Raw genomic sequence first — 56,944 nt, forward strand, 5'->3', positions numbered from 1 at the left:
TTTCCACTTTTCCTGGAATTGCCCTTTGTTGACGCAATTCCGGACGGAAAACCGGTTTCCACTTTTCCTGGAATTGCTCCTAGCCGGCTGTCCGTTTGCCGGCGATATGCAGGTCCGCGGCAAATGGCCATGTGACGCTCGACATCGTCTCGATGCCCGACGCGCTGAGCGCGGCGCCGAAGAGGAAGCCCTGCACGAAGTCGGGCTTGACCAAATGGACCAGCGTCTTCAGCTGCTCGAAGGTCTCGACCCCTTCGATGGTGACGGAAAGGCCCAACGTCCGGGACAGGCCGACAATGCCCTTCAGCAGATCGAGCGACTGCCGGTTCTGGTTGACATCCACCAGGAAGGAGCGGTCGATCTTGATCTTGTCGAGCGGCAGCTTGTGGAGATAGCTCAGGCTGGAATAGCCGGTGCCGAAATCGTCAAGCGCAATGCGCACGCCGAGCGCCTTCAGTTCCTCGATCGACTCGCGCGTCAGCGATTTGTCGTCGAGCAAGGCGGTCTCGGTGACCTCGATTTCGAGCCGGTGCGCCGCCAGACCCGACTTGGTCAAGGCGTCCCTGACCTTCTGGACGATATCGCGGCTGCGGAAATCCTTGGCCGACAGGTTCACCGACACGCTGGTCTGGGCCGGCCATTTGGCGCATTCGGCGCACGCGGCTTCCAGTACGAAAGTGCTGATGTCGGAAACGATGCCCATCTCCTCGGCGAGCGGAATGAAGACGCTGGGCGAGATCGGGCCGAGATCGGGATGGTCCCAACGGCAGAGCGCCTCGCAACTGGCGATGCGCATGGTGCTGACGGCCACGATCGGCTGATAGACCACGCGCAAATCCTTGGCCTGCACCGCATTGCGCAGGTCGGCTTTCATGAGCTGGCGATTGCGGAAGGCGGCATCCATGGCCGCCTCGAACAGCCGCCAGCTGTTCTTGCCGAGCTCCTTGGCCTTGTAGAGGGCCAGGTCCGCCTTGACGATCATGGCGTCCGCGTCGGTATCCTTGACCTTTGAAAGCACCGCGCCGCCGCTGGCCTGGATGCGCAAGCCGTGACCGGCGACGTCCACTTCGCCCTGCAGGTCGGCGAAGATCTGGTCGAGCAGGGTGCTGAGGTGGCTTTCGTCCTCGACGCGGTCGAAGAAGACCATGAACTCGTCGCCGCCGAAGCGGCTGACGGTAATGCCCGGCCCGGCAATCGCCGCAAGGCGCTCTGCCACGGCATAGATCAGCCCGTCGCCGACCGGATGGCCGAGCGTGTCGTTGACGCTCTTGAAGTCGTCTAGATCGAGCACCGCGAGGCCGCAGAGCCGGTCCTGGTCGCCGGAAGCCATGGCCTCGCCGACCAGTTCATGGAAATAGGCGCGGTTGGGCAGGCCGGTCAGATTGTCGTAGCGCGCCATGAAGCGGATCTTTTCCTCCGCCTCGACGCGGGCCGTCACGTCCTCGAAGGTGATAACGCCCAGTTCCTGGCTGCCTTCGCGGGCGGAGAATTCATAGTGTTGGCCGTTGGCTAAAGAGACCAGCACCTTGCGGTCGCGGCCTTCGCGCAAGGCGCGCGTCAGCTGCGCCTCGATGTAGCGACAGTCTTTCGGCGCCAGCATGCCGCCGGCGACGCCGCGCATCAAAAGGCCATGGATCGAGCGTCCAAGCAAGGCATCGCCCGATTTCAGCGACATCAGGCGGGCGGCCTCGGCATTGGCCACAGCGACGCGCCCGTCCGGCCCCAGCATGACCAGGCCGTGCGACATGGTGTTGAGCGCGCGATCGAAGCGGCGCGTCAGGTTCCTGGCCTGCTTGTGGCCGATGACGGCCGAGAAGAGCACGTTGCGGACGTGGTCGGCGCTGTTGATGGTGATGAAGGTCAGCGGGATGATCATCAGGCCGAGCAGCACCGACGGGAAATCCATGCGCAGCAGCAGCCCGAGCGCCGCCGGACCGATGAATGTCACGGAGAAAATCCGCACCATCTGCGGGGAGCCATAGTTGCGGCCGACAACCGTGACCAAGGTCGCGATCGTCAGCGACGTCGCGGCCAGCTCGGCGAAGGGATCAGGATAGACGTAGATCGATATGAAGCACAGCGAACCCAGGCCCAGGCCCTGCAGGCTGCCCTTGAGGATATAGTTGCGCTCCCACCGCTTGGCCTCTTCGACATTGGCTATGGTGCCGCCTGCCTTCAGGAAGGCGCGGATGCCGAAGTAGCGGAAAAGGCTGATGGTGAGCAGGCCGAAAGAAAAGGCCAGAAACAGCGGATTGTGCGTCCGCCAATAGATCATGAAGCCGAGGATCCAGTAGCAAACGCCGCCGATCACCAGCATGTGGGCGTTGTCGAACAACGACCGCACAAACTGGATATAAACATCCGCCGGGATGTTCTCGGTCTTTGTTCTACCCATGCCGTTGGCCCAACACTACGCCTTGTCATGCCACAGCCGCCTTAAGAAAGGCTTAGAACGCCGCTCGGCCACGGTTGCACGGGGTTGCGATACGCGGGATAGACCGGGAGATTCAGGAGTTTGGCGCGCCATCGACGCGCCGGCGCGTTCACTCCGCCGCGCGAAGGGCCGGCTCCACCGGAGCCTGGGCCAAACGCTCGATCAGCCGCGCACGCTCACCCGCCGCCTTCTCGGCGCTGGCCTGCCGGACATGGCCGTAGCCGCGGATCAGCGCCGGCACGGAGGCCAGGGCGGTCGCGGCCTCCACCCTGCCCGGCGCCAGCGCGCCGGCGATAAGGTCGAGATCGGCCTCATACTCTCTCAGCGACTGCCGCTCGATGCGCCGTTCGGCCGTGTAGCCGAAAAGGTCGAAGGCGGTTCCGCGCAGGCCCTTCATCGCCGCCAACAGCCGAAAGCCCTTCATCATCCACGGGCCGAAGCTCGATTTCCGGGGCTTGCCGTCATTGCCGCGCCGGCCGAGGATCGGCGGCGCCAGATGGAACTCGAGCTTCTCATAGCTCTGGAACTGCTTAGCGAGGTCGGCGGCGAAAGTGCCGTCGGTATAGAGCCGCGCCACCTCATACTCGTCCTTGATCGCCATCAGCTTGAAGAGGTTCCTGGCGGCGGCCTCGGTCACGGCGGTCGAGCCGGGCACGGCCTTGGCTTCCGTGGCGCGCAGCCTCGTCACGCGGTCGGCATAGCGCTTGGCGTAGGCCGCGTTCTGATAGGCGGTGAGAAAGGCGACTCGGCGGGCGATGATATCGTCCAGCGTCTCAGCGGGTTTCGACGCCGGCTTGCCGGTTTGGGCAACCAGGCCTCGCACGAAGTCGGGCTGATGCGCGGCACGACGACCCCAGCGGAATGCGGCGATATTCATCGCTACCGCCTCGCCGTTCAATTCTATCGCCTTTTCAACGGCTTCGGCCGAAAGCGGCAGGCCGCCGTGCTGGAAGGCGAAGCCGAGCATGAACATGTTGGCGCCGAGCGAATTGCCGAACAGAGCGGTCGCCGTGCGGGTGGCGTCGAAGAAATGCGCCTTGTCGTCGCCGGCAGCCGCTCGGATCGCCTTCTTCAGCCGCTCGACCGGCAGCGAGAAGTCGGCGGAGCGGGTGAACTCGCCGGGCATGATCTCGGCGGTGTTGGCGAGGAAGATCGTGTGGCCCTCGCGCACCGCGCCCAGCACCTTCTTGGCGCCGGAGACGACGAGGTCGCAGCCGAGCACGAGGTCGGCCTTGCCGGCCGAAACGCGAATGGCGTGGATGTCCTCGGGCGTCGGGGCGATGCGGACATGGGTGAAGACCGAGCCGCCCTTCTGGGCGAGGCCGGCCATGTCGATCATGCCGCAGCCCTTGCCTTCCAGATGCGCGGCCATGCCGAGCACCGCGCCGACGGTGACGACGCCGGTGCCGCCGACCCCGTCGATGATCGCCGCCCAGCCCTGGTTGCCCATGCGGAATTCAGCCGGCGTCGGCACGCCGTCGAGAGGATCGGCCTTGCCGGCAATGCCTTCGGCCTTCCTGATCTTGCCGCCGTGCACAGTGACGAAGGACGGGCAGAAACCGTTGAGGCAGGAGAAATCCTTGTTGCAGCTCGACTGGTCGATGCGGCGCTTGCGGCCGAATTCGGTCTCGACCGGCTGAATCGAGACGCAGTTCGACTGCACGCCGCAATCGCCGCAGCCTTCGCAAACCAATTCGTTGATGAAGACGCGCTTGTCCGGATCGGGGAAGGTGCCGCGCTTGCGGCGCCGGCGTTTCTCGGCGGCGCAGGTCTGGTCATAGATCAGCACCGAAACGCCCTTCACGTCGCGCAATTCGCGCTGGACGAGGTCGAGGTCATCGCGGTGATGGATGCTGATACCGGCCGGAAAATCGGCCTTGCCGGCATATTTGTCCGGCTCGTCGGTGACGACGGCGATGCGGTCGACGCCCTCCGCGCGCACCTGCCTCGCGATCATGTCGACGGTCAGGCCGCCCTCATGCGGCTGGCCGCCGGTCATCGCCACGGCGTCGTTGTAGAGGATCTTGTAGGTGATGTTGGCGCCGGAAGACAGCGCGAAGCGGATCGCCAGCACGCCGGAGTGGTTGTAGGTGCCGTCGCCGAGATTCTGGAAAATGTGGCCGCGCTTCGAGAACGGCGCCTGGCCGACCCATTGCGCGCCCTCGCCGCCCATGGCGGTGAAGCCGACGGTGTTCCTGTCCATCCAAAGCGACATGAAATGGCAGCCTATGCCGGCGGCGGCCAAGGAGCCGTCCGGCACCTTGGTGGAGGAATTGTGCGGGCAGCCCGAGCAGAAGAAGGGCGTGCGCGAGCCGATATCGACGGTGTCGGCGAGCATCGCCTGGAACTGGCGCAGCTTCGCCACCCGCGCGGCGACCTCTTCCGACGGGCCGATGGTGCGCAGGATCCTTTCGCCGAGCGCGATGGCGATCTCATTCGGATCGAGCGCGCCCTTGGCCGGGAACAGCCAGTCGCCGCGCTCGTCCTTCTTGCCGACGATCACCGGTTGCGTGGCGGTGCCGTAGAGGTTCTCGCGCAGCTGCACCTCGATCAGCGAGCGCTTCTCCTCGACCACGACGATGGTGTCGAGGCCGCGGGCGAACTCGGCGATGTGCTGGAAGTCGAGCGGCCAGGGGCAGCCGACCTTGAACAGGCGGATGCCGATGCGGTTGGCGGCCTGCTCGTCGATGCCGATATCCTCCAGCGCTTGGCGGACATCGAGATAGCTCTTGCCGATGGTGATGACGCCGAGCTTGGGATTGCGCCCGCCGGAATAGACGATGCGGTTGAGGCCATTGGCCTGGATGAAGGCGGAAGCGGCGGCGCGCTTGTATTCGTGCAGCCGCTCTTCCTGGCCGAGCATGTCGATCTCGTGGCGGATGTTCAGGCCGCCCGGCGGCATGTCGAATTCGGGAATGACGATGTTGAGGCGCTCGATCGAGGCGTCGACCGAGGCCGTCGATTCGATGTTGTCCTTGACGCATTTGATCGCCGCCCAGGTGCCGGCGAAGCGCGACATGGCAAAGCCGTAGAGGCCGTAGTCGATGATCTCCTGGACGCCGGCCGGATTGAGGATCGGCACCATGGTGTCGACAAAGAGGAATTCGGTGGCATGCGCGTTGGTCGAGGATTCGGCCATATGGTCGTCGCCCATCAGGGCAAGCACGCCGCCATGCTTCGACGAGCCGGCGAGATTGGCGTGGCGGAAGACGTCGCCGGAACGGTCGACGCCCGGCCCCTTGCCGTACCAGACCGAAAAGACGCCGTCATGCGTGCCCTCGCCCAGCAATTCGGTCTGCTGCGAGCCCCAGCAGGCGGTGGCGGCGAGCTCCTCGTTGAGGCCGGGCTGGAAGACGATGTCGGCAGATGCAAGCTGCCTCTTCGCCCGCCACAGCTGCATGTCGAGGCCGCCCAGCGGCGAGCCGCGATAGCCGGAGACGAAGCCCGCGGTGTTCAGGCCGGCGCGGCGGTCGCGCTCGCGCTGCATCAGAAGCATGCGCACGACCGCTTGCGCACCGGACAGGAAGACGCGCTCCTTGCCAAGGTCGAACTTGTCGTCGAGCGCGACGTCGTGCAGCGTCATCAGGTATTTCCTCTGCGGAGGCGCCTCAAATCAGGCAGCCAACGTCGGAGTGGGACGCCGCAGTCTTTCTTCCCTTGGCGGTGAGGTCAAACAAAATCGCAGGGGCCAGATAACACGCAACAAACGGTCTGGCGAGTGGCAAGCCACGCACGCAAGATCAAGCTAAGCGCTTCGCGAGGAACAAAAATTTCGCGATGGATCGGCTTCTGACGCGCGTTTCAGGTCGCTTTCGAGCAATCCGGCTTCTGCCCGTCGGGCAGCTTGCCGTCAGGATGGCCGGCAAGGTCCGGGTTGAGCTCATATTTCGGCCCGATCACCAGCGGCCGGTCCGGCAGCATCGTCTGGTCCTCCGACGAGGTCATGGTGGTGTCGATGCTCTGCAGCAACGTGCCGCTCGAATCCTCGATGCGGATCGAGACGCTGTAGGGCTTGTCCTTGACCACGCAGGAGAGCGGCGGGCTGGTGAGTGTGATGTGGGGCAGCTTCGGCCAGATCTTCTGGTTGACGACGAGCGGGTCGCCGCCGGCCGGGTTCTGGAAGCTCACCACCGCGACCTGGCCGTCGACCATCGGGCGCAGCGGCTTCAGCGTGATGACATAGGTGGCGATGGCCAGCCGGTAGTTGAACTCGAACAGCTTGCCGGAAATGGCGAAGAGCTGGTCCTTGCCGGTGTCGCGGCAGGCGCCGAGCGCGACCGCAGCGACCAGGGCTGCGCCGACCAGAGCCGAACGCGACAGTCTGCTAAGCATTGGGAACCTCCCTCGCCGCTGTTCGGCGGCGGTAATAGCGGTTTGCCTTCTGGCGATTGCCGCAAACGGCCATGTCGCACCACAAGCGGCTGGCGTTGCGGCTGCGGTCGACGAACAGCCAGCTGCAGTTGGGGCAGATCCGAAGCCTCGCCACCGTTTCGTCGCGCAGCAGCGACAGCGCCGAGACGGCCAAAGCCGCCTCGAAGGCGATCGGCGTTTGCGGATCGCCGAAAGGCTGGCCCGGCGTCCCGATCTCGGTCGCGCTGCCGGACAGCCCGTTGGCGCAGGCCGTCAGGAAATCCGGCAGGTGGCTGGTCGCGACCGCGCCGTTCGATACGGCATGGCGAAACAGGCGATCGGTCGCTTCGCGGATCGAGATGACGGTTGGCTTTATCTCGCCCGGTTCCGGCGCCCGCAGCCGCCGGCCGCCGAGCTCGGTGGCGCGAAAGCCGCTCGCCGCCTCGGCGAAGCGGGCGATCTCGGCCGGGTCGTCGAACCGGTCGAAGGACTTTTGCGGATCGTTGCGCAGCACGACGGTGTTCGCCGTATCGAGCGCAAGGATGCCGCCGGTGAAGCGGTGCGGGGTCCAGGAAACCGTCATGACGGAAATCTAACCGATAAAACGTGTTTGACAAGTTAGATTCCGAATGCAAGTTTTCGAACGGGTCGGATTATGCGGCCCGCGCATGACCCCAAAAATCGGGAACGATTTTTGGAAAGGATCATGCGCAAATCATAGTGCTACAGCGTCCTTTGCGCGTCCAAGGGACGCGCGGCGCTGTAGGATATCGCATGCTCTATTTCTACCAGCAGGTGCTGAACGGGCTGCATTCTGGCGCGCTCTACGCGCTGCTCGCCTTCGGCTATGTGCTGACCAACGGCATCCTGCATCGCACGAACCTGGCCTACGGCGCGCTGTTCGCCTTCTGCGGCCAGACGATGATCCTGACCGCCGCCTTCGGCTACCAGGCGCTGTGGCTGACGCTGGCCGCCTCGGTGGCGCTCGGCGTCGCCGTGGCCATTTTCTATGCGGTGCTGATCAGCCACGTGTTGTCGCGCAGTGTTTTCGAGAGGCTCGCCGACCGCTCGCCCAATGCCATCGTGGTGACGACGCTCGGCATCTTGCTCTTCCTGTCGGAGGCGAGCCGCATCGCCGCCGACACGCATGACCTGTGGCTGCCGCCGATGCTCGCCACCCCCGTCATTTTCGCCGAGGGCGACGGCTTCAAGGTCACGCTTACCGTCATCCAGCTGCTCGACTGCGCGGGGGTCATCGCGCTGGTGGCGCTGGCGGCCTGGCTGTTTTCGCATTCGCGCTTCGGCCGCGCCTGGCGCGCCGTCTCCGACGACCCGAAAGCGGCGGCGATGTGCGGCATCGATGTGCGCGCCGTGTTCCGCCGGGCCGTGCTGTTCGGCGGCCTTTGCGCCGCCTTGGCCGGCGTGCTCGCCGGTCTCTATTACGGCAATGTCAGCTTCGGCACCGGGCTGATCTACGGCCTCAAGATCCTGTTCGTGACGGCGGTCGGCGGCTATCTGTCGCCGCTCAAGGCGGCGCTTGGCGCCGCGGCCTTCGGCATGGCGGAATCGCTCTGGGCCGGGTACTTCCCGCTCGAATGGCGCGACGCCTGGATCTATCTCTTCCTCGTCGCCATGCTGGTGCTGATAGGCGCCGGACGCGACCAGGCCAAGATCGCCTGATCTCCAGACTTTGGTGCCCACAGACTTTCGTTGCATGACGCATCGTCAGGTGGCGGCATTCCGCCTCCGCGCGGCTTACCGATCTGTTTGCCGCGGCTTTGTCATGTTGACCTGCCGGACCACGCACTGCATATCGTTGGGCCAAGCGGCGCGACACCGGAGGGGGAATCGGGCGCATCGCAAGTACAGGGAGGACATGCATGGCAGGGCTGCTCGCTCTATCCGGGACGATCGACCGCATCAACGAGTTCATCGGCCGCTGGGTCTCCTGGCTGATCCTGCTCGCGATCCTGGTGAGCGCCGGCAATGCCGTCATCCGCAAGGTGTTCGACATCTCCTCCAACGCCTGGCTGGAGCTGCAATGGTACCTGTTCGGCGCCGCCTTCATGCTGGCAGCCGCCTACACGCTGAAGCAGAACGACCATATCCGCATCGACATCGTCTACGGCATGTTCTCGCGGCGCGTGCAGCACTGGATCGACTTGCTCGGCCATATCCTTTTTCTGATGCCCTTCGTGGTGCTGATGGTGATCTATTTCGTGCCTTATGTGTCGCTGTCCTTCCGCAGCGGCGAGATGTCGACCAATGCCGGCGGGCTGATCATCTGGCCGGCCAAGGCGATCCTGCTCGTCGGTTTCTTCCTGCTCGCGCTGCAAGGCGTCTCCGAGATCGTCAAGAAGGTCGCCATCATGCGCGGCGACATGGACGATCCCAATCCCTTCGTGTCGGCGCATGACCAGGCCAAGCTCGAGGCGGAGGCGCTGGCCGAAGAAGCCAAGGCGAGCGCGGGCGAGGTCCGCCCATGATCGAATTCATCGCGCAGAACATGGCGCCGATCATGTTCGCCTCGCTGATCATCTTCCTGTTGATCGGCTACCCCGTCGCCTTCTCGCTCGCCGCCAACGGCCTGCTGTTCTTCTTCATCGGCGTGCTGGTCTCGCCCTATTCCGGCGGGTCGATCAACCTTGCCTGGCCGCTGCTGCATGCGCTGCCTGACAATTTCTACGGCACCAGGGTGATGTCGAACGACACGCTCTTGGCGATACCCTTCTTCACCTTCATGGGCATCGTGCTCGAACGGTCCGGCATGGCCGAGGATCTGCTCGACACGATCGGCCAGTTGTTCGGGCCGATCCGCGGCGGGCTTGCCTATGCGGTGATCTTCGTCGGCGCGCTGCTTGCGGCCACGACCGGCGTGGTGGCCGCTTCCGTCATCGCCATGGGGCTGATCTCGCTGCCGATCATGCTGCGCTACGGCTATGACCGCAGGCTGGCCTCCGGCGTCATCGCGGCCTCCGGCACGCTCGCCCAGATCATCCCGCCGTCGCTGGTGCTGATCGTGCTTGCCGACCAGCTCGGACGCTCGGTCGGCGACATGTATGCCGGCGCGTTGATCCCCGGCCTCGTGCTGACCGGCATCTACATGCTCTACATCCTGGTCATGTCGATCGTCCGGCCGAGCTCGATGCCAGCGCTGCCGCCCGAAGCCCGCACGCTCGGCCACGGCGTGCTGTCGCTGATCGTGGCGCTGCTGGTCACCGGCGCCATCTCCTACGGCGCCTATCGCTATCTTGCGCCGACGCAGGGCGACAATGCCGACATCCTGGGCTTCGCCGTCGGCGTCATCGTCATCTATGTCGTCGCCATCCTCGACCAGCGGCTTCGTATCAACATGATGTCGAAGCTGGCGCAGCAGGTGGTGATCGTGCTGATCCCGCCGCTGGCGCTGATCTTCCTGGTGCTGGGCACGATCTTCCTCGGCATCGCCACGCCGACCGAAGGCGGCGCTATGGGCGCCGTCGGCGCCCTAATCATGGCGGCGCTGAAGGGCCGCCTGACGAGGGAGGTTGTCAATCAGGCGCTGGCCTCGACGACCAGGCTTTCCTCCTTCGTGCTGTTCATCCTGATCGGCGCGCGCGTGTTCTCGCTCACCTTCTACGGCGTCAACGGCCATATCTGGGTCGAGCATCTGCTGACATCGCTGCCCGGCGGCGAGACCGGCTTCCTCGTCGGCGTCAACATCCTGGTCTTCGTGCTTGCGTTCTTCCTCGATTTCTTCGAGCTGGCCTTCATCATCGTGCCGCTTCTGGCGCCCGCCGCCGACAAGCTCGGCATCGACCTGATCTGGTTCGGCGTGCTGCTTGGCGTCAACATGCAGACGAGCTTCATGCATCCGCCCTTCGGCTTCGCGCTGTTCTACCTGCGCTCGGTCGCGGCCCGCGTGCCCTACCTCGACAGGATCACCGGCAAGAAGATCGCGCCGGTCAGCACCGGGCAGATCTATTGGGGCGCCGTGCCGTTCGTCTGCATCCAGGTGATCATGATCGGGCTCACCATCGCCTTCCCGCAAATGGTCATGCGCTACAAGGGTCCCGCGGTGGAGCCCAGCACCATCGACCTGAAGCTGCCGGGCATGCCTTCGCTGTCGCCGCTCGGCACCCCGCCGGCGGACAATGGCGCGGCCCCGGCCAATGGCGGCGCGGCGCCGGCGCCCGGCACGCCCGACCTGTCGCAACCGCCGAGCTTCGGCGACGCGCCGTCCAAGCCGGCACCGCCGGCTCCCGACCTCTCGCAGCCACCCAAATTCAACTGAGGTAACACCCATGAGAGCCGTGCGTTTGGAAGCGGTGGGCAGCATCGGGCTGCGCGAGGTCGCAAAGCCTGTTCCAGGACCCGAGGATGTCCTCGTGCGCATCGAGGCCTGCGGCGTCTGCGGAACCGACCGGCATCTCTTCCATGGCGAGTTTCCGTGCACGCCGCCCGTGACGCTCGGCCATGAATTCTCCGGCATCGTCGAAGCTGTCGGCGAAGCGGTGTCGGGCATTTCCGTCGGAGACCGCGTCACCGGCGATCCGAACATCGCCTGCGGGCGCTGCGCCCATTGCCATGCCGGCCGCGTCAATCTGTGCAGCAATCTCAGGGCCATCGGCATCCACCGCGACGGCGGCTTCGCTGATTATGTGCTGATGCCGCACAAGCAAGCCTTCCGGCTGCCCGCAAACCTCAAGCCGACGCATGGCGCCTTCTGCGAGCCGCTGGCCTGCTGCCTGCACGGCGTCGACCTTGCCGCGATCCGGCCGGGCGCGTCGGTGGTGGTGCTCGGCGGCGGCGTCATCGGCCTGCTCGTCGTGCAGCTGGCAAAGCTCGCGGGCGCGGCGACCATCATCCTGTCGACAAGGCAGGCCTCGCGCCGCGCGCTTGCCGAGGAGCTCGGCGCGACCGCGACGATCGACCCAAGCGCCGGCGACCCAATCGCGGCCGTCGCCGGGCCGAACGGCCTGGCGCCCGGCGGCGCCGACGTGGTGCTGGAATGCGCCGGAGTGCGCGACACGGTCGAGCAGTCGATGCGGATGGCAAGCGCCGGCGGCACGGTCGTCATTGTCGGCGTGGTGCCGCAAGGCATGAAGGTGGAGATCGAGCCGTTCGACCTATTGTTTCGCGAGCTGAAGGTGCTAGGCTCCTTCCTCAACCCGTTCACGCATGGAAGGGCGGCGCAGTTGATTGCTTCGGGCGCGATCGAGATCGACAAGCTGATCTCGAAGCAGGTCAGCCTGGAAGAGGCCCCGGGCGTGATCGCCAACCCGCCAGCGCCTGGCGAGGTGAAGGTGCTGGTGGTGCCGGGCCGCTGACGCATCACGAAAAAGGCCCCGGATTAGCCGGGGCCTCCTAGATCAGGACAACCGCCTAATCCTTACAGCTTGCCGTTGCGCTGCTGCACCATCATGAAGGTGTCGTAATTGTATTCGGCGACCTGGGCCCAGAGATAGTGCTCCTTGCGGAAGGCCTTGATCGATTCCCAGATCTTCTTGAACGGCGCGTTGTTGGCCTCCATCTCGGCATAGACCTCGTTGGCCTTCTCGAAGCAGGCGGCCATGATCTCCTGGCTGAACGGCCTGAGCTTGGCGCCGCCGGCCGCCAGCCGCCGCACCGCCGGCGGATTCACATAATCGTATTTCTGCAGCATGTTGGCGTCCGCCGCCTGCGCCGCGGTGCGGACCAGCGATTTGTAAGTCGGCGAAAGTTCTTCATATTTCGCCTTGTTGAACAGCAGGTGCACGGTCGGGCCGCCTTCCCACCAGCCGGGATAGTAGTAATAGGGCGCGACCTTGTAGAAGCCGAGCTTCTCGTCGTCATAGGGCCCGACCCATTCGGCGGCGTCGATGGTGCCTTTTTCCAGCGCCGGGTAGATGTCGCCGCCGGCGATCTGCTGCGGCACCACGCCCAGCCTCTCGATGACCTTGCCGGCAAAGCCGCCGATGCGCATTTTGAGGCCCTTCAGATCGGCGAGGCTGTTGATTTCCTTACGGAACCAGCCGCCCATCTGGACGCCGGTGTTGCCGCCCGGCAGGCCGAACAACCCTTGCGCCCCAAGGAATTCATTGAACAGGTCGATGCCGCCGCCCTGGTAGTGCCAGGCGTTCATGCCGCGCGCATTGAGCGAGAAGGGCACGGCCGCGCCCAGCGCCCAGGTGGGATCCTTGCCCCAGTAATAGTATGCCACGGTGTGGGCCGCTTCAACGGTGCCGGCGGCGGTGGCATCGGCCGCCTGCAGGCCGGGCACCAGCTCGCCCGCAGCAAAGACCTGGATCTGGAAATTGCCGTCGGTCGCTTCCGACAGCATCTTGGAGAAGACTTCGGCGCCGCCATAGATCGTGTCGAGCGACTTCGGGAAGGACGACGCCAGCCGCCAGGTCACTTTCGGATTGGACTGGGCAATGGCCGGCGTGGCAAGTGCGGCGGCCGCTGCCGCAGCGCCAACGCCGGACGCGCCGGCCTTGCGGATGAATGAACGACGATCCATTAAGTTTCCTCCCTTGCGGATCAGCTGACCGATGCGGACTTCCTCGGTATCCGGACCGGTTGGGGAAGAAACATACACAGGCAAGAAGGCGAGTCCAGCGCCGCGACCAGGGGTAGCAGTCATTCAGCGGCGCACTGCAACTATCGTCTAACATCCCTTTGTCTGGCCCATGCGAGGCGGCGAAACTTGCCATGGAAAAGCCGCGACGGATCGCTTATTTTACAGGCAGAACAAATCCTTGGCCTGATGGAAACCAAACCCAAAATGCAGCAGCCGCTCGTCGCAGTCTCGACCGACGTCCGCCAGTTCGACAACTACACCTGGCACGCAGCGCCCCAGCAATATCTGGAAGCCGCGATCACGGGCGCCGGCGTGTTCCCGCTCCTGGTGCCGTCCTTCGGCGGCCGGCTCGACCTTGACGAATTGCTGTCCTCAGTCGACGGCGTGATGCTGACGGGTTCGAAGTCCAACGTCCATCCCTCGCTTTACGATGGCGACCCGAGCGAAGCCAACGGCCCTTACGATCCGGCGCGCGACGCCACGACGCTGCCGCTGATCCGCAAGGCGCTCGAGCGCGGCGTGCCGCTTTTAGCCATTTGCCGTGGCATCCAGGAGCTCAACGTGGCGCTCGGCGGCTCGCTGGGCACCGAGATCCAGGAGCGCGAGGGCTCGCTCGACCACCGCGCGCCGGTGAGCGACAATCAGGACGAGCGCTTCGCTATCCATCAGACGATCTCGATCAAGCCGGGCAGCTGCCTCGCAGGCGTGTTCGGCGCAGGCGACATCAAGGTCAACTCGCTGCACCGGCAGGGGATCGACCGGCTCGGCTCGAAACTGCAAATCGAGGCTTTGGCCACGGACGGCACGGTCGAAGCCGTCTCCGTCAAGGATGCCCGCGCCTTCGCGGTCGGCGTGCAGTGGCACCCCGAATACTGGGTGAAGTCGGACAGCAATTCCGCCAAGATCTTCAAGGCCTTCGGCGATGCGGTGCGGCTGCACGCGGCGGCGAAGGCGGGCGCCCGCGCCGCGGCGGAATAAACAATACGCTTAAAGCATGTCTCCCGAAAGTGGGAACCGGTTTCGGGACAAAGACATGCGTAAAATCAAAACCTAAAGCGCATGGAGCGAATCTGAAAGATCGCGACGCGCTTTAGATTCAGTTGCCGCTATCGCCTGTCAGCGCCAGAAGCGGCGCGACCGGCGCGTAGGATTCGTAGCCCTCGCCGTCGGCAACACCGAATGTGACGATCGGATCGACGCCGTTCTCGCTGAACGCGACCGAGCCGTCCGCCTGCTCGCGCCAGAATTTCACGCGTTCGATGCCGGGCATCAGCTTGCGGCAGTCCGGAGCAACATCGAGCCGCGACAGACCCTCGGAGACCGGAGCTCCGCGTTGCACGGCGCAGCCGGCTTCATCGCCATTGGCCGTCAATCGATAGGTGCTCAAGGAGGCGGCCTCGACAGCCGTGCTCGGGCCATCGCCGTCATACAGGACATGCGCGCCCCCGAACAACGCAACCGACACGACCAACCCGGCAACCAGCTTCACGCCGCTTCTCCACACTCGACCAATAAGGAAAATGATTTCAAAGCGTTAAGCGGACGTTAATTGGGCGGCTAAAGCATTAACAAATGTGGCGAAGGCGGCAGGAGCGGCTCAATGTTCCCTGGATGGAAACCGCCTTACATCTGCCTGAAGTTGCTCTAGCCGCGCGCCTTGACATTGATGGTCTCCGGCACGGGCGTCAGCGGCCGGCGCTCGGCAAACCAGGCGACGAGATTGTCTACGCAGAGATCGGCCATGGCGCGCCGGGTGTGCTCCGACGCCGAGCCGACATGCGGCAGAAGCGAGGTGCTGGGCGCGTCGAGCAGGGCCTGCGGGACGTTCGGCTCGTCGGCAAAGACGTCGAGTCCGGCGGCGGCAATGGTGCCGCTTTCGAGGGCGACGGCAAGTGCCGCCTCATCCACCGTCGAGCCGCGGCCGATATTGACGAAGACGCCGTTCGAACCCAGCGCCGCCAAGACCTCGGCATTGATCGCCTTCTCGGTGGAGGCACCGCCAGGGGCAACGCAGATCAGCGTGTCGACGGCCTCGGCAAGCCCTTTCAAAGTGGCATGGTATTCGTAAGCCAGACCTTCGACCTGGCGGCGGTTGTGATAGGCGATCGGCAGGCCGAAGGCTTCGATGCGGCGGGCGATGGCCCGGCCGATGCGGCCCATGCCGAAAATGCCGACGCTGCGGCCGCGCAAGGTAAGCCGGCTCAGGCGATAATTCCCTTTCTCCACCCAGTCGCCATCGCGCAGCCATTTCTCGGCGGCGTAGAGCTCCCGCACTGTGTTGATCAAAAGGCCAATAGCGGTGTCGGCGACCTCCTCGGTCAGGACATCGGGCGTGTTGGTGACCATGACGCCGCGCTTGGCCGCATGATTGGCGTCGACCGAATCGTAGCCGACGCCGAAGCTGGCGATGATCTCGAGCTTGGGCAGCGCATCGATCATCGCCGCGCTGATCCCGGCGTAGGAGGCGATGCCGCGCACCGTGGCGCGCATCTCGTCCGTCACCAGCCCAGGGTCGGCGCGTTCGATCCGCACAAGCTTGAACGCCTTGTCGATGCGGCCGATGGCGTGGTCGTTGAAATCGCCCGGCACCAGGATGGCGACCGGCAATTTTGCTTCGGCCCGGGTCATGCGCGCTCCACCGGCTTGCCGGTCGACTGCCGCACATGCAGTTCCGGCTTGATCAGCTCCTGCGAGGGCCGCACCGCCTGGCCGTTCAATTTGTCGAGCAGGGCGCTCGCGGCGCGGCGGCCGACCTCGCGCTGACCGTTCCAGACCGTGGTCAGGGCCGGGGTCGCGATTGCCGCTTCCTCGAGATCGTCATAGCCGGTCACGGAAATATCCACGCCCGGCACGAGGCCGGCGCGCGCGATGCCGTTCATCAGCCCGATCGCGACCAGGTCGTTCCAGCAGCAGGCGGCGGTGGGCTTGTCCTTCAGCGCCAGAAACTGCCCCGCGGCCTCGAAGCCCGCCTGCTTGGTGCGCGGCCCGGGAATACGCCAGGACGGCTTTACCTCCAGGCCGGCCGCCTCCATCGCGTTGAGATAGCCCTGGTAGCGGTCGCGGCCGGTCGAGGTCTGGTCGGTGCCGCCGACCATGGCGATACGCTTGTGGCCGAGCGAGATCAGGTGATTGGTGGCAAGTGCGGTGCCATAGGCGTCGTCGCCGCGGAACACCGGCACGTCGGCCCCGGCGACGGTGCGCGCGATCAGCACCGCCGGCAAGCCGTTTTCCTCGGCCATGATGATGTCCTCGGCCGGCGTGCCGATGGCCGGCGACATGATGACGCCGTCTGCGCCGAGCTGCAGCAGCGTGTCGATGAAGGTGCGCTGCTTTTCCAGCTGGTCGTAATGGTTTGACAGGATGAAGGTCTGGCGGCTGCGGTCGAGCTCGCTTTCGATCGACCGCAGGATCTCGGCAAAGAACGGGTTCATGATGTCGTGCACGACGACGCCGACAATGCCGGAGCGCGAGGTGCGCAACGAGGCGGCGCGGCGGTTGTAGATATAGCCGATGGCGCGGGCATGCTCCTTGATGCGCTCGCGCGTGGAGCCTGCGACCAGCGGGCTGTCGCGCAGCGCCAGCGATACCGTTGCCGTGGACACACCGAGCGCATCCGCGATCGTCGAAAGCTTGATCTTCTGTGCCAGTGCCCTTCGCTCCCTAGAGCATGATGCCGAAAAGTACGAAGCGGTTTCCGGACGACATCATGCTCTGCTTCCGGTCTCTCAATTCAGGTCTTTAAATTGTTTAAATTCGGCCTTATGCCATCGATCGGGAGCAAATCAAAGTTTTTTCGCCAGCGCCTCGGCCTCCGTGTCGAGCGAGGCGGAGTTGCGCAGGCGAAGCCTGTGCTCGCGGTGAATAATATAGAGGCCGCTGGCAACGATGATGGCGGCGCCGAGCAAGGTCCAGCGGTCGGGGAACTGGTGGAAGATCAGCCAGCCGGAGATGATCATCCACACCATCTGCGAATAGGGGAAAGGCGCCAACTGCGTGGTGGTCGCCAGCCGATAGGCCCGCACCAGCAGATAGTGGCCGCCGGCGCCGAAGACGCCCAGCATCAGGACGATGAACCATTGAAAGCCGCCGTGAGGCAGCGCGGGCGAGAAGGCCAGCATCGGGGCGAGCAGCACCGACGGTGCAAGCGCCGAGAACAGGATGAGGCTTTCCGACGTTTCCGTCGCCGACATGCGGCGCGTCATGATGACGTAAAAACTGTTCGACAGCATCGAGCAGAGTGCGAAGAGATGGCCGATGCCGAACACGCCCACACCCGGCCGGGTGATGATCAGAACACCGACAAAGCCGGTGAGGATCGCCAGCCAGCGCCGCCAGCCTGCCCATTCGCCGAGCAGCGGGCCGGCAAGGGCGGTGATGACCATCGGGCCGAAGAAATAGATCGAGGTGGTCTCGGCGAGCTGCAGCGTCCTCAGCGCCAGGATGTTGAACATGGTGGAGCCGAAAAGCATGCAGCCGCGCAATATATGCGCCGGCAGGTTGTTGGCGCGAAAACGCGCCGGCTCGCGCCAGCCGCGCAGAAAGAGGCCGACCAGCAGGACATGGACGGCGAAGCGGGTCCAGGCGACGATCAGCGCCGAGACGCCGGCCAGCACCAGATATTTGCTGGAGGTGTCGAGAAAGGTGAAGCAGACATAGACGCAAAGCATCAGGAGCATCGCCGCGGGCGGCGTTGCGCTGTCGTCATTGTTTTTGGGAATGCTCAAGATCGGGCCGAAGGAAGATAGACGTTACCCTTCTGCGGCAATCGCCGCTTGCCAGCAAGCCAAAAGCGACTGGCCCAACAAGCGCACCGGACAGGCTTAGCCTTGGTCTTGCATGTCGTGGTCCATCAACCTCGACGATCTCGCTCGATCCTAATCAGTCTTTTCAGTTCGGAACCTTTCCTGTTTGGTAGGCCGGCTCCAGGAGCGGAGGACGATGTGCCGGATCGATGGATTGAGACCTTCCAGGGCGGGCGTCAGCGTCAGTTATATGACCTCTACAGCAAGGAATGGTGGACGAAAGGGCGACAGTTTGAAGATGTCATCAGGATGGTCGAGCACTCTGACTTAGCAATTGGCCTTTGTTCGAATAGTGACCAGTTGATCGGGTTCGCCCGTGTGCTGACGGATTACACGTTCAAAGCGATGATTTTTGATGTGATCGTGCACTCTGATTTTCGTGGGCAACGGCTTGGACAAGCAATCATCAATCGGATCATCGGCCACGAAACACTGACCGAAGTCCGCAGCTTTGAACTCTACTGCCCCGACAACCTCATCCCATTCTACAGCAAACTGGGATTTGCAAAAGGAACTGCAACTCTCTTGTTTCGAGAGCGGTAAAGCCACGTCCAGGGCGCCATTGAGTTTTGCCGCTACGCATGCATGCGGGCGCCCTTGGTGATCTTGTCGACCAGCTTCTTTTCGGCGCGCAACGCAATCCCGACGACCTTGGCGTCGTCCGGCGCGAATTCAGCGAAGACGGCGCGGTTGGCGACGTCGTGGCCGGTCGAAAACATCTCCTCGACATAGGCCGACGTCGTCACGCCGCGCTCCAAGGACCGGCGATGGATCGCGCCCAGCGTCGCCGCGTCTGCGGACAGGACGATGACCGGCTGGATCGACATCGGGTTGTAGAGGTTGCCGGCGCGATCACGGTAGGGCTCGCCGATGATCTCGGGGAACCGCGCAGCGATGCCGCTGGTCAGGAACGCGGTGACGTTGAGCTTCTGCCACACCGGCAGATCCTCTCTCAGGACAATTGCAATTTTCGTATCGAACACCAAGATTGAGACTCCAAGACGGCCCATGAGGGGCGGGAAAGGGCGATGGCGCAGGCTCTAGGCGTGGAAGCGAAGGAAGGTCTTGAACGTTCGTGCGCGGATGCGGCCATTGGCGATCGCATCGTTTCGGCACCGGGCGGCTCGGGGATCGAGCGCATCGAGGCGCGCTTCCAGGGCAATGCGTTCGAGCTGCACCGGCACGACACCTATGCGATCGGCGTGACCTTGCAAGGCGTGCAGCGCTTCCACTATCGCGGCGCGTTGCGACACAGCCTGCCCGGCCAGGCGATCGTGCTGCACCCGGACGAATTGCACGATGGCGGCGCCGGCACGGAAGACGGGCTACGCTACCGCATCCTTTACCTGGAGCCGTCCCTGCTGCTCGACTGCCTGGACGGCGAGCCGCTGCCTTTTGTCCGCGACGCCGTGGTCGACGATCCTCGCTTGCGCGACACGCTGTTGTCGGCGCTGGCGCCGCTGGACGAAGAGCTCGACGACCTGTTCGTGGCGGATTTCGTCGCGCAGCTGGCGCAACAGCTGAGACGCCACGCCGGAAAGCCGGCAAAGTCAACGGGCAAGACGGCATGGCGCGCGGCAGCGCTTGCCCGAGACTATCTGGAGGAAAATGCCGAGCGGCCGGTGCGCTCCGATGAGTTGGAGGCCGTTACCGGCCTCGACCGCTATGCGCTGTCGCGCCATTTTCGCGCCACCTATTCGACCAGCCCGCATCGCTTCCTGTTGATGCGCCGGTTGCAAAAGGCGCGGCGCATGATCGCCGAGGGCGAGTCGCTGGCGGAAATCGCCGCCGGCGCCGGCTTTAGCGACCAGAGCCATTTCAACCGGCATTTCAAGAAGGCGTTCGGTATGACGCCGGGTCGCTGGGCGGCACTGGTAGGCGCAGGCGCGACGCGTAGCGTCGTCGCTCAGGCGCGAGGCGCGGTGTTCAGGCGCGACGCGCAGTGTCGTCGCCCTTTCCGCTAAAATGCTTGGGAGCGTGAAGCGACGATGCTGCGCATCGCGCTTTCGGAACAATGTCGACGTGGGTGCGTGGAGCGACGACGCTGCGCGTCGCGCCTTCACGCTTCATCCAACTCCGCGTCGTCGTCCATCAGGACCAGATCTTCGTTCGACAAATTCGCCTCGATCCGGGCGAGCAGCTTGAACAGCGCCTTCTGGTCCTTCTTGTCGAGGCCCTTCAGCGCCTGCTTCTCGGTCTTCTTGACCGACTTCTCGATGGCGCGGATGGTTTCGCGGCCGGATTCGGTGAGGAAGATGTGGGCCTGGCGGGCATCGGCGTTGGAGGCGCGCTTTTCGAGGAAACCCTGGGCCTGCAGCCGGTTGATGGTCTTGGTGATGGTGGGCGGGCGCACCCCCAGCCGGCCGGCGAGGTTGCCGGGGGTCTGGCCGTCCTCGCGGTCGAGCGCCAGCATGATCTGGTCCTGGCCGGCATAGAAGCCGTGCGCCAGAAGCCGCGCGGCGAGCGCCGTGCGCGCGAGCCTTGCCGCCGAATGCAGCCGGCTCATTGTCGCTGTCTTGTCCGCCTTGGCCATGGTCGTTCCCTCTTCGGCCGAACCGGCGCGGGCAAGCATAGAGGCTGTCCGACGGCTGGCAAATGACGATTTCAAGAGACCGGCTTGCAGAACGCTTTGCCGGCAAGCATTGCGGTGCCCGGGCAGGTGATGCCAGATGTTTATTTCAGTTAGATGACAAACGACTTTTGCGCCGGCGAGATTCATAGCGGAGGCCGGCGAAGACCCTTTGGCCGCTCACGCGGTTCCTCCGTCCGGCCTGCCACGGCCGCCGCCGATCCGCCCTTGGCGCCATCCTTGTCGGAGGGGCCGGCTGGTCCATCGGTTTGGCGCGTGCAAAAGCGCGCCACCCATCCTATATGAGGGCCGACAATCTAAAATTTCGAGGCAAGCCATGAGCGATGCACAGACGCAAATCCCCGTAACCGTTCTCACCGGCTATCTCGGCGCGGGCAAGACGACGCTGCTCAACCGCATCCTGTCGGAGAACCACGGCAGGCGCTACGCCGTCATCGTCAACGAGTTCGGCGAGATCGGCATCGACAACGACCTGATCGTCGAATCCGACGAGGAAATCTACGAGATGAACAATGGCTGCGTGTGCTGCACGGTGCGTGGCGACTTGATCCGTGTCGTCGAGGGCCTGATGCGGCGGCCCGGTCGCTTCGACGCCATCGTGGTCGAGACCACGGGCCTCGCCGACCCGGTGCCGGTGGCGCAAACCTTCTTCATGGACGACGACGTGCGCACCAAGACCAAGCTCGACGCGGTTGTGGCGCTGGTCGACGCCAAGCACCTGCCGCTGCGCCTGAAGGATTCCAAGGAGGCCGAGGACCAGATCGCCTTCGCCGACGTGGTGGTGCTGAACAAGACCGACCTCGTCACGCCCGATGAGTTGGAAAAGGTCGAAGCGACGATCCGCGCCATCAACCCGGCGGCCAGGATCCATCGCACCCAGCGTTCCGGCGTACCGCTCGGCGAAGTGCTCGACCGCGGCGCCTTCGACCTGTCGCGGGCGCTGGAGAACGACCCGCATTTCCTCGAGGCGCATGACCACGATCACGACCACGAATGCGGCCCGGATTGCGACCATGACCATCACCATCATCACGACGGTCACGATCATCACCATCATGCTTCGGACATCCATGACGTTACGGTGAAGTCGGTGTCGCTGCGCGGCGGCGAGATGGACCCGAAAAAGTTCTTCCCCTGGATCGAGAAGGTGACCCAGATGGAAGGGCCGAACATCCTGCGGCTGAAGGGCATCATCGCGCTCAAGGGCGACGAGGACCGCTATGTGCTGCAGGGCGTGCACATGATCCTCGAAGGCGATCACCAGCGCGCCTGGAAGGACGGCGAGAAGCACGAAAGCCGGCTGGTGTTCATCGGCCGCGATCTCGACGCCGAGCGACTGCGCAAGAGTTTTGAAGCCTGCCAGGCGGCTTGATTTCCGCCGACCTCCTCCTTCTCCCCTTGTCCGTGTCGCCGACGGCGGCGGATGAGGGGGGCTCCAGGGAAAGCCAGCGTCTCACTCCGCTGGAACACCCCTCATCCGTCTCGGCGCTGATACGCCGATCCACCTTCTCCCACAAGGGGAGAAGGGAGAACCGCGAAGCTGGCGCCCTCCTGCCGCGCGCCGAAGCGGGTTGAGACCCGCAGCTCAACCCCTTATGGGGAAGGGTAGAAATCTCTTACGGATCTGCTCACATGCCCACAGTCGCCCCGCTTGATCTCGAAGGCCATTGCGTCGCCGCCGTCTTTCTCAACGACGTGCCGCATTTCGCACTCGCCGACGGTTCAATCCATCGGCTCGACAATGGGCAGAAGACAGTTCAGGCCAATGACGGCCTGCTTGCCACCTTCCATGATCCGGCCAACGACCGGCTGATCACCGGCGGCGAGGACGGCAAGGTGTTTGCCGTGAAGGCCGGCGGCGAGGTGAACGAGCTTGCCAGCGCCGGCAGGAAATGGATCACCAGCGTCGCAGCGGGGCCGCAGGGCGCGATCGCCTATGCTTCGGGCAAGACCGCGTTCGTGCGTTTCGCCGACGGCAAGATCAAGGAATTCATCCATCCGCGCTCGGTGGAGGGGCTGGCCTTCTCGCCCAAGGGCATGCGTTTCGGCGTCGCCCGCTACAATGGCGCGACACTGCATTTCCCGGCGGCCGAGGGCAAGCCGGTGGAGCTCGAATGGGCCGGCGCCCATACCGGCATCACCTTCTCACCGGACGGCGCCTTTCTGGTCACCACCATGCAGGAAAACGCGCTGCATGGCTGGAAGCTCGCAGACGGCAAACACATGCGCATGAGCGGCTATCCCGGCAAAGTGAAAAGCCTGTCCTGGAGCGTGAAGGGCAAATGGCTGGCGAGTTCCGGCGCGCCGGCTGCGATCGTGTGGCCGTTTCAAGCCAAGGACGGGCCGATGGGCAAGGCGCCGCTGGAGCTCGGCACGCGCGGCAACACGATGGTGACCTGCGTCGCCTGCCATCCGAGCCAGGAGGTCACGGCCATCGGTTACGAAGATGGCATGGTGATCGCGGCGCGCTTCGCCGACGCCAAGGAAGTGCTGCTGCGCCGCCCCGGCAAGAGCGCCATCACATCGATGATGTGGGACAAGGAAGAGCGCCGCATCGTCTTCGGCAGCGCGGCCGGCGATTGCGGCGTGATCGATATCACGGCCTAAGGGCCCTACTGCTCTACTGCCTGCCCCAACACCCGCCCCGCTGCGGCCAATTGCAGTTTTGCAAAGCCATGGGCAGAGTGCCGCGCGAACACAGGGGTTTTCATGCAGGCATCGGACAGTTCCAAGAATTCCATCGGCGGCATCGGCATCGCCCAAATCGCCGAATTGCGCGACACGGAAGCGGCCGCCTTCCGCAGGGCGCGGCCGAAATCCGAGGCGAAGCTCGGCAACGGCATCGCCGGCTTCCTCGGCGGCGTGCCGATGCACTGGATGACCGACTGGCCGACGCCGTTCCCGATCCTGGTCGACGGCGCCAAGGGCGCCACCATCACGGACATAGACGGCAACAGGCTCGACGATTTCTGCTTGGGCGACACCGGCTCGATGCTCGGCCATTCGCCGCCGGCCGTCGCGCGCGCGATCCGCCGGCAGGCGGCGCGCGGTCTGACCTATATGCTGCCCAGCGAGGATGCGCTGACGATCGGCACGCTCCTGCAGCAGCGCTTCGGCCTGCCCTACTGGCAGATCGCCACCACCGCCACCGACGCTAACCGCTTCGCGCTGCGCGTCGCCCGCGCGGTGACCGGGCGCGAGAAGATCCTGGTCTTCAACGGCTGCTATCACGGCTCGGTCGACGAGACGATGGTGCGGCTGATCGACGGCAAGCCGGTCAACCGGCCGGGGCTGGCCGGCGAATTCCGCGATCTGACGCGCGCAACGAGGATCGTCGAATTCAACGACATCCCCGCCTTGGAGGAAGCGCTCGCGGACCACGACGTCGCCTGCGTCATCACCGAGCCGGTGCTGACCAATTCCTGCATGGTGCTGCCGGAACCGGGTTTCCACGACGCGCTGCGGCGCCTGACTCGCGCGGCAGGCACGCTGCTGCTGATCGACGAGACGCACACGATTTCGACCGGCCCCGGTGGCTATACGAAGAAGCACGGACTGGAGCCCGACCTGTTCGTGCTTGGCAAGCCGGTGGCCGGCGGCGTGCCGGCGAGCATCTGGGGTATGAGCGAGGAAATCGCAACCCGTTACAGCGCCTACAACAGGACCAAGGAGCCCGGCTATTCCGGCATGGGCACGACGCTGTCGGCCAATCCGCTGCAATTCGCGGCGATGCGCGCCACGCTGGAAGAGGTGATGACCGAAGAGGCCTATGCCCACATGGATCGGCTGGCGCGCCGGCTCGATGCGGGGCTCTCCGCCGTCATCGAACGCAACAAGCTGCCCTGGCATGTCGCGCGGGTCGGCGCCCGCGTCGAATTCATCTGCGCACCCGGGCCGCTCGGAAACGGCGGCGAGGCGGAAAAGGCGCATGCGCCGGAACTGGAAGCCGCCATCCATGTCGCGCTGGTCAATCGCGGCGTGCTGATCGCGCCGTTCCACAACATGATGCTGATCTCGCCGGCAACGACGTCCGCGCAGGTGAGCCGGCTGATCGCCGCCTTCGCCGCGGTTGCGGCCAGGCTTACGGCGTGAGACAAGCGGCGATGGACAATCCGAACGCCGTTACCACGTCCCCTTCCGGCTCGACGCCTGCCGAGGCGAAAGCCTTTCTCGACGCGCATCCGGAGATCGAGGCGTTCGACATCGTGCTCACCGACGCCAACGGCATTGGCCGCGGCAAGATCGTGCGCTGGCACGAGCTGATGGGCATCTTCGAGAACGGCCGCCATTTGCCGATCTCGATCCTCGGCCTCGACATCACCGGCGAGGACGTGCACGAAACCGGGCTGGTGTGGGACACCGGCGACGGCGACCTCAGGGCATGGCCGATCCCGGGCACGCTGGTGCCGCTCTTCGGCACAAACCCGCCACGCGGCCAGCTGCTGATGTCGATGTATCATCTCGACCGCCAGCCGATGACCTCTGACCCGCGGCTGGTGCTGGCAAGGCAGGTGGAACTGCTGGCCGCGCGCGGCCTGCATCCGGCCGGCGCGTTCGAGCTCGAGTTTTTCCTGCTGTCCAACGAGCGCGACGCGGATGGCAAGGTGCAGCCTGCCCGCGCGGTGCTCGACGGCCGCCGCTCGGCGAAGACCGAGGTCTATTCGGTCGACCATCTGCATGGCATGGAGCCGCTGTTCTCCGACATCTACGCCGCCGCCAAGGCACAGGGTATTCCGGCCGAAACGGTCATTTCCGAATACGCGCCCGGCCAGTACGAGCTGACGCTCAACTACCGCAAGGACGTGATGCGGGCGGCCGACGACCTCGTGATGCTGAAACGGCTGGTCAGGGCGCAGGCGCGCCGGCATGGCGTCACCGCCTGCTTCATGGCCAAGCCCATCGAGGCCTATGCCGGCTCAGGCATGCATTTTCACGTCTCGCTGCAGGACGATGCAGGCCGCAATGTCTTTACCGAGGCTGCCGGCGAGAAATGGTCGCCAAAGCTGCTCAACGCGCTTGGCGGCCTGATCCACACCATGGCGGAATCGATGCTGGTGTTTGCGCCGCACGCGAATTCCTGGCGCCGCTTCGTCTCGCAATCCTATGCGCCGGTGGCGCCGAGCTGGGGCGTCAACAACCGCTCCGTGGCGTTGCGCGTGCCGGCAGGCGACGCCAGGAACCGCCGCATCGAGCACCGGCCATCGGGTGTCGACGCCAACCCCTATCTGATCGCCGCAACGGTGCTGGCCGGTATCGTCAAGGGCCTGGATGAGGGTCTGGACCCCGGCCCCGAGACGACCGGGAACGGCTACGAGCAGGCGGCGGAGAAATCGACCATGCCGGCCGACTGGCGCGCCGCGATCGAGGCGGCCAGGGGCTCCGATTTCCTGAAGTCGGCGCTCGGCCCCGACCTGCATCGCACCTTCGTGGCGATCAAGCAGGCGGAGTATCTGCGTGTCGCCCGCACCGTCAGCGAGCTGGATTACCATCTCTACCTGCACGAGGTGTGAGGATCGGGAACCATCGCCGGGCTCACCCATTTCAAGTCTGAAAGCGGGCGAGACAGAACGATGGCAACAACACCGTCAACAACGCCCCAGCGGCGTGAGGCGAGGCGTCCAGCCAGGCGCATCCCCATGCCTGAGACAGAGCCGGCCGCAGGGGAAGAAGCCGCGTCCATCGGCGAGGCACGCGAGGCGGCAAAAGTCTGTCGTCGCTGCCAGCTTTGGCATGACGCAACGCAGACCGTGTTCGGCGAAGGACCGGAGACCGCGGACGTGATCTTCGTCGGCGAACAGCCCGGCGACCAGGAGGATCTCGCCGGCAAGCCATTCGTCGGACCGGCGGGCAGAATATTCGACAGCATCCTGGACGATGCCGGGATCGACCGCCGCAAGGTCTATGTGACCAATGCGGTCAAACACTTCAAATTCGAGCCGCGCGGCAAAAGGCGGATCCATTCGAAGCCCAATGCCGGCGAGATCCAGGCTTGCCGCTGGTGGCTGGACAAGGAGCTTGACCTCGTCAAGCCGAACCTCGTGGTGGCGCTCGGCGCGACGGCGGCGCAGTCACTGCTCGGCAAGGCGGTGCCGGTCTTGAAGAGGCGCGGCGAGGTGATCGGGCGCGATGACGGGCTGCGCGTGTTCATCACCATCCACCCCTCGCTTATCCTGCGCATCCGCGAGCAGGAGGACAAGGAGGCGGAGAGGGAACGGTTTTTGATGGATATGCGGAAGGTGAGGGAGTTGATGAGGGCGTGACCGTTGGTCTGCGCGCCCAAGGAATGGTTTGACGAATCCTGTCATATGGAGGTCGCGCGGCCGAAACGCCCATCAGGTCGCCATCCACGGGCGGAGCAAGGAGCGAAGCGACGCGCGCAGACCCTGGAATGACGACGTTGGGAGCATTGCGGCTAGCGGATCAAAATCGCCCTCAGATCATTCACATTCGTGCCCGTAGGCCCAGGCACAAACAGGTCCCCAACCGTATTGAAGGCCGTCCAGGCGTTGTTGCCGGCGAGCATCGCCTTGGCGTCGACGCCTGCCGCGCGCATGCGCGCGACCGTCGAGTCGTCGGCGAAGGCACCGGCATTGTTCTCCGAACCGTCTATGCCGTCGGTGTCGGCGGCCAAGGCATAGATGCCGTTCACGCCGTTGATGCCGATGGCGAAGGCGAGCAGGAACTCGGAATTGCGGCCGCCCTTGCCCTTGGCTCGCAAGGTTACCGTGGTCTCGCCGCCGGACAGGATGAGCACGGGTTTTGCAAAAGGACGATTGCGAGTCGCAACCTCGCGCGCGATCGCTGCGTGGACGCCGCCGACCTCGCGCGCCTCGCCTTCGATCGCATCCGACAGGATGACGGCCTCGATGCCTTGCCGCTTGGCTTCGGCGGCCGCGGCCTCCAGCGAGACGCCGGCCGAGGCGGTCAGATGCACTTCGTTGCCGGCAAAGCGCGGATCGTCGGGACGCGGCGCGTCGGCGGCCGGCGACTGGATGTGCGCCATGACGGAAGCCGGCAGCTTCATGCCATAGGCGGCGATCGAGGCAAGCGCGTCCTCGCGGCTGCCGGTGTCGGGAACGGTCGGGCCTGACGCAACCAGTGCCGGATTGTCGCCGGGAATGTCGGAGACGACCAGCGACACCACCCTCGCCGGATGAGCAGCGGCGGCAAGGCGCCCGCCCTTGATGGTCGAGACATGCTTGCGGATGGTGTTCATCGCCGCGATCGGCGCGCCGGAGGCCAGCAGCGCCTCGTTGACGGCGATCTCGTCGGCAAGCGTCAATCCGGGAACCGGCGACGGCAGCAGCGCCGAGCCGCCGCCGGAGATCAGCGCCACGACCAGATCGTCGGCGGTCAGCCCGCGCATTTTCTCGAGCAGCCGGCGCGAGGCCTCCAGGCCGGCCGCATCCGGCACCGGGTGCGCTGCCTCGATGATCTCGATGCGCTCGCATTTGGCGCCATAGCCGTAGCGGGTGACGACAAGGCCGTCGATCGGACCGTCCCAGACCTTCTCGAAGGCCGCCGCCATCTGTGCCGACCCCTTGCCGGCGCCGATGACGATCGTGCGACCCTTTGGTTTTGCCGGCAAATGATTGCGGATCGTCTTTTCCGGATCGGCGGCGGCAACCGCGGCATTGAAGATCGACGTGAGGAAGCTTTTCGGGTCGGTCATTTTTCTTCCGGCGGCAGCGCGAGCCCGCTCGCATCGATGCCAAGATGGGCGCAAAGCGCATCGACGACGACGCCATGGTCTTCGCGCTCCGGCAGACCCGAAACGGCAATGACGCCGATGACGCCGGCGCCGTTGACCGTGACCGGGAAGCCGCCGCCGGCGAGCACATAGTCGGCGATGTCCAGGCCCTCACCGACCTTGAAGGTGCGGTCGGGTCGCTGCTGCTCGAGCACGAGACGGTAGGTGCTTCTGAGATAACGCTTGACGACGTTGATCTTGCGGCGCGCCCAATCGGGATTGGAAGCATTCGAGCCAGGCATCGCGGCGTAGAAGAGCGGCCGGTCGAAGGTTCTGATATCGACGATAACAGGCAGGTTTTCCTTCAGCGCGCGATCCCGGATGGCGGAGCCGATCTTGAAGGCGACGGCCTCGTCGAAGGCCGGGAAGACCAGCGTGGCTTCCTGTTTCTTGATCAGAGCGATGTCGTCGGCGGTGGCCATGTCTCTTTCTCCGAAAATCGACACCGTCGTTTGTACGACAACCCTTGCCTGGTCAAGCGCCCATCGCGGCAGGCCCCCTCATCCGGCCGCTTCGCGGCCACCTTCTCCCCGGCGGGGAGAAGAGGCAAGCGCCGATGCCGCGCTCTCTCCTCTCCCCTTGGGGAGAGGTCGGATTGCCCCGAATTGCCCTGCAATTCGGTTGGCAATCCGGGTGAGGGCGTCACCCGGTCACGATGGCGCTCTTCGCCGGCCGGCCCGCCACATAGACCTCGCGCACGGTGCGGTCGTCGCCCAGCGTCTGCAGCAGGAACAACTCCTCGGCCAGCGTCTCCACCGTCTCCATCCTGAGCCGCATGCCCGGCGTTGCACGGGCGTCGAGCACGACGATGTCGGCGTCGGTGCCTTCCTCCAGCGTGCCGACCTTGTCGGCCACCGACAGCGCCTCGGCATTGCCGCGCGTCAGCTGCCAGAAGGACTGGAACGGGTTGAGCTTCTCGCCGTTCAGCGCGATCACCTTGTAGCCCTCGTCCATGGTGCGCAGCATCGAATAGTTGGTGCCACCGCCGACATCGGTAGCGGCGGCGATCCGAAGCGGCTTCTCTCGCCGGCGATAACGCTGGTAGTCGAACAGGCCGGAGCCGAGGAAGAGGTTGGAGGTCGGGCAGAACACCGCGACCGATCTCGACTGCGACAGCGCATCCGCCTCGCGTTCCGACAGATGGATGCAATGGCCGAACAGGCTCTTTTTGCCGAGCAGGCCGTAATGCTCGTAGACGTCGGTGTAGTCGCGCGACCAGGGATAGAGCTCCTGGGTGAAGGCGATCTCGGCGTGGTTCTCCGACAGATGCGTCTGCATGTGGAGATCGGGATGCTCGCGGCAGAGCGCTCCGGCCATCTCCATCTGCTCGGGCGATGAGGTGATGGCGAAGCGCGGGGTGATGGCGTAGAGCTGGCGACCCTTGCCGTGCCATTCGGCGATCAGCGCCTTGGTATCGTCATAGCCGGTCTGCGGCGTGTCGAGCACGCCGTCCGGCGCGTTGCGGTCCATCATCACCTTGCCGGCGATGTTGAGCATGTTGCGCTCATGCGACTCGGCGAAGAACGCCTCCGCCGAAGACTTGTGCACCGAGCAATAGGCGACGACTGTCGTCGTGCCCTGGCGCAGCATCTCGTCAAGGAAGACCCTGGCGATGCGGCGCCCGTGCTGCGCGTTCTGGAACTTCGACTCTTCCGGAAAAGTGTATTTGTTCAGCCAATCGAGCAGTTCGGCACCGTAGGAGGCGATGATCTGCATCTGCGGCACATGCACATGGGCGTCGAGGAAACCCGGCAGGATGAGATGCGGGCGATGGTCGATCGTCTCAACGCCGGCGCCCGCCTTCTTAGAGACATCTGCATAGGAGCCGGCGGCGACGATCCTGCCATTGTCGATCAGCAGGCCGCCGTCTTCCTCGTAGCGCCAGGCGGAATGGTCGTCGATCGTTTCGGGCCAGCGCAGGAAGGAGAGCGTGCGGCCGCGCAGAAGTTTTGAGGTCATGCTTACTTTCCGGCGCCTTCGAACCAGGCGACCAGAAGGGCCCGTTCCTGGTCAGTGATCTGGGTGACGTTGGCGGGCGGCATGGCATGCGCCCGGCCGGCCTGGATATAGATCTCGCGCGCATGCTCGGCGATGCGCTCGTCTGTGTCGAGCAACACGCCCTTCGGCGCATGGTAGATACCTTCATAGACCGGCTCTTCCGCGTGGCACATGGAGCAGCGGCCGAGCACGGTGTCGCGCACCGCCGGGAAATGCGCCGAGGCCATATAGACCTGCGCGGCGGCGGAGGCAGCCGAGGTCTTGGGCTCACCGGTCAGCACCTTCGGCACGGTCGACAGCCAGATGATGATCATGAACAGCACGGCAGCACCGAGCCAGGTCCAGGTCGGGTTGCCCTTCCTTGCATGCACGGTGTTGAAATAGTGCCGGATCAGCACGCCAATGATGAAGACCAGCGAGGCGATGACCCAGTTGAACTGGGTGCCGAACGCCAGTGGGTAGTGGTTCGACAGCATCAGGAACAGGACCGGCAAGGTCAGGTAGTTGTTGTGCAGCGAGCGCTGCTTGGCGATCTTGCCGTATTTCGGGTCAGGCTTGCGGCCGGCGATGAGGTCGGCGACGACGATCTTCTGGTTGGGGATGATGACCATGAAAACGTTGGCCGACATGATTGTCGCGGTGATGGCGCCCAGATGCAGGAAGGCGGCGCGGCCGGTGAAGAGATGCGTCAGTCCCCAGGCGATGAAGACCAGCACACAGTATAGCACCAGCATCAGCCCGGTGTCGCTTTTGCCCAACGGCGAGCGGCACAGAAGATCATAGACGATCCAGCCGACACCGATGGTAGCCAGCGACAGCAGGATGCCGACCGGCACCGAGATATTGAGCACGTTGGGGTCGATCAGGAACAGGTCGGCGCCGGCGTAATAGACCACGCAGAGCATAGCGAAGCCCGACAGCCAGGTGGCGTAGGATTCCCATTTGAACCAGGTGAGGTGTTCCGGCATCTCGGCCGGCGCCACCAGATATTTCTGGATGTGGTAGAAGCCGCCACCATGCACCTGCCACTCCTCGCCGAAGGCGCCGGCTGGCAGGCCGGGGCGCTGGCGCAGGCCGAGATCAAGCGCGACGAAATAGAAGGACGAGCCGATCCAGGCGATGCCGGTGATGACATGCAGCCAGCGGACCGCAAAACTCAGCCAGTCCCAGAAAATCGCGAAATCCATCATTGCACTCGTCCCTGCCGATGAGAGCGACTTTACGGTCTGGCGCGCAAACGAAAAGAGGCGAGGTGCGCGATGACTTTCAAAAAAAAATGGAAAATACTACGGTTGCCCTTCGCAGCTGTTCAAGAGCCACGACACCCGCATGGCCTATCTCGACAACATCGCCGTCTTCGTCCGTGTCGTCGAGCTCGGCAACCTATCGGCCGCCGGGCGCGACATGCGCATTTCGCCAGCGGTGGCTTCCAACCGGATCAAGGAGTTGGAGAAGCACCTGGGTGTAAGGCTCTTCAACCGCACGACCCGTCAGTTGATGCCGACCGAGCACGGCACGGTGTTCTACACCGGCGCCAAGCAGGTGCTGGACGCGATCACGGAGGCGGAAGCTGCGGTCGCGGCACTTTCCGGCCAGCCGCGCGGCACGATCAGGGTCACGGCGCCGCTCGGCCTCGGCCGGCGACTGATCGCGTCCGGCATTCCGGATTTCCACGACAAATATCCCGATATCGAGGTGCGGCTGAGGCTCTCCGACCACAATGTCGACATCATGAAGGAAGGCATCGACGTCGCCTTCCGCCTCGGCATCATCGAGGATTCGAGCCTCAGGATGCGCGGCATCATGGAATGCGAGCGCGTGCTGGTGGCGGCGCCGAAATATCTGGAAACACGCGGCGAACCGTCCGAGCCGCAGGAGCTGGTCGGCAAGAAGCACGATTGCCTGATGCTGCGTTATGCCGGCGCGCGCGAGTTCGTCTGGACATTGCAGACGCCGGGCGGCGTGCAGAAATTCGAGGTGCACGGCCCTTACGATACCGACGACGGCGACGTGCTGACCGGCTGGGCGCTCTCTGGGCGCGGCATCATCAACAAGCCGCGCTTCGAGGTCGAGCCATTCATCCGCGACCAGCGGCTGAAGGTGATCCTGCCCCAGACGCCGCCGACGCCGGCGCAATTCGCCGCCGTCTATCCGCACAAGAAGCTGCAGGATCCGAAGGTGCGGCTGCTTCTCGACTTCATGGCCGAGCGCTGCCAACGGCTGATCAAGGATATCTTGGCCGGCAAGTGATAGCCGCGTGGCCCATCCGCGCCGGTTGCCTTGCGCGAAAGCCGGCCTAGGTTGGTAGCCGAACGGGCGCGAGACGTCGCCCGCGGCCGAATGGGCAGCCACATGCATCTCGCCGTTTCGCTCGATATCGCCGCAGCAGCCGCAGGGCAGACCGGACTGGCATTCGCGGAGATCGCCGGCTTCGTAGGAAAGGTTGAGGCGGCAGGTGTCGACATGGTCGTCATTTCCGACTCGCTGACGAGCGACGGGCCATCGACCAGCCCGTTCGAAGCGACCACGCTGCTGGCCGCTCTGGCGACGGTGACCGACCGGATCGGGCTGGTGGCCGGCGCCTCGACGCTCGCGCATCAGCCCTACAATCTGGCGCGCCGGTTTGCCTCGCTCGACATCATCAGCCACGGCCGTATCGGCTGGAATGCGACCCTGGCGCAGAACCCGCGCGAGGCGGCGAACTTCAGCCGCCCAGAGGGTTTTTCCGACGATGATTTCCGCCGCCGCGCGGAAGAATATATCGACATAGCCCAAGGCCTGTGGCGCGGCTGGGATGCCGACGCCTTGCTGTTCGACAAGGCGGGCGGGCGGTTCCACGATCCCGACAAGATGCATGTCCTCGACCACAAAGGCGAGTTCTTCTCGGTGCGCGGGCCGCTCAATGTGGCGCGCTCGCCGCAGGATGCGCCGGTGCTGGTCATGTCCGGCTCAAGCGGAGCCGATCGTGATTTCGCGAGCCGTGTCGCCGATGTCATCCTGATCGAGGAACAGTCCGCCGAGGCCGCCAATGCTGCTAGCGCCGACTTGAGACGCCGAGCGATTGCCGCCGGCCGTAAACCGGCGGCCGTGAAGGTGCTGCTGACGGTCGAAGTTGCATCCGAGCCCGATGTCGACAGGTTCCGGGCCTTGCTGGGCTCGTGCGGCTGCGATGGCCTCGATTTTGCTTTGCCAGCTGACGTTCAGGAGCTTCAGAGCTTTACCGACCGCGTTCTGCCGGAAATCCATCGCCTCGGGTTGGCCGGCGAGGACCAGAAAGGCGCGACGCTGCGTGCCCGTCTCGGGCTCGGCGAAGGAGGCGCACAATGAGCCCGCGCCAGATGAAGCTCGGCCTGTTCCTGTGGGCGACCGGACACCACATCGCTGCCTGGCGCCATCCGGACGCGCATGTCACGGCCGGCATCGACATCGATCATTACATCGCGCTGGCACGCACGGCTGAAGCGGCGAAGTTCGACATGGTATTCTGCGAGGACGCGGCCGGCCTGCGCGAGGCCAATATCAACATCGCCAGCCAGACATCGCGCTCGATCGGCTTCGAGCCGATCAGCCTGCTGTCGGCACTTGCCGCTCGGACCGAGCGGATCGGCCTCGTTTCCACTGCATCGACCAGCTACAACGAGCCCTATGGCCTGGCGCGCATGTTCGCCTCGCTCGACAATCTGAGCGGCGGGCGCGCCGGCTGGAACCTCGTCACCTCGGCAAGTCCCATCGAGGCCGCGAATTTCGGCGCGACCGGCTTGCGGCCGCATGCGGATCGCTACGCGCGGGCGCGCGAATTCGCCATGGTGATCACCGGGCTCTGGCACCGCAGGTCAGCCGGCCATGACGGCGAGAGCTTCTCGGTGCGCGATCCGCTCGACATTCCGCCCTCGCCGCAAGGCGCGCCGGTGATGGTGCAGGCCGGGGCATCGGACGACGGCAAGGATCTGGCCGCCCGCACCGCCGACGTCGTGTTCTCGGCGGCACAGACCTTCGAGGAAGCCAAGGCTTTTTACGACGACCTCAAGGGACGGCTGGCCGCCTATGGGCGACAGCCGGACGATGTGAAGATCATGCCCGGCGTGGCGCCGATCGTCGCGGCCACGAAAGCCGAGGCGCAGGCCAAATACGACGCCTTGCAGGAATTGATCCCCGACGATGTCGGCGTGGCGCTGCTCTCCAGTTATCTCAGCATCTCCGATCTCGGGCACTACCCGATCGATGGGCCGTTGCCCGAACTGCCCGAAAGCGAAGGCATGAAGAGCCGGCAGGCGCTGGTCATCGAGCAGGCGCGCCGCGACGGGCTCTCGATCCGCGAGCTCGCGCGTTACTTTGCAGGCGCTCGCGGCCATTGGCGCGTCGTCGGCACGGCCGGAGAGATCGCCGACGAGCTGCAGGCGCGCTTCGAAGGCGGCGCGGCCGATGGCTTCAACGTCATGCCGTCCTGGTTCCCGGGCGAGCTCGATGCCTTCGCAACGTTGGTGGTGCCGGAGCTGCAGCGGCGCGGCCTGTTCCGCAAGGACTATGAGGGCCGCACGCTGCGCGAGCATCTCGGCCTGAAACGGCCAATTTAAGGGCTTAATCCATCAGCCGCGCCGTTCCGGAAACCCTGATCGAGCTGCCGGGCGCCGACGAAATGTCGGCATGGAGGCGTGAGCGCATGCCCATGTCCTCGCCCTGGACGATGTCGATCGCGCCGCCATGCGGCCAGCCGAGATCGCGCAGATAGCCGGCAAAGGCGGCGGTCGCGGCGCCCGTGGCCGGGTCTTCGTATACACCGCCGGATGCGAAGGGATTGCGCGTGTGGAAGAGGCGCGGCGTCTCGGCATGGGCGAGCAGGATCGTCACCAGACCTTCACGCCGCATGAAGGACTGGCCCTTTCTCAGATCATAGGCCATGGCGGCCAGCGCCGCGCGCGACTTCAGCGCCAGCACGAGGTGATCGGCGCCGCCATGGATCAGCGCCGGCGGAATGGCGGGATCGAGATCGCCCGGCTGATAGCCGAACAGGGCGAGAGCCTCCCCGACCAGTTCAGCCGACGCGGGCCTGCTGCGCGTCGGCGGCGATTGCAACGCGGCGGCAAAGTTCGCGCCGTCGCGAAACCCTTCGACGGTTATGTCGGCACGGTTGAGGGTCAGCCTGAAGATGCCGTCGCCGAATTTTCTAACCAGCGCCGCGCCCAGCGCGATGGTGGCGTGGCCGCAGAACGGCACTTCCGATTCCGGCGAGAAGTAGCGGACGCGCCAGACGTCACCTTCGGGCGCAGCGAAAGCGGTTTCCGAGAAACCTACCTCGGCCGCGACGCGCTGCATGTCGGCAACGCCCGGCAAGGCCTCGCCGATCACCACGCCGGCGGGGTTGCCGCCGGTGTTCCCGTCGGAAAAGGCTGCGATCTTCAATACATCCATGGTCCTGACCCCGTTGTCGGTGAGGCGCAACAAACACATTTCGAGCCGTTTTGGGAAATGAAGAAAGCGACGAGCAGCGGTGAGCGCCAGTCACATCTGCAACCGGAGTGGTGCTCCTCAGTCCGAAGCGGAACGAAACTCGACCCATCGCCGTTCTGACGGTTGGCGGCCGTCCGGGTCGCCCTCAGCTTTCAAGCGACGCAGCGCGACAGGAGCCGACCATGGACGCCATCGTCACCAAGAACGACCTCAAATCCGATGCCAAGAAGGAATCAATCGACCTGCTCAACGCCAGGCTTGCCGACGCCATAGACCTGGCGCTGATCACCAAGCAGGCGCATTGGAACGTCAAAGGCCCGCAATTCATTGCCATCCACGAGATGCTGGATGAATTCCGCGAGGAGATCGATGGCCATGTCGACATCATCGCCGAGCGTGCCGTCCAGCTCGGCGGCACCGCGCACGGCACTTCGCAGGACGTGTCGAAGGCGACGAAGCTGAAACCCTATCCGACCGACATCCACAAGACGAAGGATCATTTGGCGGCGCTGATCGACCGCTATGCCACGGCCGCCAAGCTTACGCGTGCAGCGATCGATGAAGCGGACGACGCGGGCGATGCCGACACCGCCGACATCTTCACCGCCTATTCGCGCTCGCTGGACAAATTGCTGTGGTTCCTGGAGGCGCACACGCAAGAAAAGGAATAGTCGGACTTTCCTTGTCTGACCGGCTGGATCAGCCGGCCATCGCCTTGTCAGCGCCGGCTGAGCCTGGCGCATCCGAGGCATGCGATACCAGCGCCGTCATGATCTCTGCGGCGGCAAGCGCTGCGATCACCGGCGGGCGTTTGTCCTTCACCGCATTGCCGCCGATCGGCGAGATAAGCCGGCCGAACTGCGCTTCGTTGCCTTCGGCGGACTTCAGGAACCAGTTCCGGAAGGTGACTTTCTTGGTCTTCGAACCGATCATGCCGACATAGGCGGTGTCGTCGCGCTTCAGCGCCTCGGCCACGATCAGGAAGTCCAGCGCGTGGTCATGGGTGAGGACGGCGAATGCCGATCCTGCCGGCGCCTCGCGCACCAGGGCTTCGGGCATCGGCGTCAATCGCGCCTCGACCGTCTCCGGCATGCCTTCCAGCGCGTCAGACCGGGTCTCGACGACGACGACGTGGATCGGCAGCAGCGCCAGCGAAGCGGCCAGCGCCTGGCCGACATGGCCGCCGCCGAAGAGGTAGACATGGGGAAGATGCGCTTCCTCGGACTCGGCGTTGGCGATCAGCTGCTGTTCCAGCGCCTCATCGACCAGGCGGATCAGCACCTCGACCCGGCCGCCGCAGCATTGGCCTATCTCCGGCCCGAGCGGGACATCCAGCGTGGCGCAGACTTCGTCGACCTCTATGCGGGCTTCGTTGGCGGGGGATCGGGGCCTCGACCCTCCCCCCAGCATCTGCCGCGCCTTGTCGATCGCCATATATTCGAGCTGGCCGCCGCCAATCGTTCCGAAAATCGATGACGAAGAGACGAGCATGAAGGCCCCGGCCTCGCGCGGGGTCGAGCCCTTCGTGGCCGCGACTTCGACGAGCGCGACCCGGCCGGCTTGACCGAGAAACGTCTTCAGACTTTGCACTTTCGAGTTCATCGTCTGCATTTCCATCCCGGAAATATAGCGTTTTGCACCTCGATTTGCACGTTTGGCCGGATTTTAGGCCGGCTTTGCGGCTTCCCGCTTCAATCGCTCGATCGCCATCAGCACCCGTTCCGGCGTCGCCGGCGCGTCGAGGCGCGGGCAGATCTTGTTGTCGGCAACGCTGGCAATCGCATCCGAAAGCGCATGCAGCACCGACATGCCGTGGGGCAGCGGCGGCTCGCCGACCGCCTTGGAGCGATGGATGGTCGGCTCATAGGCCGACGACCAGTCGGTCAGCTTGACGTTGAAGATTTTCGGCCTGTCGGAGGCGAGCGGAATCTTGTAGGTCGACGGCGCATGCGTGCGCAGCCGCCCGCTGTTGTCCCACCACAGCTCTTCCGTCGTTAGCCAGCCCATGCCCTGGATGAAGCCGCCCTCGATCTGGCCGAGGTCGATCGCCCGGTTCAGCGAGCGGCCGGCGTCGTGCAGGATATCGGTGCGTTCGACGACATATTCGCCGGTCAGCGTATCGACCGAGACCTCCGAGCAGGCCGCGCCATAAGCGTAATAGTAGAAGGCATGGCCGCGGCCCTTGGCACGGTCCCAATGGATCTTCGGCGTCTTGTAGAAGCCGGCCGCCGACAACTGGACACGGTTGATATAGGCCTGCTTGACCAGGTCGTTGAAGGCCACTTCCTGGTTGCCGACGCGCACCCGGTTGGGCAGGAACACCACCTGGTCGTGCGGCACCTGGTATTTGTCGGCGGCAAAGTCGATCAGCCGCTTGCGGATCTGGCGCGCGGCGTCCTGCGCCGCCATGCCGTTGAGGTCGGCGCCGGAGGAGGCTGCCGTCGGCGAGGTGTTCGGCACCTTGGCGGTGGTGGTCGCGGTGATCTTGACCCGGTCGAGGTCGATCTGGAACTCTTCCGCGACGACCTGCGCCACCTTGAGGTGCAGGCCCTGGCCCATCTCGGTGCCGCCATGGTTCATGTGCACCGAGCCGTCGGCATAGACATGCACCAGCGCGCCGGCCTGGTTGGCCTCGGTCTTGGTGAAGGAGATGCCGAACTTGACCGGCGTCATCGCCAAGCCGCGCTTGATGAAGCGGCTGTTGGCATTGAAGGCCGCGATCTCGCGACGGCGGCGCGCATAGTTCGCACTTTCCTCCAGCTCCGCGACGATGCGCTGGATGATGCAGTCCTCGACCTTCTGGTGGTAGGGCGTGACGTTGCGCTCGCCGATGGCGTCCATCGGATCGTAGAAATTGAGCTTGCGGATCTCGAGCGAACCCTTGCCGACGGCAAAGGCCACCTCGTCGATGACACGCTCGGCGCCAACCATGCCCTGCGGGCCGCCGAAGCCGCGGAAGGCGGTGTTGGAGACGGTGTTGGTATAAAGCGGCGCCGACTTCGCATGCACAGCCGGATAGAAATAGGCGTTGTCGCAATGGAACAGCGCGCGGTCGCCGACCGGACCGGACAGGTCGGCGGAGAACCCGCAACGCAAGGCATAGGTGAAGTCGACGCCGAGGATGTTGCCCTCGTCGTCGAAGCCGACCTCGTAGTCGATGGCGAAATCATGCCGCTTGCCGGTGGCGGTCATGTCCTCGTCGCGGTCAAGCCTGATCTTCACCGCGCGCTTGAGCTTCTTGGCGGCGATGGCGGCGATGGCCGCGCACTGGTTGGCCTGCGTTTCCTTGCCGCCGAAGCCGCCGCCCATGCGGCGCACCTCGACCGTGACGGCATGGCTCGGCACGCCGAGCGCATGGGCGACCAGATGCTGCGTCTCGCTCGGTCCTTGTGTCGAGCAATAGACAATGACCTCGTCATCCTCGCCGGGAATGGCCAGCGAGACCTGGCCCTCCAGATAGAAATGGTCCTGGCCGCCGAGCCACATGCGGTTCTTGATGCGGCGCGGTGCCGCCGCGATGGCCGCCGCAGCATCGCCGCGCTTCAGGATCAGCGGCGTGGTGACCTGCTTGTCCTTGACAGGATCGAGACCCCAGATGTCGATGACGGCCGGAAGCTCGTCATACTCGATCTTGGCCAGGCGCGCGGCGCGGCGCGCTGCCTCGCGCGTCTCTGCAACCACGGCAAAGATCGGCTGTCCGTAAAACTCAACCTTGCCTTCGGCGAGCACCGGGTCGTCATGCATGTTGCTCGGCGAGACGTCATTTTCTCCGGGCACGTCGGCATAGGTCAGCACGTCGACGACGCCGGGCGCGACGCGCACCGCCGACAGGTCGACGCTTTTCAACGCGCCGTGCGCGACCTTCGACAGGCCGAGGCCGATATGCAGCGTGCCGGCCGGCTCCGGCATGTCGTCGATATAGACCGCGGTGCCGCTGACATGCTTGTGCGCGGAATCATGCCGCTGGTCGGTGGCGACGCCGCCAACGATCTTTTCCGCCTTGAGGTTGGGGGTGGCGTGCTTGTTCATCAGGCCGCCTCGTCGCGTGATACCTGGAACGGCGCCTTCGTTCCGGTCGTCTCGATGTAAAAGCGCAGCAGCAGATTCTTTGCCGCCAGCGCCCGGTATTCGGCGGTCGCGCGCATATCGGTCAGCGGCGTGAAATCGCTGGCATATTCGGCCATCGCGGCCTCCACGGTCGCTTCGTTCCACACCTTGCCGATCAGCGCTTTCTCGACTGTCGTGGCGCGCTTCGGCGTCGCGGCCATGCCGCCATAGGCAATGCGGATGTCGGCGACGGTGCCATCCTTGGCCAAGGTCAGGTAGAACGCGCCGAGCGTCGCGGTGATGTCCTCGTCGCGCCGCTTGGTGACCTTGTAGACGGCAAATTTCGTGCCCTTCGCCGGCACCGGAACATGCACCGCCTCGACGAACTCGCCGGGCTGACGGTCCTGCTTGCCATAGGCGATGAAGAAGGTTTCGAGCGGGATCGTGCGGCGCGCGACACCCTTGCGCAGCGTGAGCTCAGCGCCGAGCGCGATCAGTGGCGGCGGCGTGTCGCCGATCGGCGAGCCATTGGCGACGTTGCCGCCGATCGTGCCCATGTTGCGCACCTGCTCGCCGCCGATGCGGTCGACCAGCGGCCCCAAAGCCGGGATGCGCTTCGACATCGTCTCGAAGGCTTCGGTATAGGTGACGCCGGCGCCTATGGTGATGACGCCGTCTTTCTCAGACATCGTGCGCAGGCCGTCGAGACCGCCGATGAAGATCGCCGGCGAGATGTCGCGCATATGCTTGGTGACCCAGAGGCCGACGTCGGTGGAGCCGGCGACGACGGTTGCGCGCGGCTCTGTCTCGAGCACCGCCGCAAAATCGTCGACGCTGGCCGGCACGATCAGCCGCGCCTTGCCCGACCCGATCTCGACCCTGGCGCCATCGCGCAATGCCTTCAGCCGTGCCGTGACGTCCTTGCGCTCCACCGCCAGCGGATCCTTAGCCGCCTTGCCATAGCTCGAAATGGCATGCGCGGCGCGCATGATCGCCTCATAGCCGGTGCAGCGGCAGAGATTGCCCTGCAGCGCCTTCTCGATCGCGGCGTTGGACGGATCGGACGTCTTCATCCAGAGCCCGTAGAGCGACATGATGAAGCCCGGCGTGCAGAAGCCGCATTGCGAGCCGTGGAAATCGACCATGGCCCGCTGCACCGGATGCAACTTGCCGGGCTCGCCACGCAGATGCTCCACGGTGACGACATGGGTGCCGTCGAGCGAGCCCATGAAGCGGATGCAGGCATTGACGCTTTCGTAGACGAGACCGTCGGCCGAGAGCTTGCCGATCAGCACCGTGCAGGCGCCGCAGTCGCCCTCGGCGCAGCCTTCCTTGGTGCCGCGCAGCGAGCGGTTGAGCCGCAGCCAGTCGAGCAGCGTCGCATCGGGTGCGACGTTGGTCAGCGCAACATCGGCGCCGTTCAGGATGAAGCGTATCTCGTTGCGGGTCTCTGCCATGTCTCAGCTCCCCCGATAGGTCGAGTAGCCATAGGGCGAAATCAAGAGCGGCACGTGGTAATGCCGCGCTTCCGCCATGCCGAAGCGGATCGGCACGATGTCGAGGAAAGCGGGCTCAGGCAGGTTGGCGCCCTGGCCGCGCAAATAGTCGCCGGCGGCGAAGACCAGCTCATATTCGCCGGTGCGGAAATCGGCGCCGGCCAGCAGCGGCGCATCGCAGCGCCCGTCGTCATTGGTGACAACGGTCTTAAGATGCGTGCGGCCCTGTCCCTCGATGCGGAAAAGCCCGATCGACAAGCCCTTTGCCGGCCGTCCAGTCGCGGTGTCGAGCACATGGGTCGTCAGGCGCCCGCCATCGGCTTTCGACGTTTCTGCCACTGGCGGCCTCCCATCCCGGTACAGTTTCAGGTCAATTGTGCGCCAATTAAAGGCGATGCATAAGCCCCGGTCGAGCGGAGCGCGGCAAAAAGCACTTTCAAAAATTTTCGGGGGAATGCAGACGCACTCCTTTCGATATCTTCATCTCGACCATCGGGCAGGAGCGACAATGCGTTACGATCGGGACATGCGCGGTTACGGGGCCAATCCGCCGGATCCGAAATGGCCCGGCGGCGCGCATGTCGCGGTGCAGTTCGTCGTCAACTACGAAGAAGGCGGCGAGAATTGCGTGCTGCATGGCGACAAGGCTTCGGAAGCCTTCCTTTCAGAGATCGTCGGTGCGGCCCCCTGGGTCGGCCAGCGTCACTGGAACATGGAATCGATCTATGAATACGGCGCACGGGCCGGCTTCTGGCGGCTCTACCGGCTGTTCACCGAAGCGCAAGTGCCGGTGACCTGCTACGGCGTCGCCACCGCGCTGGCGCGCTCGCCCGACCAGGTTGCGGCGATGCAGAAGGCCGGCTGGGAAATCGCCTCGCATGGGCTGAAATGGATCGATTATCGCGATCACGCGGCCGAGGACGAGCAGCGCGATCTCGAAGAGACGATCAAGCTGCATTACGAGGTGACCGGCGCGCGGCCGACCGGCTGGTATACCGGCCGCACCTCGGTCAACACCGTTCGCCTCGTCGCCGAGGAGGGCGGCTTCGACTATGTCTCCGACACTTATGATGACGAATTGCCGTACTGGTTCGACCGCGACGGACTTGAGAAGCCGCAGCTCATCATCCCCTACACGCTCGACGCCAACGACATGCGTTTTGCGACGCCGCAGGGCTTCAATTCCGGCGACCAGTTCTTCGCCTATCTGAAGGACAGTTTCGACACGCTCTATGCCGAGGGCAAGGCGGGCCGGCCGCGCATGATGAATATCGGCCTGCATTGCCGTCTCGTCGGCCGCCCCGGTCGTGTCGCGGCGCTGAAGCGCTTCATCGACTATGTGAAGTCGCACGACAAGGTGTGGCTGACACGGCGCATCGACATCGCCAGGCACTGGCGCGAGACCCATCCCTACGAGGCGCCGGCGCTGCGCCCGTCGCGGATGGAGTTCGAGGAATTCGTGCATGCCTTCGGCGGCGTTTTCGAGCATTCGCCCTGGATCGCCGAGCGCGCCTACGAACTGGAACTCGGGCCCGCGCATGACAGCGCCGGCGGCCTGCACAACGCGCTCTGCCGCGTCTTCCGAGCGGCGAGCGAGGCCGAACGGCTGTCCGTGCTCAACGCCCACCCAGATCTTGCCGGCAAGCTGGCGAAGGCGAAGCGCCTGACGCCGGAATCGACCAAGGAACAAGCCTCCGCCGGGCTCGATGCGCTGACCGACAAGGAGCGCGAACTGTTCTCGAAGCTCAACGCCGCCTATGTCACCACCTTCGGCTTCCCCTTCATCATCGCGGTCAAGGGCAAGACCAAGGACGAAATCCTGGCGGAGTTCGAGACGCGCATCGGCAACGGCCGCGGCGTCGAGTTCGAAACCGCCTGCAGGCAGGTCGAGCGCATCGCGCTGCTTCGCCTGAAAGACATGCTCCCGAAATAACGCCAGGGATCCCCATGGATATGATCAAGACTGCCGAGCGAACCTATTATGCGCCGCAGGGCGGCCATCCCGGCCAGAACGAGCTTTTGACTGGACGGGCCGTCTTCACCGAAGCCTATGCGGTCATCCCCAAGGGCGTGATGCAGGACATCGTCACCAGCCCGCTGCCGTTCTGGGACAAGACGCGGGCCTGGATCATCGCAAGGCCTCTCTCGGGATTCGCCGAGACGTTCTCGCAATACGTTGTCGAGGTCCTGCCCGACGGCGGCAGCGAGCGGCCGGAACTCGATGCCGGCGCCGAGGGCGTGCTGTTCGTCGTCGAGGGTGAGCTCACCGTATCTGTTGCCGGCAAACAAAATGTGCTTGCCCCCGGCGGCTTCGCCTTCCTGCCGCCGGCCAGCGGCTGGACGGTGCGCAACGAGAGCGCCGCCGCCGTCCGCTTCCACTGGATTCGCAAGGCCTATGAAGCGGTCGACGGCCTCGACGTGCCGGAAGCCTTCTTCTCGAGCGACCAGGATGTGGCGCCGAGCCCGATGCCGGGCACGGAAGGGCGCTGGGCAACGACGCGCTTCGTCGACCCGGCCGACATGCGCCACGACATGCATGTCACCATCGTGACGCTGAAGCCCGGCGCGGTCATCCCCTTCGCCGAGACCCACGTCATGGAGCACGGGCTCTATGTGCTGGAGGGCAAGGCGGTCTACCGCCTCAACCAGGACTGGGTCGAGGTCGAAGCCGGCGATTTCATGTGGCTGCGGGCCTTCTGCCCACAGGCCTGCTATGCCGGCGGCCCCGGCAATTTCCGCTATCTGCTCTACAAGGACGTCAACCGCCACGCCAGGCTTGGCGGCTATCTTGGGAGCAGGGCGCGGTGAGCCGCATCGTCGCCCAGCCGCTGACCCGCGAAGCCTTCGCGCCGTTCGGCGACGTCATCGACATGGGCGGCGACAACCGCTACCCGATCAATGCTGGCCGGGCGATGCGTTATCACGACCTAGCCACCGCCGAGGCTGCAGGCCCGAATGCGCGCGTGCTGATCTCGATGGTGCGCGGCACGCCCTACGACATGCCGCTGAAGCTCACCATGGTCGAGCGCCATCCGCTCGGCAGCCAGGCCTTCATCCCGCTGTCGCCGCGACCGTTCCTGGTGGTCGTCTGCCATGACACCAAGGACGGCCCCGGAGAGCCGCATGCCTTTCTCGCCGGCCCCGGACAAGGCATCAACTACCGCCGCAACCTGTGGCACGGCGTGCTGACTCCGATCGGCGAGGAACAGGATTTCCTCATCGTCGACCGCGGCGGCGACGGCTCCAATCTCGAAGAGTTCTATTTCTCGCATCCTTACGAGATCCACCTTCCCTGAAAGCGGCCGATTTTCCCATGACCGACATCTCGCTGATCGACCGCCTGCTCGACGTGATCGAGCATGACATCGTGCCGAAGACGGCTGAAGCCGTTGCCCATGGCAACAAGCTGTTCGGCGCCGCGATCCTCAGGAAGCACGACCGCTCGCTGGTGCTGGCCGAAACCAACAACGAGATCGAAAATCCGCTCTGGCATGGCGAGGTGCATTGCCTGAAGCGTTTCTACGAGATGCCCAAGGCCGAGCGCGTCGACACCAGGGATGCGCTGTTCATCGCCACCCACGAGCCCTGCTCGCTCTGCCTGTCGGCGATCACCTGGACCGGTTTCGATAATTTCTACTACCTCTTCAGCCATGAGGATTCGCGCGACAGTTTTGCCATCCCGCACGATCTGAAAATCCTGAAAGAGGTCTTCACCCTCGATCCCGGCGGCTACAATGCCGAGAACGCCTATTGGAAGAGTTTTTCCATTCGCAGGCTGGTGCGGGCGCTGCCCGAGGCCGAGCGCAAGCGGCTGGAGGCCCGCATCGGAAAAATCTCCGCGCGCTATGACGAGTTGTCTGGCGCCTATCAGGCCAGCAAGGCAGACAACGACATTCCGTTGAACTGACGCGGATTGCCTACCTTACCTTCGCGTTTTTCAGCACCTCATTTATCCTTGCCTGCCAGCCTTTGCCGGTCGCCTTGAATTTTCTGACGACATCCTGGTCCAGGCGGATGGAGACGACTTGCTTTGGTTTCTCCAGGGCTGGCCGGCCACGAGAACGCCTTATACTCTCGAAAAGCTCCGGGAGCGCTTCCGCAAAAGGCTTGGCTTGCGCCAGTTGTTCATCGGTCGCGTCCCCGTCTTCGGGATCGGCAACAATCTGTCTTTGAATTTCGGCTTCCTCGGCGTCGGTAAGCCGCCGAACGCGTGATTTAGTGTTGCTCATACACGGACCTTTCCTTTCGGCTGGCATGACGCATCGAGATCACCGAGATCGCTTCAGAACCAAGCGGCTTGAAGATCACGGCGAGAATGATCTCCCCAAATTCTCCAATCGCCTTCAACCGGCCGGCCTTGGCCGGGAGGACGATTGACGTGGCAAAAAACTCGATATCGAGATCGGCGAAGTCGAGACCTCGGTTTTCGAGGTTCGTCACCCGCTTTGGCTCATCCCAAACGATTTTCAGGCGAGATCATCCACTGTGTCTGCGTCAGGCCACGTGAATAAACGTAATACATAAATTAACCGTGGGATGCAAGAAGAAGCCGGATAATCGGAGAGTGCGTTCGCCAACGACCCAGGTCGCATTTTTTGATGCTCCAGTCGCGAATGGTGATTGAAAGTCGCCGCGCCGCGGAGCGTTATGCGCCCCATGAAAACCGTCACTGAATTCCCCCGCAAGGTCGTCGAATTTCCCGATATGGGTATCGTCATGCCGGATGGCTGCCGGCTGTCGGCGCGCATCTGGATGCCCGTGGACGCGACGGACAGTCCGGTGCCGGCGATCCTCGAGCACCTGCCCTACCGCAAGCGCGATGGCACTATCTTCCGCGACCAGCTCACCCATCCCTATTTCGCCGGCCACGGCTACGCCTCGATCCGCGTCGACATGCGCGGCAATGGCGATTCCGAAGGGCTCATGGACGATGAATATTCCGAGCAGGAACTGCAGGATGCGTGCGACGTCATCGCCTGGGCGGCGGCGCAGCCCTGGTGCAACGGCAATGTCGGCATGATGGGTATTTCCTGGGGCGGCTTCAACTGCCTGCAGGTGGCGGCGAAACAGCCGCCAGCGCTGAAAGCGGTGATCAGCCTCTGCTCGACCGTCGACCGCTATGCCGACGACATCCACTACAAGGGCGGCTGCCTGCTCTTGGAAAATTTCGGCTGGGCCTCGACGATGCTGTCCTATTCGTCACGGCCGCCGGATCCGGCGATCGCCGGCGGCAATCGCTGGCGGGATTTGTGGCTCAGCCGGCTGGAGAACCAGCCTTTCCTGTTGCCGCTGTGGCTCAGCCACCAGCACCGCGACGCCTATTGGAAGCGCGGCTCGATCTGCGAGGATTTTTCGGCCGTCAAAGCGGCCGTGCTGTCGATCGGCGGCTGGCACGACGGTTACCGCAACACGATCTCCAACCTCGTCACCAACATCCAGTCGCCGGTCAAAGGCATCGTCGGCCCCTGGATCCACAAATACCCGCATTACGCCGGACCGCAGCCGGCCATCGGTTTCCTGCAGGAGGCGCTGCGCTGGTGGGACCGCTGGCTGAAGGGCGCTGCGACCGGCGTCGAGGCCGATCCGGACTACCGCGCCTATGTCATGGACAGCGTGCGGCCGGCGCGCTGGCATCCCGAGCGACCGGGCCGCTGGGTGGCGGAACAGGAATGGCCATCCTCAAACATCAAAGTTGAGGCGATCGAGCTCATTTCGGCGGGCGCCAAGCCCTCCATCGCCGCTTCGCCGCAGACCTGCGGCCTTGCCGGCGGCGAATATTTTCCTTTCACCTTCGGACCGGAACTGCCGGACGACCAACGCCCCGACGACGCGCTTTCGGTGTGCTTCGACCAGCCCGAGCTCGGCGCGGCGATCGACATCGTCGGCGCGCCGGAGCTCGAGATCCGGCTTGCCTCCGACCGGCCCCAGGCCAATATCGCGGTGCGCCTTTGCGACGTGCATCCCGACGGCGCCTCGGAGCTGATCTCCTACGGCGTGCTCAATCTGACCCACCGCAACTCGCATGAATTACCGCAGGCGCTGGTGCCGGGCGAGACGGTGTCGGCACGCGTCGTGCTCGACCAGTGCGCCTACCGGGTGCCGGCCGGCCATAAATTGCGCGTCGCCGTCTCGACCGCCTACTGGCCGATGATCTGGCCCTCGCCGGAGACGGTACGGCTTGATCTTGCCAAGGCCACGCTGAAGCTGCCGCTGCGGCCGCTGGCGAAAGGGAATGAGGTTTCGTTCCCCGAGCCGGAAGGTGCGACGCCCTGGGCGACCGAGACGATCCGGCCGGCGAATTCCGAACGCCATGTCGACCGCGACGAGAAGACCGGCCTTGTCACGCTCTGCATAGCCGACGATTTCGGCGCGGTGCGCGATCTCGACCATGGGCTGGTCAATGGCAGCATCGTGCGCGAGACATGGACGATCCATCCCGACGATCCGCTGTCGGCCACTGGCGCGACCCATTGGACGCAGACCTTGTCGCGAAATGAATGGTCGGTGCGGACCGAAACCTTTGCCCGGATGCGGTCGGACGCCGCAAACTTCATCGTCAGCGCCAGAATCGAAGCCTATGAGGGTGAAAAACTGGTCTTCGAACGCGACTTCGAGCAGGCAATTCCGCGCTCCCTGGTTTGAGTCGGGGCAAGATTGGTCCAAACGCGACGTGCGATTTACGCCACCGCATGTCGCATTCGGTCTTGCCTGCCGCTTTCCCTTACGGTCATTATCTCCTCCAATAGCAAGAAACGACCATAAGGTCGGATACCCAGAGTGAGGAACCATAATGTCCAACGAACTTGACTATCTCAGCCGGCGAGTCGCGGCCGGAAAACTCAGCCGTCGCGATTTTCTCGGTCGCGCCGCGGCGCTCGGCGTCGCCGCCACCGTCGCCAACTCGATGCTTTCCAGCGCCGTGCGCGCTGCCGGCCCGGTCAAGGGCGGCACGCTGAAGGCCGGCCTGCAGGGCGGCGAATCCACCAACAGCCTCGATCCGGCGACCTTCCTTAGCCAGGTTCCGTTCGCTTTCGGCAAGTGCTGGGGCGAGACGCTGGTCGAGCTCGCGCCGGGCGGCGGCGTCGAATATCTGATCGCCGAGGAGATCGGCAGCTCCAAGGACGCCAAGACCTGGACGATGAAGATCCGCAAGGGCGTCCAGTTCCACAACGGCAAGGAAGTGACGCCGGATGACGTGGTGGCGACGCTGAAGCGCCACAGCGACGAGAAGTCGAAGTCGGGCGCGCTCGGCGTCCTGAAGAGCATCGACACCATCAAGGTCGATGGCGGCAATGTCGTGGTCACGCTGAAGGACCCGAACGCCGACATGCCTTATCTGATGGCGGACTACCACCTGATCATCCAGCCGAATGGCGGCATGGACAAGCCGGACGCCGGCATCGGCACCGGGCCGTACAAGATCACCGGCAACCAGCCCGGCGTGAAGCACACCGCCGCGCGTTTCGATCATTACTGGCAGGCCGACAAATACGGCCATGCCGACCAGGTCGAGATCGTCGTCATCAACGATCCGACCGCCCGCATGGCCGCGCTGCAGGGCGGCCAGGTCAACATGATCAACCGTGTCGAGCCGAAGATCGTCGATCTGGTGAAGCGGCTGCCCGGCGTCACCATCCGCGCTGCCTCTGGCCGCGGCTTCTATCCGTTCAACATGTTCTGCGACACCGCGCCCTTCGACAACAATGACCTCAGGATGGCGCTGAAGCTCGCCATGGACCGCGAGGAGATGCTGACCAAGATCCTGCGCGGCTACGGCGAGGTCGGCAACGACATGCCGGTCAACAAGGCCTACCCGCTGTTTGCGGGCGATTTCGAGCAGCGCAAATTCGATCCGGAAAAGGCGGCCGCGGCTTACAAGAAGTCGGGTCATAGCGGCTCGATCCTGCTGCGCACCTCCGACGTCGCCTTCCCGGGCGCCGTGGACGCCGCCCAGCTCTATCAACAGAGCTGCGCCAAGGCAGGCATCAAGATCGAGATCAAGCGCGAGCCCGGCGACGGCTACTGGACGGAAGTCTGGAACAAGCAGCCCTTCTCGCTCTCCTACTGGGGCGGCCGTCCGACCCAGGACCAGATGTACTCGACCGCCTATCTGTCGACCGCCGACTGGAACGACACCCGCTGGAAGCGCCCGGACTTCGACAAGATGGTGCTTTCGGCACGCGGCGAGCTTGACGAAGCCAAGCGCAAGAAGATCTACCGCGACATGGGCGAGATCATGCGCGACGAAGGCGGCCTGATCGTGCCGTTCTTCAACCAGTTCGTCGACGCGACCGGCAAGGGCGTCGAAGGCTGGGTCGACAATCCGGCGCAGGAACTCAGCAACGGCCATGCCCTGATCGAGTGCTGGCTGCAGGCTTGACGAAGGACAAAGGAAGGGCCGGCGCGAGTCGGCCCTTCCCGGCTTTCATGGCCCGCCGGTAACGGCGGGTATCATCCCTTCTTCACCATTGCGGGTAGCCGATGTCGTCTCCGATCCTGAGATTGGTCGCTCAGCGTATCTTGCTGGGCCTGGTTCTTCTTTTGGCCGTTTCGGTGCTGATCTTCGCCGGCACGCAGATCCTGCCGGGCGACGTCGCCCAGGCGATCCTCGGCCAGTCGGCAACGCCGGAGGCGCTGGCGAACCTGCGCGACCAGCTTGGGCTCAACGACCCGGCATGGCTGCGCTACGTGCACTGGCTGTGGGGCATCCTGCATGGCGATTTCGGCACGGCGCAGTCGAGCGGGCTCGACATTGCGACCTCGATCAGCACCCGGCTGAAGAACACGCTGTTCCTGGCCGCCTGCGCGGCAATCGTCGCGGTGCCACTGGCGATCATCCTTGGGCTCATTGCCGTTCGCTATCGCAACGGCTTCGTCGACAAGTTGATCTCCGGCCTGGCGCTGGCCTCGACATCCTTCCCGGAATTCTTCATCGGCTATGTGCTGATCTTCGTGTTCGCCGTGCACTGGCAGATCTTCCCGAGCATCTCGACGGTGGACGACTCCACGCCTTTCCTCGAAAGGCTGCAGGCCGTGGTGCTGCCGGCCACCGCGCTCACCCTGGTGGTGCTCGCCCATATGATGCGCATGACGCGCGCGGCGATCCTCAACGTCATGCAGTCGGCCTATATCGAGACGGCTGAGCTCAAGGGGCTGAGGCCCTTCGACATCATCCGCAAGCATGCTTTCCCGAACGCGATCGCGCCGGTGGTCAACGTCGTCATGCTCAACCTCGCCTATCTCATCGTCGGCGTCGTGGTGGTGGAGGTGATCTTCGTCTATCCGGGCATGGGACAGTATCTGGTCGACCACGTCGCCAAACGCGACGTGCCGGTGGTGCAGGCTGTCGGCCTGATCTTCGCCGCGGTCTACATCACGCTCAACATCGTCGCCGACATTGCCGCCATCGTGGCCAATCCGCGGCTGAGACATCCGAAGTGACGGGAGCATCCGAAATGACGGGCCGGGTGCAAGACGACCAGAAGGGGAACTGAGGCGAATGGCGCTACGACAAATCCCAGTCACCGCCTGGATCGGGTTGATCCTGACCGGCGCTTTCGCGTTCTGCGCCATCTTCGCGCCCTGGGTCGCGCCGCACGGCAATGGCGAGATCGTCGGCGACGTGTGGGAGCCTATGTCGGCGGCGCACTGGCTGGGCACCGACAATCTCGGCCGGGACCTTGTCTCGCGCATGATCTATGGCGCGCGCATCACCATGGAGATCGCGGTGGCGGCGACGGCGCTGTCCTTCTCGCTGGGCTCGATCCTCGGCTTCACGGCGGCTGTCTTCGGCGGCTGGTTCGACACGCTGCTTTCGCGCTTCGTCGACCTGCTGATGTCGATCCCGACGCTGATCTTCGGCCTTGTCGTGCTGTCGGTGCTGCCAACCAACACGCTGACGCTGATCCTGGTCATGGGCATTCTGGACTCCACCCGCGTCTACCGCCTGTCACGCGCCGTCGCCGTCGACATCAACGTCATGGACTTCGTCGAGGCGGCGAAGCTGCGCGGCGAAGGCAAAACCTGGATCATCTTCCGAGAGATCCTGCCCAACGCGCTGTCGCCGCTGGTGGCGGAGCTTGGCGTGCGCTTCATCTTCGCAGTGCTCTTCCTGTCGGCGCTGTCCTTCCTCGGCCTCGGCGTGCAGCCGCCGGATTCGGACTGGGGCGGCATGGTCAAGGAGAACAAGGACGGTATCGTCTTCGGCATTCCGGCGGCGCTGATCCCGGCGGCCGCGATCGCGGTGCTGGCAATCTCGGTCAACCTCGTCGCCGACTGGGTGCTCAACCGCACGACGAGCCTGAAGGGAGGGCGCGGCTGATGGCAGACACCAAGGCAAATTCAGGCAAGCTCCTCGATATCCGCAATCTGCGCATCGAGGCGACTGTCTACCCGCCGGGCGAAGCGCCGAAGACAATCACGCTGGTCCACGACGTCTCGCTGACGCTCGAGAAGGGCAAGGTGCTCGGTCTCATCGGCGAATCCGGAGCCGGCAAATCGACCATCGGCCTGTCGTCCATGGCCTATGGCCGCGGCGGCGTGCGCATCACCGGCGGCGAGGTGATCCTCAACGGGCGTGACATCCTGAAAGCCGGGCCGAAAGGCGTGCGGGCATTGCGCGGACGCGAGGTCTGCTATGTCGCGCAATCGGCGGCCGCCGCCTTCAACCCGGCGCACAAGCTGATCGACCAGGTGGTCGAGGCGGCCATGCTGCACGGCACCGCGACCCGCGCCGAGGCCGAGAAGCGAGCCGTTGCGCTGTTCAAGAAGCTCAGCCTGCCCAATCCCGAAACGATCGGCGAGCGCTATCCGCACCAGGTCTCCGGCGGCCAGCTGCAGCGCGTGATGACGGCGATGGCGCTTTGCTCGGAGCCCGACCTTATCGTCTTCGACGAGCCGACCACGGCGCTCGACGTGACGACGCAGATCGACGTGCTTGCCGCGATCAAGGACGCCATCCGCGACACGCATGTCGCGGCGCTCTACATCACCCACGATCTTGCCGTCGTCGCCCAGGTGTCGGACGAGATCATGGTGCTGCGCCATGGCCGGCTGGTGGAGTGGGGCGGCACGCGGCAGATCATCAAGGAGCCGCGCCAGGAATACACCAACGCGCTGGTCTCGGTGCATGAGATCGAGCACCAGGAACAGCAGCCCGGCGCAACGCCGTTCCTGTCGGTGAAGAACGTGACCGCCGCCTATGGCGGCGGCCATGTGAAGGTGCTGAAGAACGTCTCGGTCGACATCTATCCGGGACAGACGCTGGCCGTGGTCGGCGAGAGCGGCTCCGGCAAGTCGACGCTGGCGCGCGCCATCACCGGCCTTTTGCCGCCCGAGCAGGGCACCGTCACCTTCGACGGCAGGCCGCTCGCCAACAGGCTGGCCGACCGGCCCAAGGAGGATCTGCGCCAGCTGCAGATGATCTACCAGATGGCCGACGTGGCGATGAACCCGCGCCAGACGGTGGGCACCATCATCGGCAGGCCGCTGGAATTCTATTTCGGCATGAAGGGACGCGAGCGCGACAAGCGCGTGGCCGAGCTGCTCGACGAGATCGAGATGGGCAAGGGTTTCGTCGACCGCTATCCGGCCGAACTGTCCGGCGGCCAGAAGCAGCGCGTCTGCATCGCCCGCTCGCTCGCCGCCAAGCCGAAGCTGATCATCTGCGACGAGGTGACGTCGGCGCTCGACCCGCTCGTCGCCCACGGCATCCTCAAGCTTTTGCTGAACCTGCAGCAGCACGAAAAGGTCGCGTATCTGTTCATCACGCATGACCTGGCAACGGTGAAGTCGATCGCCGATTCGATCGCGGTCATGTATCGCGGCGAGGTGGTGCGCTACGGCTCAAAGAGCAAGGTGCTGACGCCGCCCTTCGACGCCTATACGGACCTGCTCTTGTCCTCCGTGCCGGAAATGGAGATCGGCTGGCTGGAGAAGGCGATCAAGGGCCGGCGCATGGAAAGCGCCGGAAATTAGCCCACGAAAAGTCTGCCTCCGAGGCGACGGCTGTCATGTGGCTGCAACAGGGAACGGGAAAGATCGCTGCGGGCGGGTAGGGCTCGCACCGAAAAATCAATCTCGAAAAGGGGGCAGGACATGCAGACGGAACTCGACCATCTCAGCGAACTCGCTGGCAAGGGCAGGATCTCGCGCCGCGATTTCCTCGGCCGCGCAGCGGCGCTCGGCGCTTCGGCGGCGCTGGCGACGACGCTTGCCGGCAAGGCTTTCGCCGCGACGCCGGTCAAGGGCGGCATCATCAAGGCCGGCTTGCAGGGCGGTGAATCGACCAACAGCCTCGACCCGGCGCTGAATCTCAGCCAGGTGACCTACAGCTTCTGCAAGCAGTGGGGCGAATTCCTCGTGCGGCTGACGCCCGACGGCAGCGTCGAGAACCTGATTGCTGAGGAGATCGGCGCCTCGGCTGACGCCAAGACGTGGACGATGAAGATCCGCAACGGCATCGAATTCCACAACGGCAAGACGGTGACGGCGGAAGACGTGGCCGCGACGCTCGAACGCCACGCCGACGAGAAGTCCAAATCCGGCGCGCTCGGCGTGCTGAAGGGCATCAAGACCATCAAGGCGAGCGGCAAGGAAGTGGTGGTCACGCTCGGCGACGCCGATGCCGACTTCCCCTATCTGATGGCCGACTACCACCTCGTCATCCAGCCGAATGGCGGCAAGGACAATCCGAATGCCGGCATCAGCGCCGGTCCGTACAAGGTCACCGTCAACCAGCCCGGCGTGAAGCATGGCGGCGAGCGCTTCGCCAATTACTGGCGCGGCGACAAGGCCGGGCACGCCGACCAGATCGAGATCGTCGTCATCAATGATCCGACAGCCCGGCTTGCGGCGCTGCAGGGCGGCCAGGTGCATCTCATCAACCGTGTCGAGCCGAAGGTGGTCGATCTGGTGAAACGCATGCCGGGCGTCAGCATCGAGAACGTGGCGGGGCGCGGCTACTACCCGTTCAACATGTTCTGCGACACCGCGCCCTTCGATAACAACGACCTCAGGATGGCGTTGAAGCTCGCCATGGACCGCGAGGAGATGCTGGACAAGATCCTGCGCGGCTACGGCTCGGTCGGCAACGACTTCCCGATCAACGAAGCCTATCCGTTGTTTTCCTCTGACATCGAGCAGCGCAAATTCGATCCCGAAAAGGCGGCTGCGGCCTACAAGAAGTCGGGCCATAGCGGCTCGATCCTGCTGCGCACCTCGGATGTCGCCTTCCCCGGCGCGGTCGACGCGGCACAGCTCTACCAGCAGAGCTGCGCCAAGGCCGGCATAAAGATCGAGATCAAGCGCGAGCCGGGCGACGGCTACTGGTCGGAAGTCTGGAACAAGCAGCCCTTCTCGCTCTCCTATTGGGGCGGCCGGCCGACACAGGGCCAGATGTATTCCACCGGCTATCTGTCGACCGCCGACTGGAACGACACGCGCTTCAAGCGGCCGGAATTCGACAAGATGCTCTACACGGCCCGCGCCGAGCTGGACCAGGCGAAGCGCAAGGCGATCTATCGCGACATGGCGATGCTGATGCGCGACGAAGGCGGCCTGATCGTGCCCTTCTTCAACCAGTTCGTCGATGCCGCCAACACCAAGAAGGTCGGCGGCTGGGTGAAGAACCCGAACGGCGAGATGATGGACGGCTATGCGCTTAACGAATGCTGGCTGAGCGCCTGATATCGGGCTATCCAAAGCAGCGCCGCGTGTCCGCGCGACACGCGGCGCTTTTGTTTCGAGGAACAGGAACCCTTCCGTGGCGCTCAAATCCAAACTGCTGCTCATTATCCTCGACGGCGTGCCCTACCGGAACTGGCGCCGGCTGATGGGCAATCTCGAGGGCTGGGCGCAGTCCGGCGAGGCGCAGGTCTGGCGGATGCGCTCGGTGCTGCCGTCGACCTCCGCCTGCTGCTACGCCTCGATCCACACCGGGGTCACGCCGCAGGTGCACGGCATTCTTTCCAACGAGAGCCGCTTTCGCGTCACGCAGCCGGATATTTTTTCGGAAGTGAGCAAGGCCGGCGGCAAGACGGGTGCCGTGACCCATTCCTACTGGTCGGAATTCTTCCGCGCCTATCCGTTCGACCTTGTCGAGGACATGGAATTCGACGACCCAAGCGGACCGATCACGCATGGCCGCTTCCACACCATGACCGGCTACAATCTCAAGAACCAGATGACGCCGAGCGACGTTGACCTGTTCGCGACGCTGACCATGCTGGCGAAGCGCCATGGCATCGACTACGGCATCCTGCACACCTGCACGCTGGACTCGATGGGCCATCGTTTCGGCCATGACTGCCACGAGATGGACAACGCGTGCTACGCCATGGACGGCATGCTCGCCGCCTTCCTGCCGCAGTGGCGCAAAGCCGGCTATGAAGTGATCGTGACGGCCGACCACGGCCAGACCGACCGCGGCCACCATGGCGGCCATGACGACGAGATGCAGGATTTCGCGCTCTATTATTTCGGGCCGGCCAAGGGGCCTGAGCCCGATACGCTGCTCGACCAGCTGCAGCTCGCGCCGACGGTGCTGAGCCGGCTTGGGGTGGAAATACCGGGGACGATGAAGGCCAAGGTGTTTCTGGGGTAAGCGCCATCTTCCCCTTCTCCCCTTGCGGGGGAGCCCTACCCTCTGGCAAGGCCCACTTTCTTCGGTTAGCCTCCGAAAATCCTTGGCGGAGGGTGAACCTTTTTGGTCCGATCAGCGACAGAGCTTCGAGGAGCCAGGCGGCTCGACCGGCCATGAATGCGGCGACCGAAACCGATCGCGCGCTTGTAAACCGGGTCGCGAAGGGCGACCGGGCCGCCGTTCGGCTCCTGTTCATGCGTCACCACGCGCGGATCTACCGCTTCGTGGCGCGCCAGACGGGATCGGAAATGACGGCCGACGATATCGCGAACGAGGTCTTTCTGGAGCTGTGGAAACAGGCGCCCGCCTTCGAGGGCCGCTCTGAGGTTTCCACTTGGCTGCTCGGCATCGCCCGCTTCAAGGCGCTGTCCATGCTGCGCAAGAAAAAGGAAGACTGGATCGACGACGACGACGCGGCGCAGGTTCCCGACGGCGCCGACACGCCGGAAGTCGTGACCATGAAGGAGGACAAGGCCGCCGCCTTGCGCCGCTTCGTCGATGCCCTGGCCGAGGAACACCGCACGGTGATCGACCTTGCCTATTACCATGGCCAGTCCGTGACCGAGATCGGCGAGGTGCTCGGCATTCCGGTCGCGACCGTCAAGACCAGGATGTTCTACGCCCGCAAGAAACTCGGCGAGGCCCTCAAGGCCGCCGGTTACGACAGGGGGTGGCCATGAGCGCCGCTGAAAAGATGTCGCGCCGCGACGAGATGGAGACGCTGCTGCCGTTCTATCTGAACGGCTCGCTGGAAGGCGCCGAGCTGGAAGCCGTCGAGGAATGGCTGGCCACCGATCCGGCGGCGCTTACCGCCCTTGGCGAGGCCGAGGCCGAGTTTTCCGGCACC

General features: G+C 64.4%; 50 protein-coding genes and 1 pseudogene (1 of these 51 running past the window's edge). 29 read left to right on the forward strand and 22 right to left on the reverse strand.

Annotated features, from left to right (window positions below; translation table 11 throughout):
- Window positions 1–79: 79 nt before the first annotated feature.
- The 4 genes and pseudogenes from RFM41_RS19900 to RFM41_RS19915 all read right to left on the reverse strand — a co-directional run bounded on the left by RFM41_RS19900 (window position 80) and on the right by RFM41_RS19915 (window position 7,367).
- Complete coding sequence (locus RFM41_RS19900) at window positions 80–2,395, reverse strand: putative bifunctional diguanylate cyclase/phosphodiesterase (protein ID WP_320250429.1); 2,316 nt, start codon at window positions 2,393–2,395, stop codon at window positions 80–82.
- 148 nt (window positions 2,396–2,543) lie between these two features.
- Window positions 2,544–6,029: pseudogene (locus RFM41_RS19905) on the reverse strand (indolepyruvate ferredoxin oxidoreductase family protein); the annotation flags it as partial.
- Window positions 6,030–6,235: 206 nt separating this feature from the next.
- Window positions 6,236–6,766, reverse strand: coding sequence for a hypothetical protein (locus tag RFM41_RS19910; RefSeq protein WP_320250428.1), 531 nt, complete (start codon window positions 6,764–6,766; stop codon window positions 6,236–6,238).
- Window positions 6,759–7,367, reverse strand: a complete 609-nt coding sequence (locus RFM41_RS19915; RefSeq protein ID WP_320250426.1) for a CGNR zinc finger domain-containing protein — start codon at window positions 7,365–7,367, stop codon at window positions 6,759–6,761. The genes RFM41_RS19910 and RFM41_RS19915 overlap by 8 nt, the downstream gene beginning before the upstream one ends.
- Window positions 7,368–7,558: 191 nt before the next feature.
- Here RFM41_RS19915 and RFM41_RS19920 point away from each other — a divergent pair, with 191 nt between their 5' ends.
- The 4 genes from RFM41_RS19920 (at window position 7,559) to RFM41_RS19935 (ending at window position 12,093) form a co-directional block, all read left to right on the forward strand.
- The gene (locus RFM41_RS19920) at window positions 7,559–8,464 is read left to right on the forward strand and encodes a branched-chain amino acid ABC transporter permease (protein ID WP_320250425.1); all 906 of its coding nucleotides are present in this window, start codon (window positions 7,559–7,561) and stop codon (window positions 8,462–8,464) included.
- Between the two features lie 200 nt (window positions 8,465–8,664).
- Window positions 8,665–9,270 carry a TRAP transporter small permease subunit gene (locus RFM41_RS19925; RefSeq protein ID WP_320250423.1) on the forward strand — a complete coding sequence of 202 codons (606 nt, stop codon included), beginning with the start codon at window positions 8,665–8,667 and terminating at the stop codon, window positions 9,268–9,270.
- Window positions 9,267–11,057: a TRAP transporter large permease gene (locus tag RFM41_RS19930; RefSeq protein ID WP_320250422.1), complete on the forward strand. Its 1,791-nt coding sequence runs from the start codon at window positions 9,267–9,269 to the stop codon at window positions 11,055–11,057. Before RFM41_RS19925 ends, RFM41_RS19930 begins: the two co-directional genes overlap by 4 nt.
- A 10-nt stretch (window positions 11,058–11,067) precedes the next feature.
- Window positions 11,068–12,093, forward strand: coding sequence for a zinc-dependent alcohol dehydrogenase family protein (locus RFM41_RS19935; RefSeq protein ID WP_320250420.1), 1,026 nt, complete (start codon window positions 11,068–11,070; stop codon window positions 12,091–12,093).
- Window positions 12,094–12,155: 62 nt separating this feature from the next.
- Here RFM41_RS19935 and RFM41_RS19940 read toward each other — a convergent pair whose 3' ends face one another.
- Window positions 12,156–13,265 (reverse strand): TRAP transporter substrate-binding protein, encoded by a 1,110-nt coding sequence (locus tag RFM41_RS19940; protein WP_320250418.1) that lies wholly within the window; start codon window positions 13,263–13,265, stop codon window positions 12,156–12,158.
- A 264-nt stretch (window positions 13,266–13,529) separates the two neighbouring features.
- Here RFM41_RS19940 and RFM41_RS19945 point away from each other — a divergent pair, with 264 nt between their 5' ends.
- Entirely contained in the window at window positions 13,530–14,303 is a 774-nt protein-coding gene (locus tag RFM41_RS19945; RefSeq protein WP_320250416.1) for a gamma-glutamyl-gamma-aminobutyrate hydrolase family protein, read from the forward strand.
- A gap of 118 nt (window positions 14,304–14,421) precedes the next feature.
- Here the strand turns inward: RFM41_RS19945 and RFM41_RS19950 are convergent, their stop codons facing one another.
- The 4 genes from RFM41_RS19950 to RFM41_RS19965 form a co-directional block, all read right to left on the reverse strand.
- On the reverse strand, window positions 14,422–14,814 hold the full coding sequence (locus RFM41_RS19950; RefSeq protein WP_320250415.1) for a hypothetical protein: 393 nt from the start codon (window positions 14,812–14,814) through the stop codon (window positions 14,422–14,424).
- A gap of 155 nt (window positions 14,815–14,969) precedes the next feature.
- Entirely contained in the window at window positions 14,970–15,953 is a 984-nt protein-coding gene (locus tag RFM41_RS19955) for a 2-hydroxyacid dehydrogenase (protein ID WP_320250413.1), read from the reverse strand.
- Window positions 15,950–16,972: a LacI family DNA-binding transcriptional regulator gene (locus tag RFM41_RS19960; RefSeq protein ID WP_140811547.1), complete on the reverse strand. Its 1,023-nt coding sequence runs from the start codon at window positions 16,970–16,972 to the stop codon at window positions 15,950–15,952. The genes RFM41_RS19955 and RFM41_RS19960 overlap by 4 nt, the downstream gene beginning before the upstream one ends.
- Before the next feature lie 135 nt (window positions 16,973–17,107).
- On the reverse strand, window positions 17,108–17,992 hold the full coding sequence (locus RFM41_RS19965; protein ID WP_320250604.1) for a DMT family transporter: 885 nt from the start codon (window positions 17,990–17,992) through the stop codon (window positions 17,108–17,110).
- 273 nt (window positions 17,993–18,265) lie between these two features.
- Between RFM41_RS19965 and RFM41_RS19970 the strand changes: the two genes are divergently transcribed.
- Window positions 18,266–18,670: a GNAT family N-acetyltransferase gene (locus RFM41_RS19970; RefSeq protein ID WP_320250412.1), complete on the forward strand. Its 405-nt coding sequence runs from the start codon at window positions 18,266–18,268 to the stop codon at window positions 18,668–18,670.
- A gap of 32 nt (window positions 18,671–18,702) precedes the next feature.
- Here RFM41_RS19970 and RFM41_RS19975 read toward each other — a convergent pair whose 3' ends face one another.
- Complete coding sequence (locus tag RFM41_RS19975) at window positions 18,703–19,110, reverse strand: DUF2000 family protein (RefSeq protein ID WP_320250410.1); 408 nt, start codon at window positions 19,108–19,110, stop codon at window positions 18,703–18,705.
- Window positions 19,111–19,155: 45 nt separating this feature from the next.
- Here RFM41_RS19975 and RFM41_RS19980 point away from each other — a divergent pair, with 45 nt between their 5' ends.
- On the forward strand, window positions 19,156–20,091 hold the full coding sequence (locus RFM41_RS19980) for an AraC family transcriptional regulator (RefSeq protein WP_320250409.1): 936 nt from the start codon (window positions 19,156–19,158) through the stop codon (window positions 20,089–20,091).
- A 95-nt stretch (window positions 20,092–20,186) separates the two neighbouring features.
- On the opposite strand, the gene RFM41_RS19985 is transcribed toward RFM41_RS19980, so the two are convergent.
- A complete protein-coding gene (locus RFM41_RS19985) occupies window positions 20,187–20,660 on the reverse strand; it encodes a MarR family winged helix-turn-helix transcriptional regulator (protein ID WP_040988911.1) in 474 nt (157 codons plus the stop codon).
- 373 nt (window positions 20,661–21,033) lie between these two features.
- On the opposite strand from RFM41_RS19985, the gene RFM41_RS19990 reads away from it, so the two are divergent.
- The 5 genes from RFM41_RS19990 to RFM41_RS20010 all read left to right on the forward strand — a co-directional run bounded on the left by RFM41_RS19990 (window position 21,034) and on the right by RFM41_RS20010 (window position 26,977).
- Window positions 21,034–22,089, forward strand: a complete 1,056-nt coding sequence (locus tag RFM41_RS19990) for a CobW family GTP-binding protein (protein ID WP_320250407.1) — start codon at window positions 21,034–21,036, stop codon at window positions 22,087–22,089.
- A 260-nt stretch (window positions 22,090–22,349) separates the two neighbouring features.
- Window positions 22,350–23,324, forward strand: a complete 975-nt coding sequence (locus tag RFM41_RS19995) for a WD40 repeat domain-containing protein (protein WP_320250406.1) — start codon at window positions 22,350–22,352, stop codon at window positions 23,322–23,324.
- Window positions 23,325–23,426: 102 nt separating this feature from the next.
- Window positions 23,427–24,809, forward strand: coding sequence for an aspartate aminotransferase family protein (locus tag RFM41_RS20000; RefSeq protein ID WP_320250405.1), 1,383 nt, complete (start codon window positions 23,427–23,429; stop codon window positions 24,807–24,809).
- A gap of 11 nt (window positions 24,810–24,820) precedes the next feature.
- On the forward strand, window positions 24,821–26,227 hold the full coding sequence (locus RFM41_RS20005) for a glutamine synthetase family protein (RefSeq protein WP_320250600.1): 1,407 nt from the start codon (window positions 24,821–24,823) through the stop codon (window positions 26,225–26,227).
- Window positions 26,228–26,239: 12 nt separating this feature from the next.
- Window positions 26,240–26,977 carry a UdgX family uracil-DNA binding protein gene (locus RFM41_RS20010; RefSeq protein ID WP_320250598.1) on the forward strand — a complete coding sequence of 246 codons (738 nt, stop codon included), beginning with the start codon at window positions 26,240–26,242 and terminating at the stop codon, window positions 26,975–26,977.
- A 152-nt stretch (window positions 26,978–27,129) separates the two neighbouring features.
- On the opposite strand, the gene RFM41_RS20015 is transcribed toward RFM41_RS20010, so the two are convergent.
- The 4 genes from RFM41_RS20015 to RFM41_RS20030 form a co-directional block, all read right to left on the reverse strand.
- Window positions 27,130–28,389: a glycerate kinase type-2 family protein gene (locus tag RFM41_RS20015; RefSeq protein WP_320250404.1), complete on the reverse strand. Its 1,260-nt coding sequence runs from the start codon at window positions 28,387–28,389 to the stop codon at window positions 27,130–27,132.
- On the reverse strand, window positions 28,386–28,889 hold the full coding sequence (locus tag RFM41_RS20020; RefSeq protein WP_320250403.1) for a heme-degrading domain-containing protein: 504 nt from the start codon (window positions 28,887–28,889) through the stop codon (window positions 28,386–28,388). Before RFM41_RS20020 ends, RFM41_RS20015 begins: the two co-directional genes overlap by 4 nt.
- A 220-nt stretch (window positions 28,890–29,109) precedes the next feature.
- Complete coding sequence (guaD, locus tag RFM41_RS20025; RefSeq protein WP_320250402.1) at window positions 29,110–30,426, reverse strand: guanine deaminase; 1,317 nt, start codon at window positions 30,424–30,426, stop codon at window positions 29,110–29,112.
- Between the two features lie 2 nt (window positions 30,427–30,428).
- The gene (locus tag RFM41_RS20030; protein WP_320250401.1) at window positions 30,429–31,655 is read right to left on the reverse strand and encodes a urate hydroxylase PuuD; all 1,227 of its coding nucleotides are present in this window, start codon (window positions 31,653–31,655) and stop codon (window positions 30,429–30,431) included.
- Between the two features lie 139 nt (window positions 31,656–31,794).
- Here RFM41_RS20030 and RFM41_RS20035 point away from each other — a divergent pair, with 139 nt between their 5' ends.
- From RFM41_RS20035 to RFM41_RS20045, 3 genes are all read left to right on the forward strand, one after another.
- Window positions 31,795–32,715: a LysR family transcriptional regulator gene (locus RFM41_RS20035; protein WP_320250400.1), complete on the forward strand. Its 921-nt coding sequence runs from the start codon at window positions 31,795–31,797 to the stop codon at window positions 32,713–32,715.
- Between the two features lie 102 nt (window positions 32,716–32,817).
- Window positions 32,818–33,792: an LLM class flavin-dependent oxidoreductase gene (locus tag RFM41_RS20040; protein WP_320250399.1), complete on the forward strand. Its 975-nt coding sequence runs from the start codon at window positions 32,818–32,820 to the stop codon at window positions 33,790–33,792.
- Window positions 33,789–35,039 (forward strand): LLM class flavin-dependent oxidoreductase, encoded by a 1,251-nt coding sequence (locus tag RFM41_RS20045; RefSeq protein WP_320250398.1) that lies wholly within the window; start codon window positions 33,789–33,791, stop codon window positions 35,037–35,039. Before RFM41_RS20040 ends, RFM41_RS20045 begins: the two co-directional genes overlap by 4 nt.
- Window positions 35,040–35,043: 4 nt before the next feature.
- On the opposite strand, the gene RFM41_RS20050 is transcribed toward RFM41_RS20045, so the two are convergent.
- The gene (locus RFM41_RS20050; RefSeq protein ID WP_320250397.1) at window positions 35,044–35,874 is read right to left on the reverse strand and encodes a PhzF family phenazine biosynthesis protein; all 831 of its coding nucleotides are present in this window, start codon (window positions 35,872–35,874) and stop codon (window positions 35,044–35,046) included.
- A gap of 221 nt (window positions 35,875–36,095) precedes the next feature.
- On the opposite strand from RFM41_RS20050, the gene dps reads away from it, so the two are divergent.
- Entirely contained in the window at window positions 36,096–36,584 is a 489-nt protein-coding gene (gene dps, locus RFM41_RS20055) for a DNA starvation/stationary phase protection protein Dps (protein ID WP_320250395.1), read from the forward strand.
- 28 nt (window positions 36,585–36,612) lie between these two features.
- Here the strand turns inward: dps and xdhC are convergent, their stop codons facing one another.
- The 4 genes from xdhC to uraH form a co-directional block, all read right to left on the reverse strand.
- Window positions 36,613–37,515, reverse strand: a complete 903-nt coding sequence (gene xdhC, locus RFM41_RS20060; RefSeq protein ID WP_320250393.1) for a xanthine dehydrogenase accessory protein XdhC — start codon at window positions 37,513–37,515, stop codon at window positions 36,613–36,615.
- Window positions 37,516–37,578: 63 nt separating this feature from the next.
- Window positions 37,579–39,942: a xanthine dehydrogenase molybdopterin binding subunit gene (xdhB, locus tag RFM41_RS20065; RefSeq protein ID WP_320250392.1), complete on the reverse strand. Its 2,364-nt coding sequence runs from the start codon at window positions 39,940–39,942 to the stop codon at window positions 37,579–37,581.
- The gene (gene xdhA / locus RFM41_RS20070) at window positions 39,942–41,417 is read right to left on the reverse strand and encodes a xanthine dehydrogenase small subunit (RefSeq protein WP_320250390.1); all 1,476 of its coding nucleotides are present in this window, start codon (window positions 41,415–41,417) and stop codon (window positions 39,942–39,944) included. The genes xdhB and xdhA overlap by 1 nt, the downstream gene beginning before the upstream one ends.
- A 3-nt stretch (window positions 41,418–41,420) precedes the next feature.
- Window positions 41,421–41,795 (reverse strand): hydroxyisourate hydrolase, encoded by a 375-nt coding sequence (gene uraH / locus RFM41_RS20075; RefSeq protein ID WP_320250388.1) that lies wholly within the window; start codon window positions 41,793–41,795, stop codon window positions 41,421–41,423.
- Window positions 41,796–41,964: 169 nt separating this feature from the next.
- On the opposite strand from uraH, the gene puuE reads away from it, so the two are divergent.
- The 4 genes from puuE to RFM41_RS20095 are packed head-to-tail and all read left to right on the forward strand — an operon-like array spanning window position 41,965 to window position 45,363.
- Entirely contained in the window at window positions 41,965–43,389 is a 1,425-nt protein-coding gene (gene puuE, locus RFM41_RS20080) for an allantoinase PuuE (RefSeq protein ID WP_320250387.1), read from the forward strand.
- 14 nt (window positions 43,390–43,403) lie between these two features.
- Window positions 43,404–44,264: a bifunctional allantoicase/(S)-ureidoglycine aminohydrolase gene (locus tag RFM41_RS20085; RefSeq protein ID WP_320250385.1), complete on the forward strand. Its 861-nt coding sequence runs from the start codon at window positions 43,404–43,406 to the stop codon at window positions 44,262–44,264.
- Window positions 44,261–44,752: an ureidoglycolate lyase gene (locus RFM41_RS20090; RefSeq protein WP_320250383.1), complete on the forward strand. Its 492-nt coding sequence runs from the start codon at window positions 44,261–44,263 to the stop codon at window positions 44,750–44,752. Before RFM41_RS20085 ends, RFM41_RS20090 begins: the two co-directional genes overlap by 4 nt.
- A gap of 17 nt (window positions 44,753–44,769) precedes the next feature.
- The gene (locus tag RFM41_RS20095; RefSeq protein ID WP_320250382.1) at window positions 44,770–45,363 is read left to right on the forward strand and encodes a nucleoside deaminase; all 594 of its coding nucleotides are present in this window, start codon (window positions 44,770–44,772) and stop codon (window positions 45,361–45,363) included.
- Window positions 45,364–45,373: 10 nt separating this feature from the next.
- Here RFM41_RS20095 and RFM41_RS20100 read toward each other — a convergent pair whose 3' ends face one another.
- Entirely contained in the window at window positions 45,374–45,685 is a 312-nt protein-coding gene (locus RFM41_RS20100) for a BrnA antitoxin family protein (protein WP_320250380.1), read from the reverse strand.
- Complete coding sequence (locus tag RFM41_RS20105) at window positions 45,672–45,926, reverse strand: BrnT family toxin (RefSeq protein WP_127302892.1); 255 nt, start codon at window positions 45,924–45,926, stop codon at window positions 45,672–45,674. Before RFM41_RS20105 ends, RFM41_RS20100 begins: the two co-directional genes overlap by 14 nt.
- 186 nt (window positions 45,927–46,112) lie before the next feature.
- On the opposite strand from RFM41_RS20105, the gene RFM41_RS20110 reads away from it, so the two are divergent.
- From RFM41_RS20110 to RFM41_RS20150, 9 genes are all read left to right on the forward strand, one after another.
- Window positions 46,113–48,098, forward strand: coding sequence for a CocE/NonD family hydrolase (locus RFM41_RS20110; protein WP_320250378.1), 1,986 nt, complete (start codon window positions 46,113–46,115; stop codon window positions 48,096–48,098).
- Window positions 48,099–48,246: 148 nt separating this feature from the next.
- Window positions 48,247–49,836 (forward strand): ABC transporter substrate-binding protein, encoded by a 1,590-nt coding sequence (locus RFM41_RS20115; RefSeq protein WP_320250376.1) that lies wholly within the window; start codon window positions 48,247–48,249, stop codon window positions 49,834–49,836.
- Between the two features lie 101 nt (window positions 49,837–49,937).
- Complete coding sequence (locus RFM41_RS20120) at window positions 49,938–50,897, forward strand: ABC transporter permease (RefSeq protein ID WP_320250374.1); 960 nt, start codon at window positions 49,938–49,940, stop codon at window positions 50,895–50,897.
- 58 nt (window positions 50,898–50,955) lie between these two features.
- Window positions 50,956–51,777 (forward strand): ABC transporter permease, encoded by an 822-nt coding sequence (locus RFM41_RS20125; protein ID WP_320250372.1) that lies wholly within the window; start codon window positions 50,956–50,958, stop codon window positions 51,775–51,777.
- Window positions 51,777–53,432: an ABC transporter ATP-binding protein gene (locus RFM41_RS20130; protein ID WP_320250370.1), complete on the forward strand. Its 1,656-nt coding sequence runs from the start codon at window positions 51,777–51,779 to the stop codon at window positions 53,430–53,432. The genes RFM41_RS20125 and RFM41_RS20130 overlap by 1 nt, the downstream gene beginning before the upstream one ends.
- A gap of 120 nt (window positions 53,433–53,552) precedes the next feature.
- Window positions 53,553–55,142, forward strand: a complete 1,590-nt coding sequence (locus RFM41_RS20135) for an ABC transporter substrate-binding protein (protein WP_320250368.1) — start codon at window positions 53,553–53,555, stop codon at window positions 55,140–55,142.
- Between the two features lie 76 nt (window positions 55,143–55,218).
- A complete protein-coding gene (locus tag RFM41_RS20140; protein WP_320250366.1) occupies window positions 55,219–56,058 on the forward strand; it encodes an alkaline phosphatase family protein in 840 nt (279 codons plus the stop codon).
- A 152-nt stretch (window positions 56,059–56,210) separates the two neighbouring features.
- A complete protein-coding gene (locus tag RFM41_RS20145; protein WP_320250364.1) occupies window positions 56,211–56,777 on the forward strand; it encodes a sigma-70 family RNA polymerase sigma factor in 567 nt (188 codons plus the stop codon).
- Window positions 56,774–56,944 carry the start of an anti-sigma factor gene (locus RFM41_RS20150; protein ID WP_320250363.1) on the forward strand. It continues 495 nt past the right edge of the window, so 171 of the gene's 666 nt are visible here — the first part of the coding sequence; the start codon lies at window positions 56,774–56,776; its stop codon lies off the right edge, out of view. Before RFM41_RS20145 ends, RFM41_RS20150 begins: the two co-directional genes overlap by 4 nt.

The sequence above is a fragment of the Mesorhizobium vachelliae genome, assembly GCF_033977325.1.
GTDB classification, from domain to species: Bacteria; Pseudomonadota; Alphaproteobacteria; order Rhizobiales; family Rhizobiaceae; genus Mesorhizobium; species Mesorhizobium vachelliae.

What these genes read in the sequence shown, in the direction of transcription:
- RFM41_RS19900 (WP_320250429.1), bottom strand. Translation starts at nt 2,395, where the DNA reads ATGGGTAGAACAAAGACCGAGAACATCCCGGCGGATGTTTATATCCAG.
- RFM41_RS19910 (WP_320250428.1), bottom strand. Translation starts at nt 6,766, where the DNA reads ATGCTTAGCAGACTGTCGCGTTCGGCTCTGGTCGGCGCAGCCCTGGTC.
- RFM41_RS19915 (WP_320250426.1), bottom strand. Translation starts at nt 7,367, where the DNA reads ATGACGGTTTCCTGGACCCCGCACCGCTTCACCGGCGGCATCCTTGCG.
- RFM41_RS19920 (WP_320250425.1), top strand. Translation starts at nt 7,559, where the DNA reads ATGCTCTATTTCTACCAGCAGGTGCTGAACGGGCTGCATTCTGGCGCG.
- RFM41_RS19925 (WP_320250423.1), top strand. Translation starts at nt 8,665, where the DNA reads ATGGCAGGGCTGCTCGCTCTATCCGGGACGATCGACCGCATCAACGAG.
- RFM41_RS19930 (WP_320250422.1), top strand. Translation starts at nt 9,267, where the DNA reads ATGATCGAATTCATCGCGCAGAACATGGCGCCGATCATGTTCGCCTCG.
- RFM41_RS19935 (WP_320250420.1), top strand. Translation starts at nt 11,068, where the DNA reads ATGAGAGCCGTGCGTTTGGAAGCGGTGGGCAGCATCGGGCTGCGCGAG.
- RFM41_RS19940 (WP_320250418.1), bottom strand. Translation starts at nt 13,265, where the DNA reads ATGGATCGTCGTTCATTCATCCGCAAGGCCGGCGCGTCCGGCGTTGGC.
- RFM41_RS19945 (WP_320250416.1), top strand. Translation starts at nt 13,530, where the DNA reads ATGCAGCAGCCGCTCGTCGCAGTCTCGACCGACGTCCGCCAGTTCGAC.
- RFM41_RS19955 (WP_320250413.1), bottom strand. Translation starts at nt 15,953, where the DNA reads ATGACCCGGGCCGAAGCAAAATTGCCGGTCGCCATCCTGGTGCCGGGC.
- RFM41_RS19965 (WP_320250604.1), bottom strand. Translation starts at nt 17,992, where the DNA reads ATGCTTTGCGTCTATGTCTGCTTCACCTTTCTCGACACCTCCAGCAAA.
- RFM41_RS19980 (WP_320250409.1), top strand. Translation starts at nt 19,156, where the DNA reads ATGGCGCAGGCTCTAGGCGTGGAAGCGAAGGAAGGTCTTGAACGTTCG.
- RFM41_RS19985 (WP_040988911.1), bottom strand. Translation starts at nt 20,660, where the DNA reads ATGGCCAAGGCGGACAAGACAGCGACAATGAGCCGGCTGCATTCGGCG.
- RFM41_RS19990 (WP_320250407.1), top strand. Translation starts at nt 21,034, where the DNA reads ATGAGCGATGCACAGACGCAAATCCCCGTAACCGTTCTCACCGGCTAT.
- RFM41_RS19995 (WP_320250406.1), top strand. Translation starts at nt 22,350, where the DNA reads ATGCCCACAGTCGCCCCGCTTGATCTCGAAGGCCATTGCGTCGCCGCC.
- RFM41_RS20000 (WP_320250405.1), top strand. Translation starts at nt 23,427, where the DNA reads ATGCAGGCATCGGACAGTTCCAAGAATTCCATCGGCGGCATCGGCATC.
- RFM41_RS20005 (WP_320250600.1), top strand. Translation starts at nt 24,821, where the DNA reads ATGGACAATCCGAACGCCGTTACCACGTCCCCTTCCGGCTCGACGCCT.
- RFM41_RS20015 (WP_320250404.1), bottom strand. Translation starts at nt 28,389, where the DNA reads ATGACCGACCCGAAAAGCTTCCTCACGTCGATCTTCAATGCCGCGGTT.
- RFM41_RS20020 (WP_320250403.1), bottom strand. Translation starts at nt 28,889, where the DNA reads ATGGCCACCGCCGACGACATCGCTCTGATCAAGAAACAGGAAGCCACG.
- guaD (WP_320250402.1), bottom strand. Translation starts at nt 30,426, where the DNA reads ATGACCTCAAAACTTCTGCGCGGCCGCACGCTCTCCTTCCTGCGCTGG.
- RFM41_RS20030 (WP_320250401.1), bottom strand. Translation starts at nt 31,655, where the DNA reads ATGATGGATTTCGCGATTTTCTGGGACTGGCTGAGTTTTGCGGTCCGC.
- RFM41_RS20035 (WP_320250400.1), top strand. Translation starts at nt 31,795, where the DNA reads ATGGCCTATCTCGACAACATCGCCGTCTTCGTCCGTGTCGTCGAGCTC.
- RFM41_RS20040 (WP_320250399.1), top strand. Translation starts at nt 32,818, where the DNA reads ATGCATCTCGCCGTTTCGCTCGATATCGCCGCAGCAGCCGCAGGGCAG.
- RFM41_RS20045 (WP_320250398.1), top strand. Translation starts at nt 33,789, where the DNA reads ATGAGCCCGCGCCAGATGAAGCTCGGCCTGTTCCTGTGGGCGACCGGA.
- RFM41_RS20050 (WP_320250397.1), bottom strand. Translation starts at nt 35,874, where the DNA reads ATGGATGTATTGAAGATCGCAGCCTTTTCCGACGGGAACACCGGCGGC.
- dps (WP_320250395.1), top strand. Translation starts at nt 36,096, where the DNA reads ATGGACGCCATCGTCACCAAGAACGACCTCAAATCCGATGCCAAGAAG.
- xdhC (WP_320250393.1), bottom strand. Translation starts at nt 37,515, where the DNA reads ATGAACTCGAAAGTGCAAAGTCTGAAGACGTTTCTCGGTCAAGCCGGC.
- xdhB (WP_320250392.1), bottom strand. Translation starts at nt 39,942, where the DNA reads ATGAACAAGCACGCCACCCCCAACCTCAAGGCGGAAAAGATCGTTGGC.
- xdhA (WP_320250390.1), bottom strand. Translation starts at nt 41,417, where the DNA reads ATGGCAGAGACCCGCAACGAGATACGCTTCATCCTGAACGGCGCCGAT.
- puuE (WP_320250387.1), top strand. Translation starts at nt 41,965, where the DNA reads ATGCGTTACGATCGGGACATGCGCGGTTACGGGGCCAATCCGCCGGAT.
- RFM41_RS20085 (WP_320250385.1), top strand. Translation starts at nt 43,404, where the DNA reads ATGGATATGATCAAGACTGCCGAGCGAACCTATTATGCGCCGCAGGGC.
- RFM41_RS20095 (WP_320250382.1), top strand. Translation starts at nt 44,770, where the DNA reads ATGACCGACATCTCGCTGATCGACCGCCTGCTCGACGTGATCGAGCAT.
- RFM41_RS20100 (WP_320250380.1), bottom strand. Translation starts at nt 45,685, where the DNA reads ATGAGCAACACTAAATCACGCGTTCGGCGGCTTACCGACGCCGAGGAA.
- RFM41_RS20110 (WP_320250378.1), top strand. Translation starts at nt 46,113, where the DNA reads ATGAAAACCGTCACTGAATTCCCCCGCAAGGTCGTCGAATTTCCCGAT.
- RFM41_RS20115 (WP_320250376.1), top strand. Translation starts at nt 48,247, where the DNA reads ATGTCCAACGAACTTGACTATCTCAGCCGGCGAGTCGCGGCCGGAAAA.
- RFM41_RS20120 (WP_320250374.1), top strand. Translation starts at nt 49,938, where the DNA reads ATGTCGTCTCCGATCCTGAGATTGGTCGCTCAGCGTATCTTGCTGGGC.
- RFM41_RS20125 (WP_320250372.1), top strand. Translation starts at nt 50,956, where the DNA reads ATGGCGCTACGACAAATCCCAGTCACCGCCTGGATCGGGTTGATCCTG.
- RFM41_RS20130 (WP_320250370.1), top strand. Translation starts at nt 51,777, where the DNA reads ATGGCAGACACCAAGGCAAATTCAGGCAAGCTCCTCGATATCCGCAAT.
- RFM41_RS20135 (WP_320250368.1), top strand. Translation starts at nt 53,553, where the DNA reads ATGCAGACGGAACTCGACCATCTCAGCGAACTCGCTGGCAAGGGCAGG.
- RFM41_RS20145 (WP_320250364.1), top strand. Translation starts at nt 56,211, where the DNA reads ATGAATGCGGCGACCGAAACCGATCGCGCGCTTGTAAACCGGGTCGCG.